The organism is Bacillus sp. CR71 (assembly GCF_003429245.1).
Taxonomy (GTDB): Bacteria; Bacillota; Bacilli; order Bacillales; family Bacillaceae_G; genus Bacillus_A; species Bacillus_A thuringiensis_S.
This window is the reverse complement of sequence record NZ_CP031748.1, coordinates 3,472,411-3,530,081: the sequence shown is the minus strand read 5'-3', so window position 1 is coordinate 3,530,081 and position 57,671 is coordinate 3,472,411. Positions and strand designations below refer to the sequence as shown.

Below are 57,671 nucleotides of genomic sequence, written 5' to 3'. Positions count from 1 at the left end.
GCTTTAATTAAGAGATTGTAAATTGTCGAGGTGATTCAATACATGCCAAAGTTAGAGGTAGAGGGATGTAGCCTTTACTATATAGTAAAAGGAGAAGGGACTCCTATCATTTTTATTCACCCTCCTACGCTTACCAGCGAAAATTTTGAGTATCAGATCGAAGAATTATCGAGAAATTTTAAAGTAATCGCTTTTGATGTTAGAGGACATGGCAACAGCCAGAGTTCAAGTCAGCCAATTACATATTCACTAATTGCTAAAGATATGAAAAGTTTACTGGACCACTTGGAAATAAAAAAGTCTTTTGTATGTGGGTATTCAACAGGAAGTACAGTTGCCCTGGAATTTTTATTAACTTATCCCGAAAATAGTTTAGGAGGAATTCTAATAGGCGGAATGTCAGAAGTGCGTCAAGGGTATTTAAAAAATAAGATTTCTCTTGGTGTCCAATTGGCGAAAGCAAGAGCAATTTCATTTTTAGCATTTGCCATTTCGTGGGGGAATTCTAATACAAAAAAATTATTTAAAAGAATGTTTCGAGAAGCTCGGAAAGGTAATGCAAAAAATATTGAACAATATTATCGCTATAGTTTGCACTATAATTGTACCAATCGTCTTAAAGATATCCATCTACCTATGTTATTGGTTTATGGAGAAAATGACAAAACTTTTTATAGTCATGCAAACTTATTACATGAAGAATTGCCATGTAATGAATTAAAATTTATTACGGGTGCAAAACATCAAATACCAACAAAAGCGGCTATAGAGTTAAATCAAATGATTGAGCAATTTGTTTGTACTCATTCTAAGGTGCCTAAAGAAGCTCTTAAATTATAAAGTATTATCTCAAATCTAAAAGGGATTTATAATTAACATTTTCAAAAAGGATAACGGATGAGTTTTGTTTCTAACTTAAAAAATTATGATTAACAGTAGATCAATTAGAAATGAAATCGTGGAAACAGGGGATTTTCGAAAATTGAAGATGAAAAAAGCAACCCATGTACGTAATAGACAATGAATGTATGAGTTAAAAGAAGATAAATAAAAAATTAACAAGTGGAGGTGTCGAAAAACTAATTCGGGTCACCATATTCAAAAAAGAGAATTGTACGTATTAAAACAGATTAGCCGATTTCCTGTAAAACAAGGAACCGGCTATCTGCTTTTTTATATGGTTGTTATCTTTTAATAGTGACAGTTATTAGTTTAGATTACTTTGTTTCTTTTGTGTGTTAGGCGTAATTTCATCAGCAAACTCCATATTTGCCAAATTTACTTTGGATGGAATAAATGTTCTTGTTTTATTTTGAAAACCTTGAAACGTTTGTTTTATAGGTCTTATCAAACTTGAATTACGTGTTGCTAATAATCCAAAAACTGTTCCTAATCCTAGTAAAGAAGCCCAAATCCATCCTTTATTGTTCTTCTTTTTATTTCCGAATAACTCAAACATTTGTTGAGTCATTTTTTTAGAATTGAATAATGACATCAAAAACTTAAGAATATTCATTTTTTGTCCCCCTTGTAAAATATCGTAAAAAGAAACACTCGTTTCAATTTCACATAATTTATGATGCGATATTTTATTGGGATTTATGATGCCAACTTATACTAATAATTCTTGGTTTTCAGACCGGAACTCCCTAATATTACCCAAGTTTTTTTTCTGAAATACGAAAAATAGTTTTATAAAAAAATCAAAAAGGAACTGAAAAGTTATGTATTATTTAGATTAGAAATTTATCAATTCTCTTTCAATAGTCGGTTATGTAATGTCGACAGGGTGAGTAACGCAAGAATTGAGCCTACTAAGGCAAGTGACATATCCCAGTGTGCATCCCATATATCGCCTTGCATACCTAAAAAATCTTTTGCTGCTTTTCCTCCCTTTGCTATTTTAAAAGCTAACCATTCGATGATTTCGTATAATGCAGCAATAGCAAGTGAAATACTTACACTAATTGTAACTAACCAAGGGCCTTCGGTAAGTTGGGTTTTCTGTAATAAAATTTCTCTTATCACAATGATAAACAAGCCTTTTATCAAATGTCCAAATCGATCGTAGTGATTTCGCTTTAACTCAAAAGCATCTTGTATCCAATTAAATAGAGGCACCTCTGAGTATGTGTAATGGCCTCCGACAAACATTATAATGGACAACGTTGTAATAATTATATATGAGAGAGTAGTGAGACGAAACTTATTGTACGTTGTAATTACAATGGATAGACCGAAAATAGCAGGAATAGCTTCTGCTGCCCATGTTGAGTATTTTGCAGGATCAATAACAGACCATATACAAACGGCTATAATAACCAATAATAAAAATAAGTGAATCACTGCAAGTTTGTTTCTTATCACTTTTTTCACTCCTATTGAAAGTTTTTTACTTAAAGTATTTGAAAAAACACAATTCGTATACAGAGTACTTAGAATTGTTCACCTTAGTTTATACTTACAAACAGCTTTTTTAATGAGTAGAATAATAAGAAAGGACCTGCATACTACATATTTCTCTTTCGGGAGGGAATAATATGTATATAACATTTCAAAAATAAAGGAGAACATCTGCATGAATTACAAAATGTTTAGGGCTATCAATCGTCTAGCGGGTCGTAATTCAACTTTGGATACATTTATGATATTCATTTCACAAAAGACTCGATTCTTGTACATTTTTTTATTAGCCATAATGTGGTTTAGAGGCAATTCCTACAAAAAAATTATTTTGTTTGCTGGGGTATCAGTTGGGTTCTCTTTATGTATAAACCGTTTCATCCAGCTGTTTTATTTTAAGCCTCGTCCGTTTGTTATACATCGTGTGCGTTTACTTATCCCATCAAAGAATAATTCTTCATTTCCTAGTAAACATACAGCCTTAGCATTTGCCTTATCGACCTCTGTCTTACTTCGCGAACGCTTATTTGGCTCAATTATGTGGTTTTTAGCAATTTTGACAGGTTTCTCACGTATTTGGCTAGGACATCATTATCCATTTGATATAATAGGAAGTGCTTTTATAGGAATCTTAACCAGTATGGCTATTGATAATACTACATATTTATTTAATTCTTTTGTTACCTGGATTATAAGTGTATATAGAAAAACAATTTTTGTGAATTAGAGACACTGCTTACGACACCTTTGATAAATCATAGTACATAATCTTGCATATTTTTTACTAAAGTAACTTTTCCTCGAAATATGTTTTGCGGTAAACTACAGGCATTTAGTTAATCACTTGAAGAAAAGAAAATATTTACTTGCTTTTATGTCTACTGTTTTACCTGTAGGTTTCTTGTTTGGTTGCAATTGCGTTGATGAAGATGAGCCATATCCAACGGAAGAACCTTCCGAAGAAATTCGAGAAATAATTAATAATATAGGAGTTATCATTCACATACTGTTACCAAACAGCCTAATTGGAGTAGAGCGATATATAGTGATTTAATGGAATAGAACAAGTAAAAAAACACCTCTTACTATCGTATTTATTAAAATATGATAGTAAGAGGTGTTTTTGGTTATAATAGTAGTATTTCAAAACTCGTGTACTTTTTGTTCTTTCTAACAATCATCATTCTACCATGGTATTTAATTATAATTATCATGATTGTATAACAAAAATTTTAATATAGAACGCTACATGTCTTTCATTATTTAAAGATGATTATTCATATGTAATTTTCAGAATTCGTATAATATTCATTGGACATGTTGATAATGGATATGGAATGAAAGGATGATAAGCATGAAGTGGCTTGTAATTGGGATCGGGATTTTGTTATTGATTATTTTGTTTATATTATTTTTAAAAATATCTTTGAAAGTTACTTTTTTATATACAGAAATGGAAAAACAGTGTTTACTACAATTGAAAATATTCAAATTTAAATATACATTTGATGTGCTAGAAAGAGTTGAAAAACAGCAAAAAAAGACTGGTCAAAAAATTGAAAAAGCAGAAGGAGAGGGCGGTATTGAAAATAAAGTAATAGCACAGATTGATAGTATGGGAGAGATAATAAAAAAGCTGCAAGAGATTCATTCTGTACTTAAAAAAAATCTAAAAAAAGTTAAAATCAATCAATGGAGATGGCATTCACAAATTGGAATAGGGGACGCAGCTAGTACTGGAATCGTAACAGGGTTTGCGTGGTCAATAAAAGGAATGGTTGTCGGAGTTGCTGGAGAATATATGCACATTATTGATATACCAGAGCTTGAAATTACACTTGTATTTCAAGGGAAAGGTTTTGCATCTAGGTGTGAATTAACAGCGTCATTTCATATTTATCGTTCGATAATAACGGTATTTATGTTATTTATGTTCATGAAAAAGCAACAATCTGTTAGTACAGAAAAATCTGTTCAAACATAAAGTACTTTGAATTATTTTATGTTTCATTTCAAAGAAGTGAAACAAGTATTTTATAGGGAGATATAAAAGATTTGATTTTAGGAATTCCTCAGGGGGGAAATTAATTAATCGGATTGATCTTAATTTTGATGTCTCTACTATTACTAATTGGATTGAAATTTATACAATAGTACTACCTGATTTGGGATTAATTTCAAATGGAGCGTGTAGTTTTTTAATGGGAGGCTTTCAAAATAAGACAATGAATCTGTTTGGAGTATCTTTATAACACTAGTTGTTACAGAAAAAGTAAAGTTAACTTATAATAACATTGTTTATGGTGCATTAGAGTGAAAAGAAAAATACGTACCAAATAAAGTTGAAGAAGTAAAAAAGGTGTTTCAAATAAAAGATTCTCAACACCATGAAATAGTTGATGAATCAATTTCAGATGATATTCAGTAGAAATTAGAATGAAAAGCTAAGAGGTTTTATAGACTTATCTCAATTGTCCGGAAGTTTTTACACCATATTTGTAATAGTCTCCAAAGAATTACAGGTAGGATAATCAATTTATAAATATTGGATTATTTTTCTGTTGATGTTTGCACAAGACATATGTATAATTTAAATCGTAATGATTACGATTTAAATTGGAGGTTTCATAATGAAAATTGCATTTACAAAGAAGGTAGGTATATTAACTATTAGTTCAATGTTAGTATTAGTAGGCTGTCAGACTTCAGGTTCATCTAAAAAGCAAGAGCAAACATCTGAAAGTCATACACATGAAAATGAACACGATCACAGTCATAATCATAGTCATGCTCATGATGAAGAAACAGAAAAAATTTATGAAGGGTATTTCGAAGACAACCAAGTGAAGGATCGATCACTTTCCGATTGGAAAGGAGACTGGCAATCTGTATATCCATATTTACAAGATGGAACGCTTGATGAGGTATTTGCTTATAAAGCGAAACATAAAGGTAAAATGACAGCTAAAGAATATAAGGATTATTATAATGAAGGGTATCAAACAGATGTTAACCGTATCGTGATTCAAGGGAATACTGTAACATTCTACAAAAACAAAGAGGGGAATTCTGGTGAGTATATCTATGATGGGTACGAAATTCTGACATATGATGCAGGGAATAGAGGTGTAAGATACATATTTAAACTAGCAGAAAAAACAGAAGGAGTTCCTCAATATATTCAATTTAGCGATCATGGTATTTATCCGAATAAAGCTGGTCACTACCACTTGTATTGGGGTGACAATCGTGAAGCTTTATTGGAAGAAGTCATACACTGGCCTACCTACTATCCATCAGATATGGATGGACATGATATTGTCCATGAGATGATGGAGCATTAAATTAGGAGTCACGATGATCTGAACTTTCGTAAGAAAGGGGAATTAATATGTTGGTGAGTACAACATTGTTTGTAATCTAGTTGCTTTAGTATAAAAGGATAAGATGGGACGCTCGCTGTATGCGATGAAAGTCGTACGTACAGTGTTAAGCGTGGGAAGAGATGGATATAACTTCAAAGTCTTACCTATCGCAACGAATGGAAGAAACCTTTTTGAAAAGGTCCTTTTGTGAGGGTAAGTCCTTTTCAAAAAGGCTAGTAACAAAGTTTACGTTGAGGCTACTTATTATAATACAAGATATTACTTATTGCTTCTATATGTTTAATGTTGAAAAATTTATGTTCTTAATAAAAACTTCATTTTGTAATAATTAAAACATAAAACACGAGCACTTCGGAAAGTGCTCGTCTGTAAAGACTATCCATTCTAAAAAGAAAGGATACAACATATCATATAAATTTTTTTACTTAAAGCTGTATCTTTTGTGAAAAAACTACATTTTGCACAACAAAGCAGCTAGCTTAATTGGCTAACTGCCTGTTGTACAAAAGAAAATTAGGCCCTACAAGTAAATGATATGTAACTTTAAGTTACGATTATAGTATGAATCGAATTTAAAATGTTATTCGAGAACAACCTAATAAAATTTTTATTTTATAAAATATTCCCATGTAAAAAAGCACTTTCATTAGTGCACTTTGTAAAAAGGGTGTAAGTTGCCAACTCCTGTTATAAAAGAGGTACAATTTTCAAAACTTGCTGAAATGGTGAAAACAAAAAGCAGCTAGCAAAAGCTAACTGCAATGAGAAAATTACATCCACGAATCTAAGGAGTATCAATATTTCGTGAGTTATGTATAGTATGTATGAAAATTTCAAGTTTATGTAATAACACACTATTTGATTAAGCGTAAAAGATTAACTCACAATTATTTAAGGGACATACAACATTAATTGTATGGTTATCAATTTTAGTGATTGCATCTTATTTTTTGCTCATTATAGGAAATCGTTTTTTAAATTCGCATTTGGATGATACTATCCATTTGGTGAAATGTTAGTTACCAAGTATCTTGCTCAATCCTTTACACTTCCATAATGATTGGAAGAATCATAGGACGACGTCCGATTTTTGAAAATAGAAATGACCCTAACACATCTACAAGGGTCTGTTTTATTTGAGCCCAGCTCACAATTCCTTCATTTAATAAAGAAGTTATACACTCAAAAACAACATTTTCTATTTCTTTCATTAATACTTCTGATTCACGCATATATACAAAGCCTCTTGTAACAATTGCTGGCGGAGATATTAATCGCTTTTGTTTACAATCTAAATTCAGACTTATAATAATGATTCCTTCTTCAGATAGAATTCTACGGTCACGTAAAACAATGTTTCCAATATCACCTATACCACTCCCGTCAACATACACAGCCTGAGAAGGTATAGTTTTACTACTAATACTTGCTTCTCCTTTGGAGATTTCTAATATTTGACCATTATCCATAATAAAACAGTTTTCTATAGGAACACCACATTCTACAGCTAATTCTACATGCTTTTTTAACATACGATATTCTCCATGAATAGGCATGAAATAGTTCGGTTTTAAAAGGGAGAGCATCAATTTTTGTTCTTCTTGTGCTCCATGGCCAGATGTATGAATATCACATATTTTATGATGAATTACATTTGCACCTACTCGATAAAGCTGATTAATAGTTCTATTAACGCTTAATACATTCCCTGGGATCGGAGAGGAAGAGAGTACAACTGTATCCCCAGGAATAATTTGAATTTGTAGGTGATTATTATACGCAATTCTTGATAAAGCTGCCATTGGTTCTCCTTGACTACCCGTACATATAATAGTTACTTGATGACTTGGAATATGATTGATTTCATGTACGCCAACGAATATGTCCTCTGGAGCTTGGATGTACCCTAAGTCTCTTCCTATTTGAATTGTTTTTTCCATACTTCTTCCTACAACTACAATTTTACGATTATATAAAATAGAAGCCTCTACAACCTGTTGCAATCTGTGAACGTTAGATGCAAAAGTTGCAAATAAGATACGTCCCTGAGCCCCTGAAAAGATTTCCTTTACGGATTGTCCAACCTTTTTTTCTGACATTGAAAAGCCAGGAACTTCACTATTTGTACTGTCAGATAGTAAACACAATACACCTTCTTTTCCGATTTCAGCAATTTTGTGTAGGTTCGCCTCGGTACCAACGGGTGTAAAATCGAATTTAAAATCACCAGTATGTACAACATTTCCGTTTGGAGTGGTTACTACTATACCAAATGCGTCAGGAATACTATGTGTTGTTCGGTAAAAACGTACTTTCATGTGTTGAAATTCAATTTCTGTTTCATCCAATATATTTCTTATTTCAACATGGCGGATATTATGTTCTTCAAATTTACTTTTAATTAATGCTGCAGCTAGCTTTCCAGCATATATCGGTACTTGTATGCGTTTAAATAGAAAGGGAACCCCGCCTATATGATCTTCATGTCCGTGTGTGATGAATAATCCTTTTATTTTATCTTTATTTCTTTCTAGATACGTATAATCGGGTATAACATAATCAATACCTAATAGTTCAGATTCAGGAAATTTAAATCCAGCATCTACAATGATGATTTCATCTTCATACTCAATGACATACATGTTTTTCCCAATTTCTCCAAGGCCACCTAAAGCAAAAATCTTTGTTTTTCCACTTTGTAGTGTTTTCATGTGCCAACTCCTTATATATTGAAATATTTCAAGCTTCCTTTATGATAAAAATTCCTGATTTTGAATAAGTAACTTCAAAATCAGGAATCATACAAAAAATATATTATTTTACAATCAGTACTGGACATTGAACCCTTTTAGCTACTTTATGGCTCACACTTCCTAGTACCATTTCTTGCAACGCATTGAGTCCACGACTACCAAGTACCACTAATTCAAAATGTCCTTTATTCGCATGCTCTACAATGGTTGGTCCTGGTTCACCATGTAATATTTTAACTTCATAAGAAATACGATTTGCTTTTAATTTTTCCTCAATAGGTAAAAGTCTCTTACGACGGGATAACTCTAATTCTTCTTTCCCTTGTGCATGAATAACTTCATTCTTTGCTTTTGCATAATCAACTACTAATACAATTTCAACTGTACATTCATTAGCTAAAGATGCAATTTTTATCGCTTCTTGTGTAGCACGTAAGGAATGTTCAGAACCATCTACAGCTAATAGGATTTTTTTATACATATTTTCCACTCCTAATCATGAATTAATGTGAAGAAGCTTTTCTATTTGGGTTATTATATACAGCTAATTTTTCTACGAGTTTCTTACTAGAAGAATTTAAGTTTTTAATGGTAACAATATTTTGATTTTCTTGGTACTTAATAACAACTTTGTCGATAGCTCCAACTGCCGAATCATCCCAAACATGCGTGTTTGAGAAGTCAATGATAATGCTTCTATTTTTAACATTGAAATCAAATGATTCTACGAATCCTTCTACAGATGCAAAGAACAATTGACCATCCACATCAAATCTCATATTTGAGCCATCTTGTTGTTTTGTAACTTTTATCTTTGAAATTTTAGCAACAAAGAATATTGCACTTAATAAAACCCCAGCAATTACACCTTTAGATAAATCATGCGTTGCAACGACAATAATAACTGTTACTAACATAACTGCTGCATCACTTTTAGGTGCTTTCACTAGATAAGAGAAGGAAGACCAATCAAATGTGCCAATTGATACCATAATCATAATTCCTACAAGAACAGGCATTGGAATTTGTACAACTAGATCTCCTAATACGATAATGAGAAACATTAAAAACAATCCTGCAATTAGTGTAGACAATCTACCACGTCCACCAGATTTTACGTTGATTACCGATTGCCCAATCATTGCACAACCTGCCATCCCACCAAAGAAACCATTGATAACATTGGCGATTCCTTGACCTCTTGATTCTCGATTCTTATTGCTATCGGTTCCTGTCATATCATCTACAATGGATGCTGTTAGTAAAGACTCTAATAATCCTACAATTGCTAACGCAATTGAATAAGGGAGAATAATTTGTAGTGTTTCAAATGTAAATGGTACGTCTGGAATAAAGAACGATGGTAATGTTCTTGTAATTGCTCCTAAGTCACCGACAGTTCGTAAGTCTAAATGCATATAAATCGCAATAGCTGTTAATAATACAATCGCTATTAATGGAGCTGGAATTGATTTAATAAATCGCGGTACAATATAGACAATTGCTAATGTAATTGCTACAAATACATATGTCAGATTAGAAATGCCAATAAAATGTGGTACTTGAGCCATAAAAATTAAAATTGCTAAAGCATTAACAAAACCAATCATGACAGCACGTGGGATAAATTTCATTAATCGTGCTACTTTACATACCCCAAAAATAATTTGGATAACACCTGTTAAAATTGTTGCTGCTAATAAATAATTTAGCCCGTGCTCTTTTACTAAAGGAACCATAAGTAATGCCATTGCACCGGTTGCCGCTGAAATCATTCCAGGACGACCACCTACAAAGGCAATAATCACTGCAATACAAAAGGATGCATATAATCCCACCATCGGATCTACACCTGCAATAATGGAAAATGCGATCGCCTCTGGAATTAATGCTAGTGCAACTACAATCCCCGCAAGGATATCAGCCCTAACATTTGAAAACCATTCTGTTTTTAATTTTTCTACCACTGTTTTATACACCTCATATCATTTATTTTGTGGCTTTTAAGTCTCATAAAAGCCGCGTTCACGATTTAATAAAAACAGTCTAACACTTATCGTCCCAAAAAGGAACCTTTTTGATACTGATTTTACAACTCCAAGTTATGGTATGATAAAAGAAACGTCTAAATTGTTAGGAGAGCATGTATGTTAATCGGATATATGAGACCATATCAAGACGACTTGAAATGTGAAGAACAACTCAAAAGCTTAGAGAAATGTAATTGTACGATGATTATCTCAGAGGAACATTCATCGGCAAAAAAAAGAGTACAACTTAAAAATATGATAGATAACCTAAAACAAGATGATAAAATTGTTGTTACAAAACTATTCACATTAGCTGATTCAACACGTCATCTTGTTGAGTTATTACAAGTCATTGATAATAAAGGTGCTTACATTTACTTTGTTCAAGAAGATATTGATACGAGTCATACAAATGGGTATCATTTTGGAGATATTGTAAAACATCTTGTTGATTTTCAAAGTGATGTAATTAGTGAAAAAACGAAAAAGGGTTTGTATGAAGCGAAACAAAAGGGAGTGACAACAGGACGTCCTAGAAAACCTGATGAGAATGTAAAGCGTGCTATTGTAATGTATCAAAGTGGTAACTATAGTTTGGCTGAAATACGAGAAGAAACTGGAATCAGTAAATCAACTTTATATAGATATTTAGAAAACTGAATAAGAAAAACAAGCTTTTGTTCAATAAGAAAATTTTAACCATGAAAAAGTCACTTTCCTGTACGCTGAGGAAAGTGACTTTTTGGTTATCTTTGAATGTATTACGGATGAATGCTTAAATAATACGGAATCATTACTTTGTAAAGGCTTTGTAAATTATTTTATAATTAATTGAAAAAGTGATATGTCAATGATAAATTAATAACGAAGTTCGATATTGATTTTCGATTTTGATGCTATAGGAGGGGGAAAACTTGGAGGATAAATTATTAAGAAAGTTATTTTTAGGGTTTATCCAAATCCACATTTTACATCATGCTAAGGAACATCCCATTTTTGGTGCATGGATGTTAGAAGAACTGAGGGAACATGGCTATACTATAAGTCCTGGAACCTTATACCCTATTCTTCATGCGATGGAAAGTGATGGTCTTTTGAATAAAGAGGATCGTAATGTAGCTGGGAAAATCAGAAAGTATTATACAGCTACTGAAAAAGGACGAGATGTTCTAGTGGAAGCACGAAAGAAAGCATACGAACTTTTTAAAGAAATTAAAGACTAATAAGAAAGGACGTGTAGAATGAATCATACAACACAGCAAAGCAGATTTAAGATTTTATTAGAAGTACTGCTAGTTTCTATTCGACTTGGACTTACATCTTTCGGGGGGCCAATAGCACATCTTGGTTACTTTCACGAAGAGTATGTTCGCAAAAGAAAATGGATGGATGAAAAAAGTTATGCGGATTTAGTTGCGTTATGTCAGTTTTTACCTGGCCCTGCTAGTAGTCAAGTTGGTATTGGTATTGGTGTAATGCGTGCAGGTGTATTAGGAGGAATTCTTGCTTTTATAGGTTTCACTCTTCCTTCTGTTATTGCATTAATCATATTTGCATTAGTTTTACAAGGTTTAAACATTGGAGATGTTAGTTGGATTTATGGGCTAAAAATCGTAGCGGTGGTAGTAGTAGCGCATGCGATTTTAGGAATGGCTCAAAAGTTGACACCAGATTTACAACGTAAATCAATTGCATTATTTGCTTTAGTTGGAACGCTATTATGGCAAACAGCTTTCACACAAGTTGGTGTAATTTTATTATCGGGGCTAGTGGGTTATCTTATCTATAAAAATCATACGGATAATGATGAAGCGAAACTAAGTTTTCCAATCTCCAGAAAGTTAGGAGTAATTTGTTTATCACTATTTTTTGGATTACTTATTTTCCTTCCAATTCTAAGAGAGGTTACATCGTTAAATTGGATTGCAATGTTTGATAGTTTTTATCGCGCAGGTTCTTTAGTTTTTGGTGGAGGTCATGTTGTGTTACCGTTACTGGAACGTGAATTTGTACCTACGGACTGGATGGATGAAGCGTCATTTTTAGCTGGTTACGGTGCTACTCAAGCTGTACCTGGACCATTGTTTACATTTGCAGCGTATATTGGTGCTGTTATTGGTGGATGGCAAGGTGGATTATTGGCAACTGTAGCTATTTTCTTACCAGCATTTCTTCTTATTTTAGGCACATTACCGTTTTGGGATCAACTAAGACGAAATCCTAAGATCAAAGGTGCTTTAATGGGAGTAAATGCGGCAGTAGTCGGCATTTTAATCTCAGCTTTCTATCATCCGATTTGGACTAGTGCAATCTTACAACCTGTTGATTTTGCTTTCGCTGCCATATTATTTAGTATGTTAGTGTATTGGAAATTACCACCTTGGGTTATTGTAGTGGCGGGTGCTGTTGGTGGTTCACTAATATCACTATTATAAAATTAATAATTGTGTTTTAAACTACCATTTTATTTGGTGGCTTTTTTGTTTTCAAAATAAAAATGTACTCTCCCTTGTAACAAAAACGGAACGTTTATGTTACAAATATCTTAAAAAAACACTCATTGGTAAATAATGTATCCTTGTGATCTGTTTTTACACGTATCTCGGCTGTACCCCAATATTAGTGTGGATTTTAGTGTCAAGCCATGAATAGAAAAAATAAATTATTAGGTATATAACTATATACTTATGTTATTGTTATAGGGAAGAATTCCTAAAATAATCGTTGCAAAAGGGATGAGCTAATGTATAAAAAGGGGGGATATTTTTGATTGATCAATTATTTATTGTGGGGATATACCTACTAATCATTTTTATGTGTACATATATCACATTAGAGTATCAACAGCATAAAATGAGTAGAAATCATTATGTAGTATGGTTAGTTGCTGTTTTTTTTACAGGACCATTCGGTTTCCTTTTATACCTGTTATGTGGAAAGAGATACAACAGTCTGTAAGAATACGCTGTAAAGAAGTATTGTAAAGGTTTTGTACAAAATGAGCTTTTCAGTTGATTATATAAGCGGTTAATTATATATTTATTTCAAGAGGGAGAGAAAATTAAATATGAATCCATTTAATGAATATTACGTTTAATTTTTACTCAACATATAAGTATATGCTTATACAATTATGAAAAGGAGGTATAGATATGGAAAAAACGGTTATAGAATTAACAAGAGTGTCACAGTTATTAAAGCTACTAGGAGACAAAACAAGGCTAACAATAGTATCAATTCTCAAACAACGTGAGTGTTGTGTATGTGAATTACTTGAAGTATTTGATATGAGTCAGCCTTCTATTAGTCAGCATCTTAGGAAATTAAAGGATTTAGGTTTAGTACAAGAAGAGCGGAGAGGTCAGTGGATTTATTATTCTTTAAATCAAGCAAGTGATTTATACACAATTTTAGAAGATGTTTTAGCGCATGTACCAGACCAAACAGAGAAAATTAAACAAATTGAGAAGAGCAATCCTACACTCCGGTGTGGTTGTTAATAAATAGTCAGAAAGGGAAGTGAGAAGGATGAGCAACACGGGGAAAAAACGTCTGTCTTTCCTAGATCGATATCTAACCCTTTGGATTTTTCTTGCGATGGCAGTAGGAATTGGAGTTGGCTATCTATCCCCTGGATTTGTTGAGGGAATGAATAGCTTACAAGTAGGAACAACTTCTATCCCACTTGCGATTGGATTAATTTTAATGATGTACCCACCACTTGCGAAAGTTCGCTACGAAGAAATGGGGCGCGTTTTTAAAGATGTAAAAGTATTGATATTATCACTGGTGCAAAACTGGATTATTGGACCTGTATTAATGTTCGCCTTGGCTGTTATATTCCTGCCAGATAAGCCAGAATATATGGTGGGGTTAATCATGATTGGCCTAGCTCGTTGTATTGCAATGGTTATCGTTTGGAACGACCTAGCAAAAGGTGATACGGAGTATGCGGCAGGATTAGTTGCTTTTAACTCTGTATTCCAAATGTTATTTTTCTCAGTATACGCTTATGTATTTGTAACAGTCATTCCAGAATGGCTAGGAATTGAAGGAGCTGTTGTAGATATTACAATGGTAGAGGTTGCAAAATCAGTCTTTATTTACTTAGGAATTCCGTTTATTGCAGGAATGTTAACACGTTTTATCTTTGTAAAAACAAAAGGCCGAGAGTGGTATGAAAAAGTACTTATACCAAAGATTAGTCCAATCACATTAATCGCATTGTTATTTACAATTGTTGTGATGTTCTCATTAAAAGGAGAGGTCATTGTTAGCGTACCATTTGATGTTGTACGTATTGCAATTCCATTACTCATTTATTTTGTAATCATGTTTTTTGTCTCCTTCTATATGGGCAAAAAAGTGGGTGCAAGTTATGGGGTATCAACAACATTAGCATTTACAGCTGGTAGTAATAATTTTGAATTAGCAATCGCTGTAGCTGTAGGGGTATTTGGAATTCAGTCTGGTGCAGCGTTTGCAGCAGTTATCGGACCTTTAGTTGAGGTGCCAGTTATGATAGCACTTGTAAATGTAGCACTCTGGTTCCAGCGTAAATACTTTCAAACACAACCAAAATAAATATTCATAAAAAAGGTGGAATTATCATGGAAAACAAAAAAACAATTTACTTCTTATGCACAGGAAACTCTTGTCGTAGCCAAATGGCAGAAGCTTGGGGCAAAAAATATTTAGGTGACAAATGGAATGTACTTTCTGCAGGTATTGAGGCGCACGGAGTAAATCCGAATGCAATTAAAGCAATGAACGAAGTAGACATTGATATTACAGATCAAACATCTGATACCATTGACCGTGATATTTTAGATAATGCGGATCTTGTTGTAACACTTTGTGGTCACGCAAATGATGTATGTCCGACAACACCACCACATGTAAAACGAGTTCATTGGGGATTTGATGATCCAGCTGGTCAAGAGTGGTCTGTATTCCAAAAAGTTCGTGATGAGATTGGCGAACGTATCAAAAAATTTGCTGAAACAGGAGAATAATTGAAAATTAAATATTTGTAGCCGAGAATCTTTTTCTCGGTTTATTTTGTAAAGAAGGGGAGAAATCAAAGATGAAGAAGATAGAAATTTTTGATCCTGCAATGTGTTGTTCTACTGGGGTTTGCGGACCAAGTATTGACCCAGAGTTAATTCGTGTATCAGTTGCTGTTAACAACTTGAAGAATAAAGGTATTGATGTGACCCGTTATAATTTGGCAAGTGAACCAGATGCATTTGCCAATAATATTGTTATCAGTCAACTATTAACAGATAAAGGACCAGACGTGTTACCTGTAACTTTGGTAGATGGAAAAGTAGTAAAAGAAAAAGGTCACCTGACAAATGAAGAACTTGCACAATTAACAGATATAACAAAAGAAGAGTTGAGTCAAAAGCCAGTCGTACGTTTAAAGCTAGACGTGAAAAAATAGAGAAAGAAGTGAAAGGCAATGACAAACTTATATAATCCAAACACAATAGCATTCACACCATTTTTATTTTTTACTGGTAAAGGTGGAGTAGGAAAAACATCAACTGCATGTGCAACAGCTATTACGTTAGCTGATATGGGGAAACAAGTTTTATTAATAAGTACTGATCCAGCTTCTAATTTACAAGATGTGTTCGAAATAGAACTTACGAATAAACCGAAAGAAATTCCAAGTGTACCAAATCTACAAGTAGCAAACTTAGATCCTGAAACAGCAGCCTATGAATATAAAGAACGTGTTGTTGGTCCATACCGTGGAAAGCTTCCTGATGCTGTTATTGCAACGATGGAAGAGCAATTGTCTGGGGCTTGCACAGTAGAAATGGCCGCATTTGATGAATTCTCTACGTTACTGACAAATAAAGAATTAACATCAAAATTCGATCACATCATATTTGATACCGCACCAACAGGACATACGTTACGTCTTCTTCAGCTTCCAACAGCTTGGAGTGGATTCTTAGAAGAAAGTACACATGGTGCCTCTTGTTTAGGACCATTAGCAGGGCTTGGAGATAAAAAAGAGTTATATAGTCAAACGGTTCAGGCACTATCTAATCCGAACCAAACAATGTTATTGCTTGTGACACGTCCTGATAGTTCACCGTTGCAAGAAGCAGAGCGTGCAGCCAAAGAATTAGAAGAAATTGGAGTTAGCAATCAATATTTGCTTATAAATGGTGTTTTAACGAATTATGTGCAAAATGATGCTGTTTCTAAAGCTTTGTTTACGAGACAAGTACGTGCATTAGAAAATATGTCAGAAGAGCTAAAAGGTCTTCCAGCTTATGAACTTCCATTAGTGCCATTTAATGTTACCGGAATAGAGAATATGAGAAAGTTGGTTCGGCCAATTGAAAGTCTCTCAATTTTAGATGAGATACAAGAAGGAATTGCTATATCTCCTCTGCAAAACTTGATTGCAGATCTTTCTGAGACAGGAAAACGAGTTATTTTTACAATGGGAAAAGGTGGAGTAGGAAAAACTACTGTAGCTTCAGCCATTGCAGTTGGTCTTGCTGAAAAAGGGCATTGTGTACATTTAACTACAACGGATCCAGCAGCACATATTGATTATGTCATGCATGGGGAACAAGGGAATATTACGATAAGTCGTATTGATCCAAAGTTGGAAGTAGAAAACTACCGCAAAGAAGTGATTGAACAGGCTAAAGATACGGTAGATGAAGAAGGTTTAGCGTATTTAGAAGAAGATTTACGTTCGCCTTGTACAGAGGAGATTGCAGTATTCCGTACTTTAGCTGAAATTGTTGAAAAAGCAAATGATGAAATTGTGGTAATTGATACTGCACCAACAGGTCATACATTATTGTTACTAGATGCAGCACAAACGTATCATAAGGAAATTGCACGTTCTTCTGGTGAAGTACCACAATCCGTGAAAAATTTATTACCACGTCTTCGCAATCCAGAAGAAACAAGTGTTGTCATTGTAACGTTAGCAGAAGCGACACCGGTCCATGAAGCAAGTCGTCTACAAGAGGATTTAAAACGTGCAGAAATTCATCCGAAATGGTGGGTAATTAATCAAAGCTTTTATGCAACGTATACGATAGACCCAGTACTAAAGGGACGATCACAATCTGAAGTCCCATGGATTCAAGAAGTTCAAAAAGAATCACAACATAATTGTGTAATTATTCCTTGGCAATCAGAAGATGTTATTGGATATGAGAAATTGAAAGAATTGACAGTTCAATAATTGTTCATTAGGAGGCATTCACTATGCATAAAGTCGTTATTTTAGGAACAGGACCAGCCGGATTAACAGCAGCTATCTACTTAGCACGCGCGAATATGAATCCACTTATTATTGAAGGAACTCAGCCAGGTGGACAATTAACTACGACAACAGAAGTAGAAAATTTCCCAGGATTTCCTGATGGTATTATGGGACCAGATCTAATGGACAATATGAGGAAACAAGCAGGGCGATTTGGTGCAGAGTTTAAAAATGGTTGGGTGGAAAAAGTGGATGTATCCAAGCGACCATTTAAAATTACTGTAACTGGGATGGGAGATATAGAAGCGGAAGCTATTATTGTTTCTACAGGTGCTTCTGCTAAACTGCTAGGGATTCCAGGAGAGAAAGAACAGATGGGTCGTGGAGTAGGAACTTGTGCAACATGTGATGGATTCTTCTATCGTGGTAAAAAAGTCATTGTAGTTGGTGGTGGAGACTCTGCAATGGAAGAAGCAAACTTCCTAACAAAGTTTGCAACAGAAGTTCATATTGTACATCGTAGAGATGAACTACGTGCATCTAAAATTATGCAAGATCGTGCAAAAGCAAACGAGAAAATTACTTGGGGATTAAATAAGACACCGATAGAAGTAATAGCAGATGGAAAAGTTACAGGTCTAAAAGTGAAAGATAACGAAACCGGTGAAGAAGAAATAATTGAAACGGACGGTATTTTCATTGCGATTGGCCATCGTCCAAATACAGAATTTTTAAATGGTCAAGTAGAGATAGATGAAGCTGGTTATATTGTTGTAAAACCAGGCACAACAGAAACAAATATACCAGGAGTATTTGCATGTGGTGATGTGCAAGACCATAAGTATCGTCAGGCAATTACGGCTGCAGGAACTGGTTGTATGGCTGCATTGGATTCTGAACGCTTCTTAGAAAATCATGCTGTGCATGATTGGAGTCAATCTTTATAAAACGGGGGAAGTTAAAATGAATATTACAGATAAAGCAAAAGAGTTTATTGAGACTGCTATGAAAGAAAACGGTGTTTCAACATTACGTTTTACATTTGATGGTGCTGGATGCTGTGGCCCTAGTTACGGTATTAATTTAGGTGAAGCACAAGAAAATGATGTCACAGAAACAGTAAACGGTATTCAAGTTGCTATTGATCCAAAGGTAGCTGAAATTATAAATACACTAACACTAGACTATGTAGAAGATCAACAAGGTGCAGGTCTTGTTATCAGTGGCGGATCTAACTGCTGCTAAATTATAAATCAAAGGAGAATAACAAACATGACGAACTATCACGAACTTGTAAAAGGAAAAGTATATATTGGTGGAGTAGACGCTATACAAGACGCAGTAAAAAAACATGGGGTTACAGAGGTGTTTGACTTACGTTCTGGAGGAGAAGAGCCAGAAGGATTTCCAGGTGAGGCTAAGCGACATGCTTACCCAATTGTAGAAGGAGTAGAAGGCGAAGATGAATCTGTTAAAAGTGCAATTGGAGCCGTTAAAGAAGCTGTAGAACGAGGAGAAAAAGTATTTTTCCATTGCTCTGGTGGACGAAATCGTACAGGTACAGTTGCAACTGGTTTATTAGTAGAATTAGGGTATGCATCTAACGTAGAAGAAGCGGAACAAAAAGCAAAAGAAATCCGTTCAATCATTAATATCAAACCAGAAATGAAACAAGTATTGAAACGTTTATATGTATAATTCATCTAAGTCTCAAAAACATTATCGTTTTTGAGACTTTATTATTTTATGGATTTATTTTGGAATGAAGTTCTCATCATTCTTATTCAATTGGAAATATGAGACAATCAAATAGTGTTTCTTTAAAATTTAAATCGAATGTCTTAGCTTTATGATAAATAAAAAGGCGGGAATTCTTATATATGTGAGGGTATGAGAACTTCTTACAGCAGAAAAACGAACACGTTATATACAAATCCCCTCTGATATTAGTGAATGGACATTAAGTACATACTTTATCTTTAGTCAACATGATAAAAAAATCATTAATCGTCATCAGAGGGGTTATAATCGACTGGGTTTTGCTATGCAATTATGTGTTTTACGATATTTAGGATTGAGCACATTCCTAACGAAGTTTTAGAATTTGTAATTTGTAACAAGACAAATTGGTGCAAGTACAGAAGACTGGAGGTAATATGCCCAGCGGGAAGTTACAAGGTATGAACATGTGGAAGAAATTCGAAAGGAATATGGTTTGCGTAATTTTATAACTACAGATTATCGAAGATTATCTAAATTTCTTCAATCTCATGCACTAAATAATGGAAATACTATATATCTTATTGAGACAGCATTACAAGACTTACGTACTTGACAAGTTGTACTTCCTTCAATGGCAGTGATAGAACGAGCAATATGAGAAACACGCAAAAGAGCTGAAGAAATTATATTTAAAAACGCTTATATCTCCTTTATCTCTTTTACCAAAAGAAAAATAAGCAAGTTTACTTCACTTTATACCTAATTCTTCAAAAACATATTTAGCTTGGTTAAAATAAATAACTGGCCAATTTTCACCAGAATCTTTTTTAAAGGTAATTGAGCGTTTAGAGTATATTTTTCATAAAATCCCCCTTTAATATATTTGATATAATAATGGGTTTACTAAATTATAAATGAAAGGAGATCTTAAGATAACTAATAACTTTAAAATTTTGCTTACTTCGATATAAAAGGTTTTTAAGTTATAAAATAAGTTCATCACGGAGGAAATTTAAATTATAAATCTTTCTTTGCATATATTTTCAGGGATATTAGCATTGATATAAGACCAATAACAATTGAGATAAAACAAGGCATCCATGTTAGGACAGTTGGTGAGAATGGAAAGATGATTTTAAAATCGATGTGACTTGATTGTAGACCCCTTATAAGAGTAAGAGCAACAAAAGGTATTAAAAAGGCAGTTAAAAGTAATATGACTTTTGTTTTGTCATAACCAAATTTAAATTGAACAGGAAGAAGTATCCCGGATAAAATACTTAGAGTTAGAAACGTTATTCCAAGAGCAATAGCGCTTAGGTTTTCTATACCTTATGGTGCGATTACTGATATAATTACACGGATAATGGATGCACAAATAAAAATTACAAAGAGAAAAAGATACTTCGCTTTTACAAATGCACTTCGTGTATATGGAGTTGCACAAAGGAATGCAGCTCCCTTGTACTGATCTTCAAATTTGGATACTGTTCCAAACAGAATATATTCCATCAAAATCACTGTTAAAAGAAAGCTAACAAAGCCGCCAACATTTAATTGCAATTGTGTAGAAAGATAAATAGGAGCAATAGCGGCAAAAACGAGTAAAATTAAAAAATATTTTTTGACTAACATAAATTCTTTCATTACTAAGTTAATTAGCATAGCTATTCCCCCCAATATATGAAAGCATAATATCCTCAATAGTTGGTCTTTCCATTAATACATCAGGAATGAGTCGACGTACGTCATCTTTTTTGGTAGTAATTCCTTCAAATCCGTAGTGAGTTTGATGCAAATTTAAAAAAGTTTTTTTGTTTGCTCATTAATGAAGCGATTACTGCCCTTTACCAATGCATGCGAGTCTATTAACATATCTTTTTCATCATTTAAAAGTTATGAATTAACAACAAGATTCGAAAGAAAATTTCGAAAATAAAAGAGTGATAAAATTTAATGGATATTTTATAATCACCCTACTTTTTATTTAATTAATTTTCGCTATCCTATATATGTGCAGTTATTTATATAACACATTTATGTTAGAGAGGGATTCGTACTTAACTAAACATTAAATAAAAAATAATGATGAAAGGTAAATGTATGATAAAAAAATTAAAACGCTCATTTTTCCAATTAGCTTCAGTTATTGCTAATTGGATGTAGCAATAAATAATTAAATGGGAATTGGAGATTAGTGGATAATGATAATAATTGTACGATTTCTTACACGTTTAGCGAAAAAATAGAAGTTAATTCAGAAACCCCAAAAAAGAAAACTATATTGTTAATAAAAGAGTATACCGAAAAAATGTCAGATGAATTTAAAATTTAGGGGCATACACTTGGTTTGATAATGAGTGGATAAATATTGATTATGACAAAGATTTTACTCAGAAACAAAAAATGGTACAAGAGAAAGACAAATTGACCGCATATTTTCCAGAGGTAGAAAAAGCATGTATGTATAAAAGATAAAATTAAGATGACCTGGGAATTATAGAAGAAACTATAGAATGATAAAGATACTTTAGAGGTATCGTTAAAAGAAAATTAGATATTATATGGAACACCGACTGCTTTTGCTTGTTATCTATTTAAAGATATTTTTGCCCAAACTTGGCTATATGGGATACGTTCTATTTATAATGCTTCTACATCTTTAATGGAAGAAAAATATTAAATTAAAGTTAGTAAGGTATTTAAAAATATTTTTTATAGGGACATTTTTCACTTCTATCCTAAAAATGATAAGATTTGTATGTAGAAATGTAAAATTGTATAACCATTCAAAAAATACTAAAAGAATTTTTCGCTATAGGGAATAGTAGGAATTTAAACTATCCTCTAAAAGAACGAAATACATAATAGTATTTTTAAAGATGGTATAAAATAGATTAATCAAGTTTTAAAGTGAAATATATGTAAGTAAAAGAAGAGGGAGAATAAAATGAAGCCCATTACAATTTTAATAGCTGATGATGACTTGGAGATTGCTGAATTAATTGAAATACATTTAAAAAAAGAAGGATACCAGGTTGTGAAAGCAACTGATGGAGAAGAGGTAATTCAGGTTATTCAATCACAGCAAATCGATTTAGTTGTGTTAGATATCATGATGCCAAAAATGGATGGTTATGAGGTAACGCGTAAAATCCGCACCAAACATTATATGCCAATCATTTTTTTAAGCGCGAAAACATCTGATTTTGATAAAGTGACAGGCCTTGTACTAGGTGCAGATGATTATATGACGAAGCCTTTTACACCAATCGAATTAGTCGCACGTGTGAATGCTCAACTTCGCCGATTTCTAACGTTAAATCAACCGAAATTAGAAGAGGAGAATAGATCCGTTTTAGAGGTAGGCGGCGTTGTTATTGATTTTGAGAAACGAACGGTACATGTTTACGGAGAGAGAATTGAATTAACCCCGAAAGAGTTTGATATCTTATATTTATTAGCGAGTCATCCGAATAAAGTATATAGTCTTGAAAATATATTTCAGCAAGTATGGACAAATAATTATTATGATGATAGTTATAGTACAGTTACGGTGCATATTCGTACTTTACGAAAAAAAATTGGGGAGGATAACAGAAATAACAAATTAATAAAAACGATTTGGGGAGTAGGTTATACTTTCAATGGTTAAAATAATGAAAAGTTTTCGATTTAAAATGATTGCATTGTTTGCGCTAAGTACGGTACTAGCAGCTGTTGTCACATATATTATGTATAAAGGATTATTTTATTTTAAAACAATGGTACTTCATGAAAATCCTTTAGATCAATTTAGGGAAACAGGAAGGGCATTTGGAGATAAAACATTATTTTTATTTTTAATTTCCTTTATTTTATTATCTATTTTACTTTTCTTCTTTTTAACAAAACCATACTTAAAGTATTTTGATGAGATTTCTAATGGTATTCATCATCTTGCAAAAGGAGATTTTACAAATACAGTCAATATCTCATCAAATGATGAATTTAGCGATATTGCACGTGAAATTAATATCGCGAGTGAAAAATTAAAAGAGGCAGTTGAAAGAGGAGATTTCGCTGAAAGTAGTAAAGATCAGCTTGTTGTTAACTTAGCTCATGATTTAAGGACACCATTAACATCTGTGCTTGGTTATTTAGATTTAATTCTTAAAGAGGAGAACTTAACAAAGGAACAGATCAAATATTATTCTACAATTGCATTTGCAAAATCACAACGACTTGAAAGTTTAATTGAAGAGTTGTTTGAAATTACACGAATGAATTATGGTGTGCAACAATTAGATGAAAAATCTATTAATATAAGTAAATTACTTATACAGCTAGGTGAGGAAATATACCCATTATTAGAAAAGAATCGATTAGAAGCTAGATTACATGTTGAGCCTCATTTATATATCAATGGTGACGGGAATTTATTAGCTCGAGTATTTGAAAATCTTGTAACAAATGCGGTTCGATACGGAAATAAAGGGAAATTTGTTGATATGAATGGATATATTGAAGATGGAGATGTTGTTGTACAGATTGTTAATTATGGAGATAGCATCCCTGAAGAAGAATTACCCTATCTTTTCGATATGTTTTATACGGGTGATAAAGCGAGAACAGTGCAGAAAAACAGTACAGGTCTTGGATTATTTATTGCAAAAAATATTGTTGAACAACATAATGGAAACATTTCAGCGCAAAGTAATGAAATTAGAACAATATTTGAAGTGAGATTACCAAAAGAAGAGCATTTAAAAATTTAATAAATATTTAATTTATATCCCACTTTTTATTTAATTAATTTCTTCTATCCTATACATAGGTTAGGTCAAGGAGGAGTTAGAAATAAAAAGTGGGCTTTTTATATTGCGCACCGTATGCGTTGAGCTTTTTATAACACAATGATTTTAAAAAGGTGATGTTTAAATTTTGAAATCTAATTTATATATCATTCCTGAAAAAGATTAACTAATTACACAAAAAGAAATAATGGTTTCCAAAAATAAAACATAGGAAAAAGTGAGGGTAATATGAAAAAAGTAAATAAAGTAATCATCGTCGGTGTGTTAACAATTGGTATAGGAGTTGGGGGGTATATGACGTTTGCTGGGAATTCTGAACCAGTTATGACCTATAAATTATCTGAAGTGATAGAAAAACATATAGAGAATCAGCAAAACTTAAGTGGAGAAGTTATCCCAAATGGTATTGAAACCATTTTATTCGATCAAACAAAAGGGACGTATGATTTAGTAGTCCAAAAAGGTGAGGAAGTAAAAAAGGGACAGCTCCTTTTTAAATATAATGACCCTACCACAAAACAAGGCGTAACGGAAGCTGAAATACAAAAGAAAATTGCGCAAAAAGAAGTAACATTACTTCAAAAACAAATTGATGTAGCGAAACAAAAAGTAAAAAAGGATAAAAATGTTGGTCTTTCTGGGGAAGCAGTAAAAGCTGCAGAAATTGAAGTGCAACAATTAGAATCACAAATTGAAATGAAAAAGTTTGAAGTAGAAAAAGCGGATGAAATGATTAAAGTAGCGAGAGAGAAGTTAAACGCACTTTCTGTAACAAGCCCTGCTGATGGTGTAATTGATGATATTGTCAGAAATGCTGATGAAAAAACCGGTATGAGCGGTATTACACTTCGTCAGGCTGGTCCATTTAAAGTGAAAGGTCAAATGTCTGAATTTGAACTTTCTAATGTACAAGTTGGACAAGAAATAACAGTTTCATCAAAAACTGTAGCGGGTAAGACATGGACAGGAAAAGTAACAGAAATTGGTTCTACACCATTAAAAAGTATGGATGAAAACAAAACAGTTTCTGATTATCCATTTATCATTACATTAGACAATAGTGAAGGCTTACAAAATGGTTTCCACGTATATGTAAAAACTAAATTAGGCGAAGCAATGGGTACAATCGTTCCAAAGACCAGCATCTTAAAAAAGGGTGACAAAAATGTTGTCTTTGTTGTAAAAGACGGAAAAGCAAAAGAACAAGTTGTTACGGTTGAATTTGAAACAGGTAATGAAGCAAAAGTTTCAGGAGTGAAAAAAGGAGAAAAAATTATCTCTAAACCTACTGTAAACCTAAAAGATGGTATGGAGGTTGCCACGCAATGATTAATTTACAAGGCATTACAAAATCTTTTCAAAATGGTGAAGAATCCATTCAAATATTGCACGGAATTGATGTAACAATAAATCAAGGAGATTTCACTTCTATCATGGGGCCTTCTGGTTCTGGTAAATCAACACTAATGAATATTATCGGGTGCTTAGATAAGCCCACGACGGGTTTATATGAATTAGCTGGACAAAATATTTCAAACATGTCTGAAACCGAACTTGCGCATGTTCGTAATAAAGAGATTGGATTCGTATTTCAAAACTTCATGTTACTGCCACGACTTACAGCGTTGCAAAACGTTGAATTACCGCTTATTTATGCAGGAATCGATAAAAAAGAAAGACGTGAGCGTTCATTAGCAACTTTAACAAAAGTCGGTTTAGCTGATCGCGATACCCATCTTCCAAATGAATTGTCAGGTGGTCAAAAACAACGTGTTGCAGTCGCACGCGCAATTGTAAATAATCCGAAATTTATTTTGGCAGATGAACCAACGGGTGCACTAGATACGAAAACAAGTGAACAGATTATAAATCTATTTTATGAATTAAACAAACAAGGTTCAACGATTATTATGATTACTCACGATCGTGAAATCGGGGAAGCTGCAGCACGTCAAATCGTCATTCGTGATGGGAACATTGTTCAAGATTGGAGGAAATGAATTTGAATTTAAATGAAAATATACGTATGGCTATCTCTTCTATATTTGCACATAAAATGCGATCCATTTTAACAATGCTAGGAATTATTATTGGAATCAGTGCGATTATTACGATTCTCGCAATGGGTGATGGAAATACTGCAAAGATACAAAAAGAGATTGAAGAGAGCCGCCATATGGATGAAATCTATATAGAGTATATCAATCCGGATTTTCCACTAGATAAAGCGAAAATCACACGAGATATGGTAAAGCAATTACAAGGAGTACCAGGTGTAAAGGACGTGTACCCACATATGAATATGGACGTAAAAGCCTATGTGAAATCAAAAGAAGCTCCTCTTAATTTATATGTGGGAACAGGTAATTTTATGCGGGATCAAAAACTAAAAATGGTACATGGGCGTGAGTTAACAGAGACTGAACTGGAAAAACCAATCCCTGTTGTAATTCTCAGTGAAGCTTTATTTAAAAAACTGTTTGATACTTGGAATGATGATTTGTATATAGATATAAAGGGAAAACCATATAAGATTGCGGGGGTGTATAAATATGATAATATATGGCAATCAAATTTGCACGCAGGATATACATCGATTGACAATGCACCATTAATTGCAGGGGTTGAGGAATATGATGCAGTGACAATTAAGTTATCTTCTTCTAGTGAGCGAGAAACTGTAGGGAAACAAGCTGTATCTGTATTAAATGGATTGAAACCACTGGAATTTGAGCATCTATTTACAGTAGCAGATGAGAAACAAAATGATTCGGTCGTAGAAGAATCATTCAATACGATGGAAATGGTATTCACTGGTGTTGCTGGAATCTCTTTAATTGTAGGTGGTATTGGTGTAATGAATATCATGCTTGTATCCGTTACAGAGCGTACACGTGAAATAGGTGTTCGAAAAGCACTTGGCGCAACACGAAGAAAAATATTAATGCAATTTCTCATTGAAGCTTGTATTTTAACGGCATTGGGTGGAGCAATTGGTTTTGGATTAGGTATGCTCTTTGCTTGGATAGCTGCATTCGTAGGTGGATGGCCATTCATTATATCCCTAAATCTCGGTCTATTATCTGTCGGAATATCTATAGTAATCGGTATTGTCTCTGGTATATTTCCGGCTAATAAAGCAGCTAAATTGGATCCAATTGATTGTCTACGGTATGAGTAAGAATAGTGACAGGTTTAATTTGGTAGTAAGATGTTATCACAAAAGAGTAAATGTTCTTATGAGTATTCATCCTTTTGTAAAATACTTTCATGATGTTTCCAGTAAGCTAAAAATTTTCAATTCCGTTTATGTATATATAGAATATTGATATTAAATAAGATCAGTGTGTTATAGATAGAATGCGTGGAAAAGCTCTCGTGTAATTTATCAATTTTCTGTAATTGAGATGTTTCAAGTTGTTCATAAAGGAGAGGGTATGCCAAAAGAATCTAGAATTTTGGCGTGCATGAGCAATATTTTAATCGGATTAGGTTATTTGTTAGCCTATTTTATTAGTGAGATGGTTATATTAACTTTGTATTTATGCTATCGTATAAAGCTGTATAGTCTTATATGATATATGGGTTATTTCAATAAATTATATAAAGAGGTATTATGCTATGAAATTCGAAGACAAGCGTATGTTAGGAATCCAACTAGGTTCTTTATTACTGACAAAGGAAAATCAATACTTAGTTATTAAAAAAAATGAAAATTATTCGTTAGTTAACATTAATAATTTAGAATGTATGCTATTTGAAGTCCCTTTGGAACATATAGAAGAAATGGTGGTTGAGGATTTAAAGGAGACAATTCAAGAAATTGTAGCTCCTGAACATATTAAACTGGTAGCTAAAAATATTTTATAGAGGTATCTTCACCTCACTATAAAGCTAATATAAATTTGTGTCCATATAGAGAAAAAAGCGCTATTCTTTTTGTGAAAATATACGAAAAGGATGGCGTTTTTGTATGTCTATTTCTGTATTTGATAAATTACAACTATTTACTTAAGAGATTCAAAGTTTTTTATCTCCAAATACCTTATGCGATCTTGATAGAGGTTTGGATTTTGTATAACGGGCCAGTAAGTACCAAGCAAAAAATTGACTGCTTTTATGTCAATTTCTTCTCCATACACTTCTGTTTTCCAGCGTATTCGTATTTTAGATTCAATTGCATTTCAACTCCGAGATATATTTTCATTAGTTTATCCGGGGAAACAACATGATTGCAATAACGGGCCGTGTGTACCCCTACTGTGACCATGAGTGATTTATGTATCCGAGATTTAGATTGTTTGCATTTAAAAGACCTTCAATATATCCAAGATAAAGAGACCCACAATATCTCTTGTATCATGTAGAATACACGTATTTATTAAAAAAATCCTAATCCTGATTATTTTAAAAATGGAAAAATGAAGAAAGGTAAAAAGTATATACAAATAAATATGGATACGTTAATAACCGCCTTTCAACCAAAACAATACTTGAAGTTAGATTGCCAAAAGAAGAGAATTTAAATTTTTAATAAATATTTAATTTTCACCCCACTTTTTATTTAATTAATTTCTTCTATCCTATATATGTTAGGTCAAAGAGGAGTTATAGAAATAAAAAGTGAGGCTTTTTATTTTGTGGACAGTATGCGCGAGGGGCTTTACATAACACGATGATTTTAAAAGAAGTTGTTTATATTTTGAAATCTAATTTATTTATAATTCCAAATAAAATTAACTAATTACACAAAAAGAAATAATAGTTTGATTGTAAGGACTTAATAAAAAGAGTAAATTAGATTGTTAGTATTCTCTCTTTTTGCAAATAAGGATTTTCGTGATGTGCTCATCAAACTAATTTTCTTGTATGGGTTAACGGAATTAAAGAAAATTAACGTGCTATAGATTTTAGAAGAAAAGAGTGATATAGAGATGGAAATAGTGTTAGAGGCAAAAAATATTAAAAAAGTATATGACACAGGTGGAAATAAATTTGCAGCGTTAAAAGGTATTAACTTACAAGTAAAAGAAGGTGAGTTCGTTGGAATTATGGGACCTTCTGGTTCTGGTAAGACGACTTTACTAAATGTTCTTTCTACAATTGATAATGCGACGAACGGTGAGATTTTAATTGATGGAAAAGATATTGTAAAGATGAGTGATGATAAGTTAGCGTTATTCCGCCGTGATCATTTAGGTTTCATCTTCCAAGATTATAATTTATTAGATACGTTAACAGTGAAAGAGAATATCGCTTTACCACTTGCGTTATCAAAAGTGAAAGCGAGTGAGATTGACCGCCGCGTTCTTGAAATCTCAAAGAAATTTGGTATTGATCATATTTTAAGTCAGTTCCCATATCAAGTATCTGGTGGACAGAAGCAGCGCTGCGCAGCATCACGTGCAATTGTTACAAACCCAAGTATGATTTTCGGAGACGAGCCAACTGGAGCGCTTGATTCTAAATCTGCAACAGATTTACTTGAAAGTATGAAGTCATTAAACGAACATGATAATTCAACAATTTTAATGGTAACGCATGACGCGCTAGCAGCAAGTTATTGTAAACGAGTTATTTTTATAAAAGATGGTAAGTTATGTAAAGAATTGCATCGTGGAAAATTAACACGTAAACAGTTCTTCCAAGAAATAGTTGATGTAATGTCCGCAATTTCGGGAGTTGCAATGGAGGGCCTTATCTAGTAGTAATTTCAGAACATACAGCGGAAGTTTCTAAGAAAATTGGAGCTCTATTTTAAGCATGAAGTATGATACTTATTATTTTCGTGACAATATTTATTATATATTTTAATGGATATTTCACACATAATTGTAAAAATGCAATAGGCACTTTAAGTTAAACTGTGAAACTAACAAAGTGGTCTATGTCCCACTGACACAAATATTTATGGAGGTCAAAAAATGACTTTATTTGATATCGTTCAACGTAATATACGGCGTAATTTTAAAGAATACATACTCTATTTTGTTTCCCTAACTATGAGTATGGTTATCTATTTTATTTTTGCCTCACTTCGCTATAGTGCTCAAATAAAAAAAGTAATGATTAATAATGTGATGGTTAATGGTGTTCTTCAATCATCCAAAGTAATTCTCATCCTTTTTATAGCAATATTTATTATTTACTCTACTAATTTTTTTATGAGGAAGCGTAAAAAAGAGGTAGGATTGTACTCTTTATTAGGTATAACTAAAAAACAGATCAGTACTATGCTATTTTTGGAAACCATTATAATGGGGGGCATAGCTTTAGTAATTGGAGTACTAATTGGTAGTTTAGGTTCTAAATTAGCTTTAGAACTGCTAACAAACTTGATGAAATTGAGTGTACCTGTTTATTTTGAGTTTTCTATAAAAGCGCTAATAGATACGTCCGTGCTCTTTTTAGCTATTTTATTATATACTGCATGGAAAAGTTCTCGTGTAATTTATCAATTTACTTTAATTGAGATGTTCCAAGCCGATCATAAAGGAGAAAACATGCCAAAAGGATCTAAAATATTGGCGTACATGAGTATTATTTTACTTGGAATAGGTTATTTGTTAGCAAATTTTTTTAATGAGGTTGTAAAACTTGTAAGGACCCCTGGGAATCCGGAACCTATGTACATCCCGATTATTATTTTAATTGCAATTATTCTTGGAACATACTTTCTATTCTCATCTTACACAGTAATTGTATTAAAGAAAATGAGAAGTAAAAGAAACATACTTTATAATGGTATGAACATACTAAATATTCCACAGTTGTTATATCGGGTAAAAGGAAATGCAAAGTTACTTGCGATTATTGCTCTATTAATTGCTGTAGCTTTAACAGCAATTAGTACTGTTGTATCAGGATATTTCGGTGGACGATTGGAAGCAAAAAGCGAGGCACCGTACAGTTTTTCATATAAAAAACAAGAGGATGCGATTGAAAAGCACATACAGACTGTTTTTGAAGAGAACAAGAAAAAAAATTCAATTATCCGTGACTTTGAAGTTGAAATGATAACAGTTAAGGGAGGCCCTTTTGAGGAAAAAGGAAATACAAATCTACAAAATCTCCCTTCTAAAATACCATATGATTTTCAGCTTATGTCCCAATCTATGTTGAATAGAAATGCTAAAAATATGGGAGTGAAGAAAGTCAACTTAAGTCCAGGGGAAGTATTTATATATAATCTACATGAGGATAAGAATTTTGAAAAGGGAAATAGACTACAATTACCCCTTAAAGTTGAGCCGAAAATATCTGTCATTCAGGATGTCAAAATTCGGAAACTAACAAATTTAGGGGATTTAGTTGTCATTGTACCTGATCAACTCTATGAAACGATTAAACAAACTCATCAGCCTTATGGTGTAAGAAATATTGATGTAACACAACAAAAGGATAGCGAAAAACTAACTGAAGAGTTATTAAAAATATCACCTAAAGATAATGATATGAAAATTGGCTCTTTTTACAAAGCGTATGTAGATATTATGGATATGACTGGACTTATGTTATTTGTTGGTATCTTTTTAGGGGCTGTATTTGTCCTGGAAACAGGCTCGATTATCTACTATAAACAATTATCTGAAGCATATGCAAATCATAGATATTATAAGACTCTTCGTAAAATCGGTGTTACGAAAAAAGAGGTAAGAAAGTCAATTTCAAAAAAAGTTCGCTTTAGTTTTATTTTACCTGTAATAATCGGACTTGCTCATAGCTTATTTGCTGTACCAATACTAACAAGTATGCCTGTAGATACTATTATGATTCCTATTTTAATAGGTAGTGGTTTATATTGCATAATTTATTTTGGGTATTATGTATTAACTGTTTATTCTTATTTTAAAATTGTGTATAAGTAATAACTAATAAATGATTTTAATATTTGAAGTGAAAGTTACTAAGTTCTAAATAGTAATGAGTAATGAAATGAACAAAACCAATATTCTTAACATACAGGAATCGATTGTTTTTATAATAAAAATTACTTAGCGTACGAAATTCGCATTTTTTGGTACTATCTCAATTAATCTAAGTCTCAAAAACATAAATGTTTTTGAGACTTTTTTATTTTATAAACATTATTTTGAAAAGACGCTTTCATCCTTCCTATCCATTTGGAAATATGAGACAATTAAATGGTGTTTCTATAAATTTCAAATCGCATGTCATAGCTTTATGATAAATAAATGATGAATCTACAACTAAAGGGTAGAAAACAACAAGAAGGATTGAGAACAAAAAAATTTAAAGAATTGTTCTCTTATAACAGGGAATACTCCTTAAGGAGGACTGACCAAAATGCTAAGGAGTTGTACACGATATGGAAAATGCAATTGGAATTGTATATGATGGGCAATTTTATCAACTTTTACTTCATAAAAGCCCAACTGTTTTTAAAGAAAATATCAGACCAATGGAAGCGCGCTTACCACTACCTTTGATTTTCTCAGATGATCAAAATGGACAGATTGTAAATGTAGCCTATGTTTCTAATAAGCCTGAGGTAGTAGGGAATACCGTAGCATTATCAAGTGAAATGTTAGAGATTTTACATGTTAACAGTACAGAAGAACCGTGCTCTTTCTTACCAGGTACTGTGGGCGGGGCAACCAACGTTCGTTCTTGATATAAAGAACTATTGATTGAATTAAACTGCACGAGAAGGAAGCGAAATCTACTTTAAAGGTTATGGTTATCATAAGGGAATTGGATGCTACGGGGGAACAAGGCATTAATTAAAGAAAAGACACCCAATTGAGTGATAAAAAAAGGAGAGTGAGATTTCACTCTTCTTTTTGTTGTACGCCTTCTACTTCCATGTAGTCAAAAACAAGTGCATGAATATCCTTATCAAAATGTGTACATTCTTATAAGGAATCGATGTTTTTATCTTTATAATGTGACGCTAACCAGTCTGCAGCGAACTTAGTTCGGCTATATATACAGAAGTGATTTCCATGTTGAAGGAATATACTTCCTTTAAACCACGTTTCAAAGGATGGTTTAGAAACATTTTTTGTATGTTGAATAGTGTCTAGTACCTTCATCCAAATATCTTTTTCAGGATGGGGTTCTACTATTTATATTAATAATATTATCAAATTTAATATCTCACCAAAAAATGAAGAATAATACCAATGAATTCTATTCAAATTGTCTTTTTTCTAAACGATCAATCGCTTCTCGTTTCTTTTCATTATTTATATTTGTATAGATACTAGTAACCTCAACAGAAGTGTGACCGAGTTGATCTCGTAGCAATACTAAGTCCTTGTTTTCCTTATAATGATTTGTAGCATACGTATGACGTAGCTTATGTGGACTACGCTTTTCATCGAATGCACTTGAATACTTCTCTACTAAATTCTGTATAGCGCGTACAGAAAGCTGTGTGTATTTTCCCTGGTACCTAGTTACAAATAGAATATCTTCTTCAGGTGGACACATATATTTCTCTAAACGTACTTTCATGTATTCTTGTACGTCGTCTAAACACGATTTCGTTGCGAGTATTGAAGATTTTTTATTACCTTTACGAGTCACCTTAATGGTTCCCTGTCGAAAGTTAATACTTGAGAGTGTAAGACTAGCTAATTCTGATACTCGAAGCCCAGTGCCTAAAATAAGGCTTATTAATGCTATATCACGTTCTTTGTCACGTAGAAAATAATTGTATTTACGTGTAGAGGTCTCTTTTAGGATTGTTGCATAATCATTTATCAAAAATCGTAAGAATGCCACATCTTCATTATCGTTAAAGATAATATTTGCTACTTCATCAGCTCTTGCTGCAGCATCAACTTTTTCTTTATGTAGTTCGATTTTCTCCATAACGTTACGTGAGAGATAGCTTTTTCCATGCTCATCTTCTGAATTCTGTGCCAAATATTTAAAGAGAGATTTTAAGGCAGAAAAGGTTCTATTAATAGCTCTAGTTTCAATTCCTTCACCTTGTAAGTACATGTGAAAGCGATTTACATCATTTAAGGGTAATGTCTGTAATGTCTCAATAGGTATATCAGTTATATTAGTAACCACGTTACCATTTACGACAGCTAATCGCTTAAGAATAATCCATCTAAAGAATTTTTCAAATTCAGTTATATATGCGTATAGCGTAGCAGGGGAGAGAGCAGTCTTCATTTCTAGGTATTCTATGACATACCAAGGCATATTATTTTTATGCTTTTCTATAAGAGCTTTAAAACGTTCTTTTTCTCTATTACTCATGGTGTACACCTCAAATCTTTTAATTAAGTGATAATATATACTATTAAAATGCTTCATAAATATGTATTGGACAACAAGAAAGGTATCAATTTTATATTGATACCTTTACTATACATAATTCTATTATAATCGACAATCTTCACGTTAAATACACTTTTAACGAACAGTTTGATCGATGTATCTTGAATCTTATTATTTAAACTCCCAATTGGATGACTCTAGCAGGGGATGTATGTTATTGATAATAAATTCAGTATTCTTCATTATATTTTCAAAATTACCTGTTAAAAAATTAAACTTCCATTTGTAAAGAGAGTTATATATTTTGGGTTTTGATTGCATACGAACTTTATTCCCTTGAATCCTTGGTATTTTAGAAACTATCGAAATAATGTTGTCTTTTAATTGTTGTAATTCTTGGCTTGAAATATATCCTTCATTAGGTAATTGAACTTTTAAGATAAGATCTTCATAATTGAATTCCCAATAGAATTTAATTGTTTTATTAGAAATCGTTTTACTTAACCATCCGGGATTCCAATTCATAATAGGGTTATTATTACCACTGTAAATATTCCATTCTATTTCTTTTTTTGAGTAGGATTTAAGATGATCGTAGATGTAATAAAAAGCCGTAAAATGAGTTCTATATCCATTGTCTCGCCAGTAGTCCTTGTCTTTAATATAAGTTAGATTAGCTAATTCATCTTTAATGGTTTGGCTTCTTACCAACTCGCCTTGTAAAGATTGTAACCAATCCGTGTAGATATAGTGGCTACAATCGATGTTTTTAAATGCAGTTAAGATCTCATTTAAGCAGAAGGTATTAAAAGGTTCATATTCAGGAATCTGACATATTTGAGAAGAACCGAATAAGAACAGCAGAAATATTGTATTTTTCTTTTCCTTTTCAGAAAAACCGTTATAAGTTGCTAAAAGCTGGTCCTTTTTTGCTATAGTATCAACCTTCATTTCAATAACTATATGCTTTATTTCTCCATTCGTTAGTAATATATCAATGACAAGGTCTACTCTTTTGCCTTTTCCGATAGGATATTCTGTTTTACATTCTACAGAATTAATATTTGAACACTCGAAGGGAAGAGGGATATAACATAAATCATATATATTACGGATTATTTTGAATTTTTCATTCTGCTTAATTTGGGTATTACTAGAGTCTAACAACCATTTTATAGCGCCTGTATGAACCTTTTCAAATTGATATCCAACAATATCTACGAAATTGGAATTCATGTGATTTTACATCCTTTCATGGTTGGAAATTTGATTACATACGCCCAGTAGTTAGCATTCTTAACTGAAACAAATCATTGTATTTTTGTTGATTTTTACTATTTATTAAAAAAAGATTAGAGTCATTTACAAAATCACTAACCCTATATATTTCTGATTCATTTTTTGATGGTGATAAACTTGTATAAGGAAAAATTGATTCAATTTCTTGTAAGACTGTGCTTTTTTGTTCTTCAGAAACATTTTCATCCCATAATAGTACTAAAAATACAGCAGTGCCAAGCCTAGTAACATATATAGCTTGAACATGCTTTACATCGTAAGTTTTATATGGTGGTCTAATTTTTTCATCATCCACGAATATGGGGTTTTTAATAGTCTCAAAAGGTTTTTCAGGGAAAATATCTTTCATTGGTTTCATCTTGAGATGGAACCCTAACAATAATGAAAAATCAGAAGTTGTAGAACTAGTTTCACCAATTAAAAACTTAGAGTTTAAATCAAACCATGGATGTTCAATTTCTCTATAAGAACGAGTAGTATTATAGATTATCTTTAAAATCCATTTTGCTAAATTATTATAGTCGTATGAAACTTCATATGGATCGTGGGACCAATTTTCTTTTAAAAAATAGTCTTTTATAAATTGTGTTCCAACATCATCTAGACGTTTTAAATGAACGTTATTACAAGTTTGGCAAACGTCCTTTATAACATGTTTTGAAGGGCTTAGCGGTATAACTTTCTCTTCACCCATATAAGCATGGGTAGCTTCTGGGAATAATTGGATTAATGCGTTAGGATATACATGTTCTCTAGTTAATTCTTTTTCTTCTTTGCAATATGCACATGGCTTCATTATAAAATTCCTTTCTAGTAAACATTCTTTGGAATTAAAAAAATCAATCAATCTTAATATTATTATAATATATATTAATTAATTATAACACATTTTCCCAAGTGTTCGTTAAATAAGGATTTAACGCGAAGATGAAATTTATAGTTTAATTTTATTTTGTCCCCTCCTGTACAAAGACATGAAAATGGATACTTTTTTATAAAGGAATTACTTTAGTTATATATATCTAAGTACATCTTTACCATGATTTTTAATAGAAAATCTATTAATTAAAAGGTACAGTTGCGTATAAGGATTCTTTCTAAAATAAAAAATAGAGTCTCAGGATACCGTTCCTGAGACTCTATTTTTTATTTTAAACAGGACAACATAATTTTCTCTAACTCTTCTTTACTTAAATTATCTGAAAGAATTGTGACTTGATAAGTATTATTCTTTCCTTTTGCAGGAACAATCATTCTCATCACTTTAAATTTATCCTTTGTGCTTTCAGATAAAGTTATTTTTATACCTACTAATTCATAATTAGTTATCTGTTCACTAGTCCCTACTATCCCCTTTAACGAATCTTCTCCTTGATCTCTAACTGCAGATTGATACACCATATATACGGAATCTTCCTTGCGATATTCATAAGCAATAGTGGGATTCATTTTTTTAATAGACATCGGTGTTTGAATATCTTCTCCAGTAAATTTATACCCTTTTACTACATACGTTGGTGTCTTAATTTGAAAACCAAGATATTCCTCTGCTTGCTTTTTAGTCAATTTTAAAGACGAATAAATTTTCTGTCTAAATGGTCCAATTTCTTCAACATTTTTTTCATATTTTTTTCGCTCTTCTAGGTCTAACTTTTCAGGACTTCCTGCTAATTTTACTTTCTTATACAAAAACTGTGATTCTGTTTCTAAATTAATAAATTGCTCAAATTCTTCCTTCGTAAATAGATTCCTTGCTACTCCAAGTTCTGTAAGTAAAGTATTATACTCCTCACCTGAAACTAAAAATTCCGCTTCTGCCTGTTCTTTTGTACCAATCATTTTTTCTACAATTTGTTGTATAGAAATATCGGTTTGTGTTTTTAAATCTTTCATACTATTTTTCACTTCTATTTGTTGTTTCTCTGGGCTAGTCGGCTTATCGGCACGGGCATTTAATAAGGATACAGATGATACTGCAATAATTGCCACAACTCCTAGCGCAGACCAACGATACGATTTTTTTTGGAACTTTTTAATCATTAGAATTCTCCTTTTTAACATCCTTTTGTTTTTACTGAAATTTGCCACGCTCGGTACTTGATAATAACTTGAGTAATGTTCCAAAAGGCTAATAATAGTATGTCCATACGCAATTTGTTCCTCTGAATCTATACATGTAAGAGCTAATGCATCGCATGCTAGTTCTTGATCTTCCCGCATACATGAGTAGGCATACCAAAGAATGGGATTAAACCAATTTAAAATGAGTAAACCATGCATAAGCCAGTTCACACCGACATCTCTTCGCTTGATGTGAGCCAACTCATGATGGAAAATATATCGTAACTGTTGTTCATCTAATACTTTCATATGTACAGTTGACAATAACAACTTGGGCCGAATAAATCCGAACACTGTTGGACTAGAAACCTTTCCAGATACAAGTAGAGGGATATCTCGTTGAACAGACATAGATTGCTTACATTTTTCAAAAATCCGGATAATTTTCTCATCTGTAATATCAGGTTGTTTTTTTATGTAAAGTAGTAAACGCCTGTTCATAATAAATGTAGCAAAGCTTAGAAGAATAACGCCAGTAAGCCAGATGTATATACAGATTGTATAGAATGGAACCGTCCCATCATCCTGCTTTTCATTATTGTGTGTTTGTGTCTTGTTTGCCTGATTAGTTTGTGTTGAACTTGAGGTATAAGTATCTTCTTTTGTAAGAACCTTTGTATCGTCTATACCTTTCAATTCTTGCATACGTTCTTTTGAAGGAAAAATAGCTACAGGGGTTCGGCTAGAAATGAATGCATCATTATTCTTGTAAGTAAGAACAGAATAGATACTATAGGAACTATCTGGCGACCAAGGTAATACAAGTCTTATTATTAATATAATCCATAGCATGTATTGCCAACGTGGAGTTAACTTATTTCTAAACAAAACCTTGATACATAAGATTAGACCCACTAATATGCTCGCCATAATAGTGGTTTCTATCAACCAATCGAAAAAATGAGGCAGATAGACATTAATAAACATTTCTATCATTATGATCTATCCTTCCTCTGATTTTCCTCAGTCTTCTCATCCAGGATACGTTTAAGTTCGTTAATGTCTTCTGAAGACAGCTTTTCTTCTTTCAGGAAATTTACTAGTAAGGGCTTAAATGCGGCACCATAGAAACGTTTAAGTAAAGATTTCGTTTCTACTTGTAAATAACTATCTTGTGAAACTAAGGGATAATAAGCGTACATACGCCCCTTATCTTGATGGTAAGCAACTGCTTCTTTTTGAACTAATCGATTAATTAGTGTTCGAATCGTTTTGGGTTTCCAATCCATTTTCTTCTCTAACTCTTCAATCACTTCATTTGCCGTTTGTGGAGATTTTAACCACAATACTTTCATTACTTCTAATTCAGCTTCCGAAATTTTAGGTAATTCTTTCATTCGTTTAAATTACACCTCCCGCGGATTACGTTTGTAATCCACAACTGAATATTACACTTGTAATCTCTCTGTGTCAATCTTGTTTTATATTTGTGAAATCCTTTCCTATGCCCATTAACATAAGAACGAGGAAATTAACATCGCTCAGATTGCTCCATCTCTTCCTAGCTGATAGCTATCTCTCTCATTTATACAGTGTTACAAGATTTTTCTTCTAGTGGAATGTATTCCGCCTCTTTTAGCTGATGAAAAGGACGTAATTGTACACTGTATATCGTGTTTCCCGCTGCTCTCATTCCCGAGAAAAAATAAATTTCTCCTTCTATTTCGTAGGCAGGACGTATGATTAGCCCTTTTTGACTTTCATATTGGACATGGCCACTTTCAACGATTCCTTCATTTAACAAGGCATCTCGAGCATTTGTATAGTCATTTCGAAAATCGGTATGAATTGTTCTATAAGACATTGTATCCCTCCAGCGGTTTGATGAGTTGCGTTTAGCTGTGTGCAGCCAGGTGTTTGGCATCTATTTTGAATGACATGTACGTTTAAATTCGATGTAGGAAAACATAATTCCTAGTTTGTTCCTGTTCTTTTATGGAAAAGTAACATTTGTCATATTGTGTTTATAGAATCAAAAAAGAGTAACACCCTTTCTCAGGTACTACTCTATCTTTGTGTTATTGTATATACGGTTTAATATCCGAGTATGCCGACAATTTGAGTTGCTTTGTTGTTACGAATTGAATAATAAATTTCTAAGCCTTTACGTTCAGCTTTTAGTACTTTGCCCTTCATTTTCGATAAATGTTGTGAAACAGATGATTGGGGTATCTCTAAAATTTTTGTTAGTTGGGAAACATTAAAAGTATTATGTTTACTTAGTTCGTTTATAATACGTAAACGAATTGGATGCGCCATTATTTTCAAAATTTCAACATCTTCTTCTGTAATATTAGTTTTTTTTGATTTTAGAACCGTGATTGTCATCGTTATTCTCCTTTATTATTTTCTTATGAAAAGTTATTTACCCTAGTATCCTATGTTTGATTTTATATTTTATATATTTTAATAGATAAAAATTAAAGTAACATTAATAAACTCTATAGTTATTATATAACGCATTTTGTATTCGAGTGTGAAGTTCATCTGGAGTTTACGTGATTTTTATATATTATAATATACAATTAAATAAATTTATATCTGATATCTAATGTTTTAAAATTGTAAATAATAATGGATAGGCTCAGTCATAAATGAAGGAATTTTCTACAATTCTATTACATATACTTACGTTCATACACTATAAAATTAATTACTATTTTCACGTCTTTCTATAAATGTGAGTTGTAGCATACATCTGTCACAATTTGAGCCATAACTTTACCCTTTTGGCAAGATTATGTTTCAAGTAACAAAGAACAAGAAAATGAATACTAAATGTTACAGGTAATATAAAAAGATTATAAGACCAATACTCTTCAAACAAATTAACCAGCTCCTCAAATTCAAGAACTGGTTAATTTGTGTTTAAGTATTTCATTAAACAATAAATATATATAAATTATAAAATTTACTATATACTTGAAACAATACATATAGAGTTACCTACCAAATCGTACCTTCCAAAGCAATTAGGTATTATAAAGTGGTCTCCTTTCTTAAAGAAATAGTGCTCACCTTCTTTAATTAGCTCACCTTCCCCCTTTACTACACTAACAAGAAGGAAAGTTTTTTGTTGTTCCAAACGAACTGATCCATCTAACTCCCATTTTTCAACTGAAAAATATGGACATTTGATAAAGTTAGTTATACTTAAATCATCTACTTTTTCATGTTTAACCGTTAACTGATTCGATTTAAAGGGAGCTTCTATTACATCAATACTCTTTTCAAGATGCAGATCACGTAAATTCCCATCAGAATCTCTTCTATCATAATCATACAATCTATAGGTTGTATCAGAGTTTTGTTGTGTTTCTAATACTAAAATCCCTTTACCAATTGCATGGACAGTTCCACTCGGCACATAGAAGAAATCTCCAGGTTTCACCTTCACACGATGTAACAGTTGGTTCCACTCTTTTTGTTCAATCATAGACATTAATTCTTCTTTTGTTTTCGCATGATGCCCATATATAATTTCTGCGTCTTTAGTGGAATCGATTACATACCAGCATTCTGTTTTTCCTAGTTCTCCATTCTCATGCACGCTAGCATATTCATTATTAGGATGAACTTGAACAGATAAATCTTGATTGGCATCCAAAATTTTTGTAAGAAGAGGGAAATGCTCCCCCTCCATATTTCCAAATAAATCTCGATGGTTATCCCACAGTTCACCCAAGGATAGCCCTTTATACTTTCCGTTCTTAACAATACTTTGTCCATGTTGATGCGCTGCAAAAGCCCAACACTCTCCAGTTTGATTTGATGGAATTTCATATCCAAAAGAAGTTAAATGTGTCCCACCCCAAATTCTTTCTTTAAAAACAGGTGCAAAAAATAATGGTTCAGTCATGATTTGAATCCTCCATTCTATGCAATTTCATCTAGTAGTTTGTATGCTTCTGCTTTTGTTTGAACAGATAATAACCGCTCTCTATAACTATCATCCATTAGTTTTCGAGAAAGCATTTGAAGGATTTTTAAATGTTCATTTCCTTCATTTCCTTTTGGTACCGCAATCATAAATATTAACTTTGCTTCCGTTCCATCAAGACTGTTCCAATTTATACCCGATTGTTTAATTCCAAATACCACGCTCGGTTTCCTAACGGCAGCTGATTTCCCATGTGGAATCGCAATGTTTATACCAATCCCTGTAGTACTTTCTTGCTCACGGTTCATAATAGCCTGTTTAAATTCTATCACTGAATGTAATGCACCCACCTGCTTTAACTTTTGAATCATTTCATCAATGATGTCATCTCGTGTTTCCCCTTTTAAGTCCGTTTCAATTAATTCTAAACTTGTAATATCTGTTAATTTTTTAATTTCTACCTTGTCTACTTGTTCGCCTCTTGCTTGAGCTTCTTGTCCCAGTTGTTGCACTTCTATTGTTGCTGAAACTTCTTTTATTTGTTCATTTTCTTGTTTTTCTAACTTTGAAACGTCTTTTTTCAATACATTTACTACAACAGCTGTCACAATAGAGCCTACAATTACAGCCACAAAAAACATAAATACATTATCTACTGCTCCTAACACAGCAACAATTGGACCACCATGTGCCACTCTGTCTCCTACATGACCAATCATTGCAATCACAGCACCCGTCATCGAACCAGCCATTATACTCGGAATAACACGAAGTGGATCTTGTGCTGCAAAGGGAATCGCACCTTCCGTAATACCAAATAGCCCCATTGTGAATGATGCTTTACCCATTTCTCTCTCTGAATCTTGGAATTTCCCCTTACCTATGAAAGTAGCAAGTCCCATCCCGATTGGTGGAATACAAATTGATGCAGCAATTGGACCCATAATTTCATAGTTTCCTTCTCCAATCATTGCTGAACCAAATAAGAATGCTACTTTATTGACCGGACCACCCATATCAAATGAAATCATTGCCCCTAAAATTAATGCTAAGAGAATTGAACTTGATCCTTGCATACCTGCTAACCAAGCTGTTAATGATACGAAAACTTGTGCGACAGGGGCACCAATAATAAATACAAATGCTAAACCTACAATAAGAGAAGTAAATACCGGAATAATAATAATCGGCATAATTGGTTGAATCGCTTTTGGAACTTTTAATTTTTTGATTCCTAACGCTATGTAACCAGCTAAGAAACCAGCGATAATACCACCAAGAAAACCAGCACCACTTTCACTTCCGTAAAAGCTTCCTGTTGCTGCAATATATCCACCAATCATACCAGGAACAAGTCCAGGCTTATCTGCTATACTATATGCAATATATCCAGCTAGTATTGGAACCATGAACGTAAATGATGCACCACCAATTTGTTCAATAGTTTCCCAGAAAGAACCCTCCGGAATCACTAAACCCCCAGGTGTTTTTTCTCCCCCAAGTGTTAACGCAATTGCAATTAATAATCCCCCGACTACGATAAATGGGACCATAAAAGATACACCATTCATTAAATGACGATATATCGGATTTTGCTTTCTTTCCTGTTGGTTACTTTCTACTATTTTTGACTGTGAATGATAAAGAGGTACATTCCCGCTGATTATTTTTTGAATTAATTCTCCTGGTTTACGAATACCATCTTGTACCCCAACAACCAACAATTTTTTCCCTACAAATCTATCTTTATTTACGACTCTATCTGCAGCTATAATAATGCCGTCTGCTTCGCGAATATCTTGTTCCGTCAACTCATTTTCTACCCCTATTCCACCTTGGGTTTCAATTTTCATTTGGACTCCTAATTTATCCGCTGTTTTTTGCAAATTTTCAGCTGCCATATAAGTATGGGCAATCCCATTTGGACATGATGTAACCGCCAACAATTTCATTCTTAATCCTCCTCACACTTTTTACTAAGCGCCTACATTTACTATAAATTAATATTAAGACGTCAAAAGTTTCATTTTTTACCGTAACTTCCGGAAAATAAATCTTTTACCTAAGCAAACAACAGGTTATTTGATCCTCCACTCTTCGGTTAAATATGTAAAAAGGATAAAAATTTCATTACATTTGTTTCTTTCGTAAGCTTTTGAATAAAGGATGGTTGCTCACTTATAAAGGATAGTTCCTGAAACAATTGTTTCGTTACCTCTTGTCCATCACTTTTAACTGCTAGCATAAATACAAGTGATACCTTTTCTGCTCCCCAATCAATTGGATTCTTTAATGTAGCAATTGCAATTACTGATTCTTGAATAAATTTTGGGTTGCCATGGGGAATTGCGATTCCTGCCCCAATCGTTGTTGCTGACATTTTTTCTCTTATAATTGCATTTTCTGCATACTCTTTATCTACATAACCCTTACTATGCAAAGCATATGCTAATTTTTCAATTAACTCATATGGATGTTGTATATCCTGTTGTAAAAACACTAAAAATGGAGATGTATAATTGAGCATAACAAAGTCTTTTTGTTCTTTATAACTTGGCTCATCATAATTTTGTATAAAGTCCCCTAGCTTCTTTTCTTCTGGCCCCTCTAATAATGGGGATACTACTATATGAGGAATGTTTAATCTTGAAAGACTAGTAGTTGAAATAACGAGATCCACATCACGATGTTTCATTATATAACTTTGTAAATCAGCTTTTGAAATACAGTCCATAACATGGATATGACGAAATTTACGCTCAATTTTTGTACGTAACAACTGCGACATGCCAATGCCCATATGGCAAACAATAATTACATTTTTAGATTTTTCCTGGTGATTTAACCGTTCAACAGATGCTTCAAAGTGTAGAGTAAGATAAGCCGCTTCTTCTTCTGGAATATATATATTTAGAGATTCATTTATCTCTTCTAATACTTGTATCAATACATTAAACACATAGGGATACATTCTCTTTATATCGTGTAACATCGGATTAGAGACAGAAAGATCATAGCTTAAGCGATTCAATGCAGTATATAAATGAATCGTTAACCCTTCAATTAAAATTTCGTCTTTACTGAAATCAATTTCATATAACTGTGACATACGTTTAACTAATTGCTGTATAACCATAGAAAGAATTGGATTACTTTCAGTACGTGTGCTGTCCTGCATTGGTTTATCTTGATAACGAATTTTCCCACCTAAAATATGAGCTGTTAAATACGTAACTTCTTCTTCTGTAAAATGAACTGAAAAAACACATTCCAACTGTTTTAAAAATTCCAATGTCCATATATATTCTTTTGTTTCTTTCAGTATTTTAATTTCCTTTTCAGCATTTAAAATAGGTTGTTTAAGTTTCATTCTCCGTACCATGAGCAATGTATGCACTAATAAACTTTCAAATGTATCATCTGTAAAAAACAATGTATTTCGTTTTTGTAACGCTTTCAATTCGTTCGTAACAAATTCAACCTCATGATATTGAAATTGTTCTTTAATAAATTGATTCGTAAGATCAGAATTACGAATCAAATCTGATAATCTAGCCAATGCTCTTCTTTTTTTCTTTTCAATTCCATCAATAATAAGTCCAACTCGCTGTTTTGAAACAATGGTTAGATCAAAATGATGTAACCATTTTTCAATTCTATCTAAATCTTTTTTTATAGTCGTTCGACTTACAAAATATTGGGATGCCATTTCCTGTGCAGTAACTGCCTTTACATTCATTAATAAGTTGTATGCAATTTGTAGAATTCTTTCTTCATCTGATTCATACTTTGTGCGATTATTAATACAATAAAGTTTATTAAACAAGTCCACCTTTTCATATTCCTCAATCTCTAAGTACACACCTAATCCCGGTTTCCTAACAAGAAGCGCACTTGAATAATTCGCAAGATGCTCCTCAATTATTTTAAAGTCATTACGAATTGTTTTTTCAGAGCAATTCACCTTATCCGCAAGGTCTTGTACTAATGAATAGTCGTTAGATTCAGATAATAGTAGAAATAAAATTTCTTTTTGTCTTGTATTCATAAATTTCACCTATCTCTTATATCTTTCTATGTTATATGCATTACTTTACAAGATACTTTTACCCTCTCTTATAACTAGCAATTTCGATTAATTGTACTCACTTTCAAATTTTAGCTACCTTACGTTAAAAATTCTTATTTAGAATTAATTATTTTTCTCGATACTCCAACATCATTTCTATATTAAGTATCTTCAACAACTAAGAAGACAATTAATTTCAATATACCGTAAAGTATCCTAATTAAAAGTTTAATTTATTACCAAGGCTCCGGAAAAGCTGCTTTATTTCTGTACCAAAATAAAATCCTGTATTAGTAGTTTTTTTATCTACATAATTAATTTTAATCTCTCTTCTAGAATCTCCCTATCTGATTGTGATTTTGAAATTACAAGACATGTATCATTCCCACAAATACACCCTACTTTTTCTTTCCAGTCTACAGAGTCTAATAACACCCCTAAAACATGTGCATTACCCGGTAAAGTTTTAATAATAGTTAATTGATTTATATAATCAATCTTTACGACAACTTCTCCCAGCTTTTTCTTTAACATCATATCAGTTTGTATATTATCTCCTGTGAAGTTTTTATATATAGTTAAACCGTTTGAAGAAACTGTCTTTATTATATTTAATTCGCGAATATCTCGCGAAATAGTAGCTTGTGTTACAATTTCCCCCTTTTTTGCTAACAGCTCTACTAACTTTTCTTGTGTATCTATTTCATACTCTCTCACCGCTTGTTTAATTAGCCTTTGTCTTTTCTCTTTTCTCATAAAAGACGCCCCTTATATCGTTATACTTTTATTATATCTTCCTATAAATTTTATTCGGAAGAGGAAAAGGGGAATGTTGCGGAAACGTTCATAGTTTTGAGTACTTTACGCCCCTATAGGAGCCCACCACACATCCATTAACTTAAGGATGTAGAATCTGGATAAAAAAGAATTATCTTTATTCGCTGAAGAGTTATATTGATATATAATTACTAACCTTCAATTACCAATCCTATCCATTGCAATAAAATAAAATAGGTTGTAACATCTACCAGTATTTAAATGACGAACATTGTTTAAATCATTTCAACTAATATTGAAGAGGAGAATACAATGAATAAAATAAAAAGGTTACTAAAACGTAAAACGACTTGGATAATCCTTATCCTATTCGTATTTGTTTATGTAAATAACAGTTCTTTTTTTGCTGAGAGGGCCGATAGGACTCCTCTTCTTCTTGCTCACCGAGGGCTTTCGCAAACATTTAGCATGGAAGGGATTGAGGGTGATACATGTACAGCTGAACGTATAAATAAACCTGAATATCCTTATTTAGAAAATACAATTCCATCTATGGAAGCGGCATTTAAAGCTGGGGCTGATCTAGTAGAGTTTGATGTTCAACCAACTAAAGATAATAATTTTGTTATTTTTCATGACTGGACTCTTGATTGTCGTACAAATGGTAAAGGTGTTACAAGAGATTTTACAACAAAAGAATTACAAGCACTTGATATTGGTTATGGTTATACAGCTGATGGTGGTAAAACATTCCCTTTTCGTGGTCAAGGGATTAATCTTATGCCAACACTTGATGAAGTACTTAACCATTTTCCAGATCGCTCTTTTCTTATTCATATTAAAAGTGATGATGAAAATGAAGGAATCCAATTGGCTGCTTACCTTAAGAAACTACCAGCAAAACGCCTTGAGCAACTAACTGTATATGGTGGCGATAAACCAATTGCTGCGATAAAAGAGCGCATCCCTAGTTTACGATTAATGTCTAAAGCAACCATGAAAAAGGATCTTCTTACTTATAGGGGTAACACCAACAAAACGCGAATTTCGTACGCTAAGCAAAATTTTATAAAGAAAAAGCCGATTTCCTGTACGCTAAGAGATAATCGGCTTCTTATTACTAAGTTATCTGTAATGGTCGTAGAGAATCTAATGGTGCGATTTCTTTTTTACTAAATCGGTATTCTCCTAGGAAGTTAATGTGTTCCCATCCTAATGGGGAAATGTGTTTTAATAGTTCTTCATCAAATTTTTCTTTTTTCTTCAAAACGTTTATTGCTTCACTTAAATAAACAGTATTCCACACACTAATTGCATTAATTAAGAGGTTTAGTGCACTACTTCTTTGTAGTTGATCTTGTAGCGCTCTTTCTCGTAATTCACCATGTTTTCCAAAGAAAATAGCTCGAGCAAGTGCATTCATAGCTTCTCCTTTATTCAATCCGCGTTGAATACGTCTACGCATTGTTTTATCTGAAAGATAATCTAAGATGAAAATTGTTTTCTCAATTCTTCCTATTTCTCTTAGTGCCTTCGCCACTTTATTTTGACGGGTATAAGAGCCTAATTTCCCCATAATCAATGCACCCGATACTTTCCCTTCTCGGATAGAATGAGCTAGCCGTAAAACATCATCATAATTATCGCAAATTAACTTCATATTAATTTGTCCCCGTATTAAGGATTCTATATTTGAGAATTCTTTAGGTGATCCAATCGTATATAATTTAGAAGTGGCTAAATCACGTAACCTAGGCGCAAAGCGAAAACCTAATAAATGAGCCAATCCAAAGACTTGATCCGTATAGCCCGCTGTATCTGTGTAATGCTCTTCAATAACCAAATCAGATTCATGATGTAATAATCCATCGATAACATGTACAGCATCCCTAGCATTTGTATTAATCACTTTTGTATAAAAAGAAGAAAATTGATCACTTACGAATCGATAGATGGTTGCTCCTTTTCCTGTTCCATAGTGTGGATTGAAACTAGCACTGAGAGAAGAGACCCCAATTTGAACTCTCATTCCATCCGATGATGAAGTAGTTCCGTCTCCCCAATAAGAGGATAAAGGAATTTTATGCTGAAAGTTTACGAGTATGGATTGAGCCCGTTGAAAAGCATCATCATACATTCTCCACTGGCTAGCGTGGGCTAACTGATGATAGGAGATACCTGGAGTAGCATCAGCCATTTTAGTTAGACCAATGTTAGTTCCCATCGCCATCATTGCAGCGAGGGATATAATAATTTCATCGCCTTTAGGGGGTTTATTTGTTGATGCGTGAATCAGTTGCTGTTCAAATCCAGTCCAATTCGATACTTCTAACAGTAAGTCTGTTAGTTTGATACGTGGTAACATATTGTATAGCTTAGCGCTTAATTTCTTGGCGTCTTCTGGGACATCTCGTTCTAAACGATGAATACGTAAACTGCCTTTTTCTAAATCCACGCCTTCTAAAGAATTTACATTGTCTGAAAAACTTTGAATTCGATGTAAAAGGACTTCAGTGCGCTCTTTTATGTACTCCTCTACTTGAACCGGAACTGCTAATCTGGTACCAATATCTTTACTCTCTGTCCATTCTTGTTGTGAAACAAGGTATTCATCAAAGTCTTTATGTTGTCTACTTCCTACAATAGATATATCTCCTGAACGTACATAATTTCGAAGTTCAGTAAATGCAGCTAATTCATAAAAATGCCGATTAATACTTCCATCTTCATCATATACATATCTTTCCCAACGTTTAGAAACAAAGCCTAATGGAGCACCTTCTGAGACTTTTCGTTTTCCAGATTCATTTAACTCATGAATAGTATCTAAAGCTAATAAAACTGGGTTCGCATACTTGGTAGAGCGAAATTCTAAAGCTCTAAGTAAGGTTGGCGTATACTTACGTAAATAATTATAACGACTTTCTAATAAATCAAGATAATCATAATTCATAGGGCGAGATAATTTTTTGGCTTCTTCTACAGAAGCCAAAAATGTTTCCCAAGGCATAACAGTGTCTAATAATAAAAATGGGTCTAAATTTTCTTGTCTAGCTTTAATTAAAGCTGTTCCTAAATTCGCGTAATGATTAATTTTTTCATTAACTGATTTTCCATTCTGTTTTTGAATTTCTTCTTGCTGTTTTCTTCCTTTTAGTTGAAGATTCATGATTTGTTTATCATGAATCTCAAATGCTTGATCAACCAAGTCTTGCGTTAAATCTATTAAATATGCAATCATGATCGCATATTTTTTGGTACTGTGAAATCGCCGGAATGAAAAGGGTTCATACCTTGCTCCTATTCGAGATAATTGTCGTATTCGATTTGGATGTAAACCTTTGGTATCAAGCTTTAATGTCAATCTTCTTATGTAATCTAAGCGTTCAATTACTTTTAAAAATGCATCAGGAGAAAATTGGCCAGGTATTTCTCTTAGCCACGATAAATAAGTTTTTGAAGTATTAGGCATTGGATGGAGTAGTTTATCTAACTTTTCTTGTTGTGAAGAAGTCAAAGAGGCGGTTAGTACTTTAAAAATCTTTTCTTCTGTGCGCTTACGTACTTCCCATACAGCTCGTTCTATTGTTGGTATTGCAGGTAAAATGATTTTCTCTTTTCGTAGTTCTTGTAATGCAGTTTGAATCAGATACATTGTATTTCCATTTTCTAATGCATATGGTTGTAGAAATTTAGAAATCCTTAGATAATCAAGAATAGTAAAATTACGATATCCATATTCTTTACGTATTTCTTCTAAATGCTCTCGCCTAGTAGGTTCTCGTTTTGCATATGCTTCATAGACCGTGTGGTCTACACCAATTTGTTTAGCAACAAACTTTAAGAGTCCTTCAGGAATTGCTGGCATATTCGTAACAGTACATCCAGGATATCTTAAGATACAGAGCTGAACAGCAAATCCTAAGCGATTGTGATCTCTACGATGTTGATTAATGATTTCAAGGTCCTCTGTAGAAAATGTGTAATGCAGTGCTAACTCATGTTCTGTTTCAACAGAAATACGTAATAGTTCTTCCCTTTGTACAGGCGTGAGAAGTTCTTTTCCTCTCATAACATTTCCTCCATTTATAAAATTAATGAGGTTATTTGTTAATGTATCGATACAATGTTGTTTTACTTAGACCCGTAGCCTCTGTAATTTGTTTAATGCTATATTCTTTACTTTGATACATTTTAAGAGCCATTTCAACCTTATCAGTATGTTTTTGTGGTCTTCCTCCTTTTTTTCCACGAGCTCTAGCTGCGTTCAATCCTGTTTTGGTACGTTCGCTAATAATATCTCTTTCTAATTCTGCAATACTTGCCATCATTCGAAAGAAGAATTTTCCCATAGCATTAGAGGTATCAATGTTGTCATGAATAGAAATAAAATCTACACCTAGTTCTTTGAATTTTTCACTTAACTCAATTAGGTGTTTTGTAGAGCGAGAAATTCGATCAAGTTTGTAAACAACTATCTTATCGCCTTTACGTAATACTTTTAGCAACTCCTCGAGTTGAGGGCGCTCTTTTTTTATTCCTGTCATTTTCTCCTGGTATAGCCTTTCTACGCCATATTGTTGCAAAGCATCTATTTGCATATCGAGATTTTGTTCTTCTGTGCTGACACGAGCATAACCAAAAATCAAATTGTTTCACTTCCTATCTAAATATATCTATTAAAATAGTACCAAAAACCTCATTAAATTAAAATAAGGAACTTTGTTTTTGGATATGAGTTTTAGTACTCAATATGGATGAGTTTTTAACGCTTTTGTAAAAAAAACAAACAAGTACCATAAACGTTCGTTTTTGGGATAGACCTTGTAGAATAAATTCGTTCATCAAGTAATTATTTCTGAGAATATCCCCGTAAATGATTGAATAAATAATCTTTTGGAAAATACATACTAGGAAGTGAGTTAATGAACTTATCATAACTCCGTTCGTAAAATCTATAAAGTATTACTAAATACCAAGAAACTCAAAATGAAGAGGTACCTTAAACAATAAAAGAAACCTTAAAATAAATTTTATACATAATTAGAAAATAGATTTCAGAATTATATTGACAATTTTTAATTTCTAATAATGCTAATTTAAGAAAAAATTAATTTAGAACTTTTTGTGTGTCTCACAGCTGAGCCTCATATTTCCCTCTTCTCTAAAGCATTGGCAAAAGCCACCGTAAAAAAATAGGGGAAAATAAAAGACATGGATCAGGTATCATACAATACCGATTCCATGCCTCAGAAATGATTGAACTTTAAGATAGAACTTCTATTTATTTTCTATTTTTAATTCTTTTACGCCTTCTTTTAAGACTTGTGCTTCAATCTTAAGGGTATTCCATTGGTCTTTAGCTGTATTTAACAGCGGAAGGATAAATGCCAATTTATTAGATGATGCTTTATTTGATGTTTTATCTACTGTTCGAATTATATTGTGATATTGTGCATCCAAATCATCCCACTGAGTTTTCATATACTGCAATTGGTCAATAGCATCCTCTAAAGATTTTTGCATTCCCTCGAGACTGTTAGATGCAATTGTAATTGAATCACTTAAATTCTTTGAACGCTTTATCTTGATATCTAAATTATTTTGGTCATCATTTTTTTTATCTACCTCGTTTTCTGCTACGGTCCTCCAAATCTTACCCGTCACCCAAGCAAAAAATCCTCCTGCTCCAGCTATTGAACTGCTTTCTTCAATAACATTCCCTTTAATTTCTTCAAATTTTATGTCATTTATTTTCGCGATTAATTCTTCAAGACTTTTTTCATCTTTTATAATCTCGGGATTCAGACTAACTAAATGATTTCTTAGCGATTCCTTATTTTGTCCAAATTCCCTAACATCATTGGAGATCAATTCTCTTAACTTTTGTAGTTCAGTTATTAAATTTTGTGCAAAGGTTTTATTATGTTGTATCTCTTCCTGCAAGTCTTCCAACCCTTCTTTTAAAACATCATTATCTCCCTCTTTTACAGCATTCTTTAACACATCATAATAACTATTAAATTGTGTATCATAGTTTATAATATTTTCAAAGTTATTTAAGAGTAAAACTTTTACTGTATTGTCCCAATATAATGCATTCTGTCTGGCAGTCGTTTGACTATTTTTTAGTTTATTCAATAATTCCTTATCATTAAATAAACTAGCTTCTTCTATATTAATATCTGGAGTCTTTGCTAATAACAAAGAATAAGCATTCATTTTATTAGCAAATATGCTTGCTTTTTCTAATGTTTCTTTCAATCGTGGCCCTTTTATAGCCAATTCACTCTGTACATTGCCTTCTTTTATTGGTTGACTGATTTCACTGGCAAAAGTAGAAATTGGGACTAAAGTACTAGAGCTTAAAACACCGAAGAGGGTAGATACAACTATAACTTTATATGATATTTTTTTCATTTTATTAATCTCCTATCATTTTTATCCTATTACATAATTATATTTTTTAGTTCTTTACTTTTGATATGTCGTTAGCTATTAATTCTGCATCATGTTTAATGTCCTGCCAGTCTTTTTTTGCGGACTCTAAATCATTTTTTATTATTTTTAAATTTTGCTCATCAATTGAATCTATATTATCAATCAATACTTGATAATTTTCACCCATTTTATCCCACTGTTTTTTCATTGTTGTAAGAGAGAGAATAGCTTGATCCACTGTTTGATATAATTCAGTTAAATGACTTTTTGCACTTGTTAATGAAATGACCGCTTTTTCAGCAATGCTAGCTTTTTCGCTTAATTCTTTAATTTCATTCGATACATTGTTATAACCCTCTAAATTTTTTGAAACCATTATTCCAGTAGTTGTACCTAATGCTACACCAGCTGAGGCAAGTGCAACTAAAACACCAACAACTAGCGGTGTAGCTGTCCCTGCAGAAACTACGACAACAATAGTCCCTGCGATTGCAGCACCTATTAATAGTGTGGTACCAATTCCTCCACCAATTCCCCAACCTAACATGTTATTAAAATGCTCTTTTTGGGTATTGTTTAAAACTTCTATTTCTTTTTTGAGTTTTGGTAAGATTGCATTTTGTCCGCTTAAAATTGCAAGCAACCCTGGTTGTCCATTATTACCATCAATTCCTGCTTTTAATTCTGTTGAATCTGTATATAATTTACCTTTAAATTCCTTTAGCATATTAATTACTGCTGCAACTTCTTTTTGATTTTGCGAAATGTTCTCCAATAAATCTCCTAACCCTTCTTTGAGAAGAGCTTTGTTGCCCGTATTTGTAGCATTAACTAAATTGTCATAGTAGTTTTGAAACTGTATATTATAACTTAAAATATCTTGTGATACTTGAGTAAAATTCGGCTTGACAGTATCCAACCAATAATTCGCATTTTGTATTGCAGTTTTTTGACTCTGCTGAATTTGCTTTGCTAGCTCCTCTCCTTCCTCACCTAGTGAAAGTTTAGAAAGATCTATAATAGGAGTTTTTATAACAGTTAAAGCATATATATTCATTGCTAATGTATTTGAACCAGTTTTAGCCAATGCTTCTTTCATTCCTTTAGGTCCTAATTCATATCCATTAGTTTCTTGCTTTTGATTTTCTGAAACTTTTTCTTGAGCAAATACCTTGATAGGAAGAACGTTACTGGTTGTAGCAAAAGCAATTAATGTTGCTAACGTAACAACTTTATATGGAGTTTTTTTCATTATGCCTCGCCTCTATTCTGTAAATATAAATTATTTACTAACCCTATAGGGATTAGTTTTGGGTTACCTCTGCTGAATTAAATTTTTGCATCTGTTTTTCAAGTTGATTGCGTAAATCCTTTAATCTTCTCAATTTAGAAGGTAATGATTTATATATTCCCTGGTTAGCATTACTATTCATTATATCTATACAAGAACCAATTTCTCCCCAATCTTTTTTGTATTGAGTAAGCAGTTCAATTGTATATGTTATTTGCTCTGAGAATTGTTCTAAATCATTTTTCATTTCAAGTATCCTTACTTGTTGAAGTTCGCTTACTGATAAATCTTTAGTTACTTTGTATAAACTTTCATTTTGTGTCTGTAAATCAGCTAACTTCTCACGTTGACCAGCTGTTAGATTATTTATTTTTTCAAATTCATTAGAGATTTTCTCAAATTTTTCAGGATCTAACAATTTGGTGTAGTCATGCTTTTCTGCTTCAGCTTTTGCAGCTGCAATCATATCCTCTTTTCGTGCATTTTCAACTTTTTCGCGTGCTTTTTTTTTCGCTTCTTCTATTTCCTGTTCAGATTTATTTTCTTTTTTTGCGGTTTCTTCAGCGTCATTTACTGCTTTTTTAATTCTGTCATTAATTTCTTTGCCATTATTCACAGCTGCCATCGCAGATTCTGCAACAGGTGATATTAAATCTTTGGATAATGAATATACCTCTTTAAAAACTTCCCAGCTCTCTGAATTTAAAGCACCAGGTACTGAAGCTATTTCTTTCAAATCTTCATTAATTGCCTTTTGTGCTTCTAAAATTTCTTTTTTGTATCTATTAACTTTGCCATCCGAACTTCCTAGCAACTTTTCTCCTTCTTCCACTTTTATACTAAGCTTTTTCATTTTTTTATCTAATTGTGACTTAAACATAGTTATTTCATTAATTGCACTTTGAATCTTGGATTTATTAGATGTAACTTGTGACTGTAATACATCTAATCGATCCAAAAGCTCTTGTTTCTCTTTTTCATCTTCTGTTTCATGTTTTAAACTTGGATAGTAACTATCAAATTTATTTATAAATCCTTTGCTTTTTGTACTTAATTGTATCAATCGTGGATTAAGTTCGTTCGCCCATTCAATCATATCTCTTTTAATATCTGATTGAATTGTATTTAATTCTGGTAGTTCGATTAAATGAATATTAGGACGCATGTTAGCCTCATCAATATACATCTGAATTAAAATTGATTGGACGCCTAACTTTCGTAATGAAGATGAAATATCCAATTCTTCAGACAGATTTTCTGCATAAACAACTTCATTTGAAGATATATTTGATAACATTAATCCATTACTAACTAACGAAGTTGTTACAACAATTAAAAAAAACTTCTTTTTCATCATAATAATTACTCCTTTATCTTGTTATTTCCCTATGTTTATACATATTTTTTATTTATTGAAAATAACGTGCTGTACAATTTCGCGAAAATATTTGGTTTGAAAATATCCAGAATATGATTTATCGAATTTCCTTAATATCATTTTTAACATCCAAAAACTCTCCCTTCTGTAAAACTTATTAAAGATATAAAGTGGTTTTAATATCCTCGTTAAACGTGTAATTTCCCTTCTATTATGATTTCTCAAACCGTAAACTAATGAAGAAAATTACTACTATCCTTTTCATTATTTTGCTGTTTGTTTAATAATGAAACCTTCCTTGTATTGTTTTGTATACAAAACGAAGATATAAGAGATACCTTATGTCTTTTATAAACTAAAATAATGTCGACTTCATGTATCCATGATAGAGATGTTTCATACTTCTGTCAATATTTATTATCAGGGTATTTTTGGTAAAAATCAAAATGAAATTCATTTTGCATCTTAATAGCTTAGTATCAACTATTAACTAGAAATTAAAGATAAACAAGCAATTTTTTCGTGAAAAAATTTATAATATTAGTTATTATTATGGACAGAATAGCTTATTGACTCCTTCGGCTATACTATACTTAACTTTATTGGTGCGCATATTTTTTTAAAAATGTATACTTTGCAATGTACTCTGTATTAATGTACATATGTAAAGATATTGACTTTATAAATGTTTGTTGAGAAAATAAAAGATATTAAGGGTATTTAAAAGTTATGATGAAAGGTGTTAATATAATGAATTATTCAAAGGGAACAAACTATGCTTTGCATACAACACTTCATTTAGCAAAAGCGGATAATAAAACTCTTTTAAGTGTTCATGAGTTAGCTGCAAAAGAATCTGTTTCTGCAACTTATTTATCAAAAATACTAACGAAATTAACTAAATATGGCCTTATTGAATCTGTATCTGGCGCACAAGGGGGATATCGCCTAAAAAAAAGTAAATATGATATAACTTTTTTAGATATTATACACGCAGTTGAAGGGACTGCACCTCTTTTTAAAAGTTGTGAAAGTAACGATCCTGAGTGCTTGATAGAAGCTGTTATGAAAGAAGCTGAAAAACAAATGAATGATTATTTAAATAATAAAACTATTGGAGAAATTGCTGATATATTACAAAATAATGAAGTCTAAAAAGAGGATTCTTTAAAAGGGAAAATTATATTGAATAATTTATTGAGAAAGCAGTATTTTAATTTTTAATTTATGTTATATAAAGAAAGGGGATTAAAAATGTTGTATATAAAATTTGTAAAACTTGTTAGAAAACTTCGCTCCGGACAAATGTATACGATGAAGCATTGTACGGAGCTTAATCAAGAAGCGTAATGCTTCTTATATTCATCGGCTAAATAATCTAAAAAAAGCGTGGTTATTACTATGCTTATTTAGTTATGGTTATTTGCTGATGATAGAATAGATTAAGGGGCCATAGATAATGCTTTGTCTATAGTCCTTTGTGTTTGTTGCAACTCGAATGAGTTTTACAACAAATCGGCATTGTATATACCATACTAATACATTTAGAAAGTATGATATACACAAAAAGCAGAGGGCTAATGTCACAAGACATTTTTCTCTGCTTTTTTATTTTTTTAAGAAAAGAGGAAACAATATGAGCTTACTTACAGTAGAGAACTTATCACATTCATTTATAGATAAAAACTTATACGAAAATGCCTTTTTCGATTTGCATAAGGGCGAACATATGGGAATAGTTGGACAGAACGGGGCTGGCAAAAGTACCTTAATAAAAATATTAATGGGAGAGATTATTCCTGATAAAGGGAAAATC

General features: G+C 32.5%; 49 protein-coding genes and 5 pseudogenes (1 of these 54 running past the window's edge). 30 read left to right on the top strand and 24 right to left on the bottom strand.

Annotated features, from left to right (window positions below; all coding sequences use genetic code 11):
* Positions 1-42: 42 nt before the first annotated feature.
* On the top strand, positions 43-840 hold the full coding sequence (locus DOS87_RS17740) for an alpha/beta fold hydrolase (RefSeq protein ID WP_097825987.1): 798 nt from the start codon (positions 43-45) through the stop codon (positions 838-840).
* A 367-nt stretch (positions 841-1,207) separates the two neighbouring features.
* Here DOS87_RS17740 and DOS87_RS17735 read toward each other — a convergent pair whose 3' ends face one another.
* Together DOS87_RS17735 and DOS87_RS17730 are read right to left on the bottom strand one after the other, a co-directional pair.
* Complete coding sequence (locus DOS87_RS17735; RefSeq protein WP_097825986.1) at positions 1,208-1,516, bottom strand: hypothetical protein; 309 nt, start codon at positions 1,514-1,516, stop codon at positions 1,208-1,210.
* 233 nt (positions 1,517-1,749) lie between these two features.
* Positions 1,750-2,367 carry a DUF2238 domain-containing protein gene (locus DOS87_RS17730; protein WP_208730075.1) on the bottom strand — a complete coding sequence of 206 codons (618 nt, stop codon included), beginning with the start codon at positions 2,365-2,367 and terminating at the stop codon, positions 1,750-1,752.
* Positions 2,368-2,578: 211 nt separating this feature from the next.
* Here DOS87_RS17730 and DOS87_RS17725 point away from each other — a divergent pair, with 211 nt between their 5' ends.
* The 4 genes from DOS87_RS17725 (at position 2,579) to DOS87_RS17710 (ending at position 5,747) form a co-directional block, all read left to right on the top strand.
* Positions 2,579-3,130: an undecaprenyl-diphosphatase gene (locus DOS87_RS17725; protein WP_208730074.1), complete on the top strand. Its 552-nt coding sequence runs from the start codon at positions 2,579-2,581 to the stop codon at positions 3,128-3,130.
* Positions 3,131-3,247: 117 nt separating this feature from the next.
* Positions 3,248-3,457, top strand: a complete 210-nt coding sequence (locus tag DOS87_RS17720) for a hypothetical protein (RefSeq protein WP_208730395.1) — start codon at positions 3,248-3,250, stop codon at positions 3,455-3,457.
* 291 nt (positions 3,458-3,748) lie between these two features.
* Positions 3,749-4,387, top strand: a complete 639-nt coding sequence (locus DOS87_RS17715; RefSeq protein WP_208730073.1) for a DUF2953 domain-containing protein — start codon at positions 3,749-3,751, stop codon at positions 4,385-4,387.
* A 646-nt stretch (positions 4,388-5,033) separates the two neighbouring features.
* Positions 5,034-5,747: a ZinT family metal-binding protein gene (locus DOS87_RS17710; protein ID WP_208730072.1), complete on the top strand. Its 714-nt coding sequence runs from the start codon at positions 5,034-5,036 to the stop codon at positions 5,745-5,747.
* A gap of 1,085 nt (positions 5,748-6,832) precedes the next feature.
* Here DOS87_RS17710 and rnjA read toward each other — a convergent pair.
* The 3 genes from rnjA to DOS87_RS17695 form a co-directional block, all read right to left on the bottom strand.
* Entirely contained in the window at positions 6,833-8,500 is a 1,668-nt protein-coding gene (rnjA, locus tag DOS87_RS17705; protein WP_208730071.1) for a ribonuclease J1, read from the bottom strand.
* Between the two features lie 103 nt (positions 8,501-8,603).
* Positions 8,604-9,023, bottom strand: a complete 420-nt coding sequence (locus tag DOS87_RS17700) for a universal stress protein (RefSeq protein WP_000277010.1) — start codon at positions 9,021-9,023, stop codon at positions 8,604-8,606.
* Positions 9,024-9,045: 22 nt separating this feature from the next.
* Positions 9,046-10,509, bottom strand: a complete 1,464-nt coding sequence (locus DOS87_RS17695) for a SulP family inorganic anion transporter (protein ID WP_208730070.1) — start codon at positions 10,507-10,509, stop codon at positions 9,046-9,048.
* A 180-nt stretch (positions 10,510-10,689) separates the two neighbouring features.
* Between DOS87_RS17695 and DOS87_RS17690 the strand changes: the two genes are divergently transcribed.
* From DOS87_RS17690 to DOS87_RS30285, 12 genes and pseudogenes are all read left to right on the top strand, one after another.
* Positions 10,690-11,232 (top strand): recombinase family protein, encoded by a 543-nt coding sequence (locus tag DOS87_RS17690; protein WP_128857167.1) that lies wholly within the window; start codon positions 10,690-10,692, stop codon positions 11,230-11,232.
* A 254-nt stretch (positions 11,233-11,486) separates the two neighbouring features.
* Positions 11,487-11,795, top strand: coding sequence for a PadR family transcriptional regulator (locus DOS87_RS17685; RefSeq protein WP_097825979.1), 309 nt, complete (start codon positions 11,487-11,489; stop codon positions 11,793-11,795).
* A gap of 18 nt (positions 11,796-11,813) precedes the next feature.
* Positions 11,814-13,007 (top strand): chromate transporter, encoded by a 1,194-nt coding sequence (locus DOS87_RS17680; RefSeq protein ID WP_208730069.1) that lies wholly within the window; start codon positions 11,814-11,816, stop codon positions 13,005-13,007.
* A 717-nt stretch (positions 13,008-13,724) separates the two neighbouring features.
* Positions 13,725-14,072 (top strand): ArsR/SmtB family transcription factor, encoded by a 348-nt coding sequence (locus DOS87_RS17675; protein WP_097825976.1) that lies wholly within the window; start codon positions 13,725-13,727, stop codon positions 14,070-14,072.
* A gap of 28 nt (positions 14,073-14,100) precedes the next feature.
* On the top strand, positions 14,101-15,156 hold the full coding sequence (gene arsB, locus DOS87_RS17670; protein ID WP_208730068.1) for an ACR3 family arsenite efflux transporter: 1,056 nt from the start codon (positions 14,101-14,103) through the stop codon (positions 15,154-15,156).
* Positions 15,157-15,182: 26 nt separating this feature from the next.
* On the top strand, positions 15,183-15,587 hold the full coding sequence (arsC, locus tag DOS87_RS17665; RefSeq protein WP_097825974.1) for an arsenate reductase (thioredoxin): 405 nt from the start codon (positions 15,183-15,185) through the stop codon (positions 15,585-15,587).
* A gap of 71 nt (positions 15,588-15,658) precedes the next feature.
* Entirely contained in the window at positions 15,659-16,018 is a 360-nt protein-coding gene (gene arsD / locus DOS87_RS17660; RefSeq protein ID WP_097825973.1) for an arsenite efflux transporter metallochaperone ArsD, read from the top strand.
* Positions 16,019-16,036: 18 nt separating this feature from the next.
* A complete protein-coding gene (gene arsA, locus DOS87_RS17655; protein WP_097825972.1) occupies positions 16,037-17,800 on the top strand; it encodes an arsenical pump-driving ATPase in 1,764 nt (587 codons plus the stop codon).
* A gap of 23 nt (positions 17,801-17,823) precedes the next feature.
* Entirely contained in the window at positions 17,824-18,768 is a 945-nt protein-coding gene (gene trxB / locus DOS87_RS17650) for a thioredoxin-disulfide reductase (RefSeq protein ID WP_208730067.1), read from the top strand.
* A gap of 16 nt (positions 18,769-18,784) precedes the next feature.
* On the top strand, positions 18,785-19,066 hold the full coding sequence (locus DOS87_RS17645; protein WP_097825970.1) for a HesB/IscA family protein: 282 nt from the start codon (positions 18,785-18,787) through the stop codon (positions 19,064-19,066).
* A gap of 27 nt (positions 19,067-19,093) precedes the next feature.
* Positions 19,094-19,519 (top strand): protein-tyrosine phosphatase family protein, encoded by a 426-nt coding sequence (locus DOS87_RS17640; RefSeq protein WP_097825969.1) that lies wholly within the window; start codon positions 19,094-19,096, stop codon positions 19,517-19,519.
* 229 nt (positions 19,520-19,748) lie between these two features.
* A pseudogene (locus DOS87_RS30285) lies at positions 19,749-20,156 on the top strand (DUF4158 domain-containing protein).
* Between the two features lie 404 nt (positions 20,157-20,560).
* Here the strand turns inward: DOS87_RS30285 and DOS87_RS17630 are convergent.
* A pseudogene (locus DOS87_RS17630) lies at positions 20,561-21,208 on the bottom strand (ABC-2 transporter permease).
* A pseudogene (locus DOS87_RS30280) lies at positions 21,198-21,439 on the bottom strand (sodium ABC transporter ATP-binding protein); the annotation flags it as partial. The pseudogenes DOS87_RS17630 and DOS87_RS30280, both read right to left, overlap by 11 nt.
* 1,054 nt (positions 21,440-22,493) lie before the next feature.
* Here DOS87_RS30280 and DOS87_RS17625 point away from each other — a divergent pair.
* From DOS87_RS17625 to DOS87_RS17585, 10 genes and pseudogenes are all read left to right on the top strand, one after another.
* Positions 22,494-23,198 (top strand): response regulator transcription factor, encoded by a 705-nt coding sequence (locus DOS87_RS17625; RefSeq protein ID WP_098672545.1) that lies wholly within the window; start codon positions 22,494-22,496, stop codon positions 23,196-23,198.
* Positions 23,191-24,300: a sensor histidine kinase gene (locus DOS87_RS17620; RefSeq protein ID WP_208730066.1), complete on the top strand. Its 1,110-nt coding sequence runs from the start codon at positions 23,191-23,193 to the stop codon at positions 24,298-24,300. Before DOS87_RS17625 ends, DOS87_RS17620 begins: the two co-directional genes overlap by 8 nt.
* Positions 24,301-24,567: 267 nt before the next feature.
* Positions 24,568-25,668 carry an efflux RND transporter periplasmic adaptor subunit gene (locus tag DOS87_RS17615; protein ID WP_098672543.1) on the top strand — a complete coding sequence of 367 codons (1,101 nt, stop codon included), beginning with the start codon at positions 24,568-24,570 and terminating at the stop codon, positions 25,666-25,668.
* Positions 25,665-26,339, top strand: coding sequence for an ABC transporter ATP-binding protein (locus DOS87_RS17610; RefSeq protein ID WP_098672542.1), 675 nt, complete (start codon positions 25,665-25,667; stop codon positions 26,337-26,339). Before DOS87_RS17615 ends, DOS87_RS17610 begins: the two co-directional genes overlap by 4 nt.
* Positions 26,340-26,341: 2 nt before the next feature.
* On the top strand, positions 26,342-27,520 hold the full coding sequence (locus DOS87_RS17605; RefSeq protein WP_098672541.1) for an ABC transporter permease: 1,179 nt from the start codon (positions 26,342-26,344) through the stop codon (positions 27,518-27,520).
* A gap of 440 nt (positions 27,521-27,960) precedes the next feature.
* Complete coding sequence (locus tag DOS87_RS17600; RefSeq protein WP_097797555.1) at positions 27,961-28,209, top strand: hypothetical protein; 249 nt, start codon at positions 27,961-27,963, stop codon at positions 28,207-28,209.
* A gap of 148 nt (positions 28,210-28,357) precedes the next feature.
* Positions 28,358-28,823 (top strand): annotated as a pseudogene (locus DOS87_RS30275) (hypothetical protein); the annotation flags it as partial.
* Positions 28,824-29,273: 450 nt separating this feature from the next.
* On the top strand, positions 29,274-30,044 hold the full coding sequence (locus DOS87_RS17595; RefSeq protein ID WP_208730065.1) for an ABC transporter ATP-binding protein: 771 nt from the start codon (positions 29,274-29,276) through the stop codon (positions 30,042-30,044).
* 219 nt (positions 30,045-30,263) lie between these two features.
* On the top strand, positions 30,264-32,207 hold the full coding sequence (locus DOS87_RS17590) for an ABC transporter permease (RefSeq protein ID WP_208730064.1): 1,944 nt from the start codon (positions 30,264-30,266) through the stop codon (positions 32,205-32,207).
* Positions 32,208-32,668: 461 nt separating this feature from the next.
* Entirely contained in the window at positions 32,669-32,974 is a 306-nt protein-coding gene (locus DOS87_RS17585; RefSeq protein ID WP_086391779.1) for a hypothetical protein, read from the top strand.
* Positions 32,975-33,215: 241 nt separating this feature from the next.
* Here DOS87_RS17585 and DOS87_RS30270 read toward each other — a convergent pair whose 3' ends face one another.
* From DOS87_RS30270 to DOS87_RS17525, 12 genes are all read right to left on the bottom strand, one after another.
* Positions 33,216-33,395, bottom strand: a complete 180-nt coding sequence (locus DOS87_RS30270) for a DnaA N-terminal domain-containing protein (RefSeq protein ID WP_255300812.1) — start codon at positions 33,393-33,395, stop codon at positions 33,216-33,218.
* Between the two features lie 97 nt (positions 33,396-33,492).
* Positions 33,493-34,578 (bottom strand): tyrosine recombinase XerS, encoded by a 1,086-nt coding sequence (xerS, locus tag DOS87_RS17575; protein ID WP_208730063.1) that lies wholly within the window; start codon positions 34,576-34,578, stop codon positions 33,493-33,495.
* 192 nt (positions 34,579-34,770) lie between these two features.
* Entirely contained in the window at positions 34,771-35,835 is a 1,065-nt protein-coding gene (locus tag DOS87_RS17570) for a PD-(D/E)XK nuclease family protein (protein ID WP_208730062.1), read from the bottom strand.
* Between the two features lie 34 nt (positions 35,836-35,869).
* Positions 35,870-36,694, bottom strand: coding sequence for a hypothetical protein (locus DOS87_RS17565; protein WP_208730061.1), 825 nt, complete (start codon positions 36,692-36,694; stop codon positions 35,870-35,872).
* A 350-nt stretch (positions 36,695-37,044) separates the two neighbouring features.
* Complete coding sequence (locus DOS87_RS17560) at positions 37,045-38,955, bottom strand: M56 family metallopeptidase (protein ID WP_151614278.1); 1,911 nt, start codon at positions 38,953-38,955, stop codon at positions 37,045-37,047.
* Positions 38,955-39,356: a BlaI/MecI/CopY family transcriptional regulator gene (locus tag DOS87_RS17555; protein WP_071714048.1), complete on the bottom strand. Its 402-nt coding sequence runs from the start codon at positions 39,354-39,356 to the stop codon at positions 38,955-38,957. Before DOS87_RS17555 ends, DOS87_RS17560 begins: the two co-directional genes overlap by 1 nt.
* Positions 39,357-39,544: 188 nt before the next feature.
* Positions 39,545-39,823, bottom strand: coding sequence for a hypothetical protein (locus DOS87_RS17550; RefSeq protein WP_071714049.1), 279 nt, complete (start codon positions 39,821-39,823; stop codon positions 39,545-39,547).
* 230 nt (positions 39,824-40,053) lie between these two features.
* Entirely contained in the window at positions 40,054-40,347 is a 294-nt protein-coding gene (locus DOS87_RS17545; RefSeq protein WP_071714050.1) for an ArsR/SmtB family transcription factor, read from the bottom strand.
* A gap of 586 nt (positions 40,348-40,933) precedes the next feature.
* Positions 40,934-41,878 carry a mannose-6-phosphate isomerase, class I gene (manA, locus tag DOS87_RS17540; protein WP_071714051.1) on the bottom strand — a complete coding sequence of 315 codons (945 nt, stop codon included), beginning with the start codon at positions 41,876-41,878 and terminating at the stop codon, positions 40,934-40,936.
* Between the two features lie 17 nt (positions 41,879-41,895).
* The gene (locus DOS87_RS17535; RefSeq protein ID WP_208730060.1) at positions 41,896-43,851 is read right to left on the bottom strand and encodes a fructose-specific PTS transporter subunit EIIC; all 1,956 of its coding nucleotides are present in this window, start codon (positions 43,849-43,851) and stop codon (positions 41,896-41,898) included.
* Positions 43,852-44,000: 149 nt separating this feature from the next.
* Positions 44,001-45,947 carry a BglG family transcription antiterminator gene (locus DOS87_RS17530; protein WP_208730059.1) on the bottom strand — a complete coding sequence of 649 codons (1,947 nt, stop codon included), beginning with the start codon at positions 45,945-45,947 and terminating at the stop codon, positions 44,001-44,003.
* A 327-nt stretch (positions 45,948-46,274) separates the two neighbouring features.
* On the bottom strand, positions 46,275-46,724 hold the full coding sequence (locus tag DOS87_RS17525; protein WP_208730058.1) for an arginine repressor: 450 nt from the start codon (positions 46,722-46,724) through the stop codon (positions 46,275-46,277).
* A gap of 333 nt (positions 46,725-47,057) precedes the next feature.
* On the opposite strand from DOS87_RS17525, the pseudogene DOS87_RS17520 reads away from it, so the two are divergent.
* A pseudogene (locus DOS87_RS17520) lies at positions 47,058-47,765 on the top strand (glycerophosphodiester phosphodiesterase family protein); the annotation flags it as partial.
* Between the two features lie 100 nt (positions 47,766-47,865).
* Here the strand turns inward: DOS87_RS17520 and DOS87_RS17515 are convergent.
* The 5 genes from DOS87_RS17515 to DOS87_RS17495 all read right to left on the bottom strand — a co-directional run bounded on the left by DOS87_RS17515 (position 47,866) and on the right by DOS87_RS17495 (position 55,834).
* Positions 47,866-50,817 (bottom strand): Tn3 family transposase, encoded by a 2,952-nt coding sequence (locus DOS87_RS17515; RefSeq protein WP_208730057.1) that lies wholly within the window; start codon positions 50,815-50,817, stop codon positions 47,866-47,868.
* A gap of 31 nt (positions 50,818-50,848) precedes the next feature.
* Positions 50,849-51,394 carry a recombinase family protein gene (locus DOS87_RS17510; RefSeq protein WP_000576159.1) on the bottom strand — a complete coding sequence of 182 codons (546 nt, stop codon included), beginning with the start codon at positions 51,392-51,394 and terminating at the stop codon, positions 50,849-50,851.
* 631 nt (positions 51,395-52,025) lie between these two features.
* Positions 52,026-53,165, bottom strand: coding sequence for a ClyA family alpha-helical pore-forming toxin (locus DOS87_RS17505; RefSeq protein WP_208730056.1), 1,140 nt, complete (start codon positions 53,163-53,165; stop codon positions 52,026-52,028).
* Positions 53,166-53,211: 46 nt separating this feature from the next.
* On the bottom strand, positions 53,212-54,438 hold the full coding sequence (locus DOS87_RS17500) for a ClyA family alpha-helical pore-forming toxin (protein WP_208730055.1): 1,227 nt from the start codon (positions 54,436-54,438) through the stop codon (positions 53,212-53,214).
* A gap of 52 nt (positions 54,439-54,490) precedes the next feature.
* Positions 54,491-55,834 carry an HBL/NHE enterotoxin family protein gene (locus DOS87_RS17495; protein ID WP_208730054.1) on the bottom strand — a complete coding sequence of 448 codons (1,344 nt, stop codon included), beginning with the start codon at positions 55,832-55,834 and terminating at the stop codon, positions 54,491-54,493.
* A gap of 771 nt (positions 55,835-56,605) precedes the next feature.
* On the opposite strand from DOS87_RS17495, the gene DOS87_RS17490 reads away from it, so the two are divergent.
* Entirely contained in the window at positions 56,606-57,010 is a 405-nt protein-coding gene (locus tag DOS87_RS17490; RefSeq protein WP_208730053.1) for an RrF2 family transcriptional regulator, read from the top strand.
* A 481-nt stretch (positions 57,011-57,491) separates the two neighbouring features.
* Positions 57,492-57,671: the 5' portion of an ABC-F family ATP-binding cassette domain-containing protein gene (locus DOS87_RS17485; protein ID WP_208730052.1), read on the top strand. Its footprint extends 1,359 nt past the window's final position; 180 of the gene's 1,539 nt are visible here — the first part of the coding sequence; it begins with the start codon at positions 57,492-57,494; the stop codon falls past the right edge of the window.

What these genes read in the sequence shown, in the direction of transcription:
- DOS87_RS17740 (WP_097825987.1), top strand. Translation starts at nt 43, where the DNA reads ATGCCAAAGTTAGAGGTAGAGGGATGTAGCCTTTACTATATAGTAAAA.
- DOS87_RS17735 (WP_097825986.1), bottom strand. Translation starts at nt 1,516, where the DNA reads ATGAATATTCTTAAGTTTTTGATGTCATTATTCAATTCTAAAAAAATG.
- DOS87_RS17725 (WP_208730074.1), top strand. Translation starts at nt 2,579, where the DNA reads ATGAATTACAAAATGTTTAGGGCTATCAATCGTCTAGCGGGTCGTAAT.
- DOS87_RS17715 (WP_208730073.1), top strand. Translation starts at nt 3,749, where the DNA reads ATGATAAGCATGAAGTGGCTTGTAATTGGGATCGGGATTTTGTTATTG.
- DOS87_RS17710 (WP_208730072.1), top strand. Translation starts at nt 5,034, where the DNA reads ATGAAAATTGCATTTACAAAGAAGGTAGGTATATTAACTATTAGTTCA.
- rnjA (WP_208730071.1), bottom strand. Translation starts at nt 8,500, where the DNA reads ATGAAAACACTACAAAGTGGAAAAACAAAGATTTTTGCTTTAGGTGGC.
- DOS87_RS17700 (WP_000277010.1), bottom strand. Translation starts at nt 9,023, where the DNA reads ATGTATAAAAAAATCCTATTAGCTGTAGATGGTTCTGAACATTCCTTA.
- DOS87_RS17690 (WP_128857167.1), top strand. Translation starts at nt 10,690, where the DNA reads ATGTTAATCGGATATATGAGACCATATCAAGACGACTTGAAATGTGAA.
- DOS87_RS17680 (WP_208730069.1), top strand. Translation starts at nt 11,814, where the DNA reads ATGAATCATACAACACAGCAAAGCAGATTTAAGATTTTATTAGAAGTA.
- DOS87_RS17675 (WP_097825976.1), top strand. Translation starts at nt 13,725, where the DNA reads ATGGAAAAAACGGTTATAGAATTAACAAGAGTGTCACAGTTATTAAAG.
- arsB (WP_208730068.1), top strand. Translation starts at nt 14,101, where the DNA reads ATGAGCAACACGGGGAAAAAACGTCTGTCTTTCCTAGATCGATATCTA.
- arsC (WP_097825974.1), top strand. Translation starts at nt 15,183, where the DNA reads ATGGAAAACAAAAAAACAATTTACTTCTTATGCACAGGAAACTCTTGT.
- arsD (WP_097825973.1), top strand. Translation starts at nt 15,659, where the DNA reads ATGAAGAAGATAGAAATTTTTGATCCTGCAATGTGTTGTTCTACTGGG.
- arsA (WP_097825972.1), top strand. Translation starts at nt 16,037, where the DNA reads ATGACAAACTTATATAATCCAAACACAATAGCATTCACACCATTTTTA.
- trxB (WP_208730067.1), top strand. Translation starts at nt 17,824, where the DNA reads ATGCATAAAGTCGTTATTTTAGGAACAGGACCAGCCGGATTAACAGCA.
- DOS87_RS17645 (WP_097825970.1), top strand. Translation starts at nt 18,785, where the DNA reads ATGAATATTACAGATAAAGCAAAAGAGTTTATTGAGACTGCTATGAAA.
- DOS87_RS17640 (WP_097825969.1), top strand. Translation starts at nt 19,094, where the DNA reads ATGACGAACTATCACGAACTTGTAAAAGGAAAAGTATATATTGGTGGA.
- DOS87_RS17625 (WP_098672545.1), top strand. Translation starts at nt 22,494, where the DNA reads ATGAAGCCCATTACAATTTTAATAGCTGATGATGACTTGGAGATTGCT.
- DOS87_RS17620 (WP_208730066.1), top strand. Translation starts at nt 23,191, where the DNA reads ATGGTTAAAATAATGAAAAGTTTTCGATTTAAAATGATTGCATTGTTT.
- DOS87_RS17615 (WP_098672543.1), top strand. Translation starts at nt 24,568, where the DNA reads ATGAAAAAAGTAAATAAAGTAATCATCGTCGGTGTGTTAACAATTGGT.
- DOS87_RS17610 (WP_098672542.1), top strand. Translation starts at nt 25,665, where the DNA reads ATGATTAATTTACAAGGCATTACAAAATCTTTTCAAAATGGTGAAGAA.
- DOS87_RS17600 (WP_097797555.1), top strand. Translation starts at nt 27,961, where the DNA reads ATGAAATTCGAAGACAAGCGTATGTTAGGAATCCAACTAGGTTCTTTA.
- DOS87_RS17595 (WP_208730065.1), top strand. Translation starts at nt 29,274, where the DNA reads ATGGAAATAGTGTTAGAGGCAAAAAATATTAAAAAAGTATATGACACA.
- DOS87_RS17590 (WP_208730064.1), top strand. Translation starts at nt 30,264, where the DNA reads ATGACTTTATTTGATATCGTTCAACGTAATATACGGCGTAATTTTAAA.
- DOS87_RS17585 (WP_086391779.1), top strand. Translation starts at nt 32,669, where the DNA reads ATGGAAAATGCAATTGGAATTGTATATGATGGGCAATTTTATCAACTT.
- DOS87_RS30270 (WP_255300812.1), bottom strand. Translation starts at nt 33,395, where the DNA reads ATGAAGGTACTAGACACTATTCAACATACAAAAAATGTTTCTAAACCA.
- xerS (WP_208730063.1), bottom strand. Translation starts at nt 34,578, where the DNA reads ATGAGTAATAGAGAAAAAGAACGTTTTAAAGCTCTTATAGAAAAGCAT.
- DOS87_RS17570 (WP_208730062.1), bottom strand. Translation starts at nt 35,835, where the DNA reads ATGAATTCCAATTTCGTAGATATTGTTGGATATCAATTTGAAAAGGTT.
- DOS87_RS17565 (WP_208730061.1), bottom strand. Translation starts at nt 36,694, where the DNA reads ATGAAGCCATGTGCATATTGCAAAGAAGAAAAAGAATTAACTAGAGAA.
- DOS87_RS17560 (WP_151614278.1), bottom strand. Translation starts at nt 38,955, where the DNA reads ATGATAGAAATGTTTATTAATGTCTATCTGCCTCATTTTTTCGATTGG.
- DOS87_RS17555 (WP_071714048.1), bottom strand. Translation starts at nt 39,356, where the DNA reads ATGAAAGAATTACCTAAAATTTCGGAAGCTGAATTAGAAGTAATGAAA.
- DOS87_RS17550 (WP_071714049.1), bottom strand. Translation starts at nt 39,823, where the DNA reads ATGTCTTATAGAACAATTCATACCGATTTTCGAAATGACTATACAAAT.
- DOS87_RS17545 (WP_071714050.1), bottom strand. Translation starts at nt 40,347, where the DNA reads ATGACAATCACGGTTCTAAAATCAAAAAAAACTAATATTACAGAAGAA.
- manA (WP_071714051.1), bottom strand. Translation starts at nt 41,878, where the DNA reads ATGACTGAACCATTATTTTTTGCACCTGTTTTTAAAGAAAGAATTTGG.
- DOS87_RS17535 (WP_208730060.1), bottom strand. Translation starts at nt 43,851, where the DNA reads ATGAAATTGTTGGCGGTTACATCATGTCCAAATGGGATTGCCCATACT.
- DOS87_RS17530 (WP_208730059.1), bottom strand. Translation starts at nt 45,947, where the DNA reads ATGAATACAAGACAAAAAGAAATTTTATTTCTACTATTATCTGAATCT.
- DOS87_RS17525 (WP_208730058.1), bottom strand. Translation starts at nt 46,724, where the DNA reads ATGAGAAAAGAGAAAAGACAAAGGCTAATTAAACAAGCGGTGAGAGAG.
- DOS87_RS17515 (WP_208730057.1), bottom strand. Translation starts at nt 50,817, where the DNA reads ATGAGAGGAAAAGAACTTCTCACGCCTGTACAAAGGGAAGAACTATTA.
- DOS87_RS17505 (WP_208730056.1), bottom strand. Translation starts at nt 53,165, where the DNA reads ATGAAAAAAATATCATATAAAGTTATAGTTGTATCTACCCTCTTCGGT.
- DOS87_RS17500 (WP_208730055.1), bottom strand. Translation starts at nt 54,438, where the DNA reads ATGAAAAAAACTCCATATAAAGTTGTTACGTTAGCAACATTAATTGCT.
- DOS87_RS17495 (WP_208730054.1), bottom strand. Translation starts at nt 55,834, where the DNA reads ATGATGAAAAAGAAGTTTTTTTTAATTGTTGTAACAACTTCGTTAGTT.
- DOS87_RS17490 (WP_208730053.1), top strand. Translation starts at nt 56,606, where the DNA reads ATGAATTATTCAAAGGGAACAAACTATGCTTTGCATACAACACTTCAT.